The sequence below is a fragment of the Clostridium sp. MCC344 genome (genome assembly GCF_018785365.1).
GTDB lineage: Bacteria > Bacillota > Clostridia > Lachnospirales > Lachnospiraceae > Pilosibacter.
Genome location: NZ_WQPQ01000060.1, coordinates 1 through 57,671 on the forward strand (window position 1 = coordinate 1; position 57,671 = coordinate 57,671).

Annotated in this window: 52 protein-coding genes and 1 pseudogene (1 of these 53 running past the window's edge); 42 read left to right on the forward strand and 11 right to left on the reverse strand. The window is 49.9% G+C overall.

Features of this window, described 5'->3' with window-relative positions; all coding sequences use genetic code 11:
• Window positions 1–310 precede the first annotated feature (310 nt).
• Entirely contained in the window at window positions 311–1,681 is a 1,371-nt protein-coding gene (locus tag GPK90_RS13630; RefSeq protein ID WP_118530452.1) for a sodium:solute symporter family protein, read from the forward strand.
• A gap of 30 nt (window positions 1,682–1,711) precedes the next feature.
• Complete coding sequence (gene ggt / locus GPK90_RS13635) at window positions 1,712–3,424, forward strand: gamma-glutamyltransferase (RefSeq protein ID WP_252197482.1); 1,713 nt, start codon at window positions 1,712–1,714, stop codon at window positions 3,422–3,424.
• 190 nt (window positions 3,425–3,614) lie between these two features.
• On the opposite strand, the gene GPK90_RS13640 is transcribed toward ggt, so the two are convergent.
• Window positions 3,615–4,838, reverse strand: coding sequence for an argininosuccinate synthase (locus GPK90_RS13640; protein WP_215703227.1), 1,224 nt, complete (start codon window positions 4,836–4,838; stop codon window positions 3,615–3,617).
• A gap of 522 nt (window positions 4,839–5,360) precedes the next feature.
• Here GPK90_RS13640 and GPK90_RS13645 point away from each other — a divergent pair.
• From GPK90_RS13645 to GPK90_RS13675, 7 genes are all read left to right on the forward strand, one after another.
• Window positions 5,361–5,981, forward strand: a complete 621-nt coding sequence (locus GPK90_RS13645) for a cyclodeaminase/cyclohydrolase family protein (protein ID WP_215703228.1) — start codon at window positions 5,361–5,363, stop codon at window positions 5,979–5,981.
• A complete protein-coding gene (locus GPK90_RS13650; RefSeq protein WP_215703229.1) occupies window positions 5,978–6,820 on the forward strand; it encodes a bifunctional 5,10-methylenetetrahydrofolate dehydrogenase/5,10-methenyltetrahydrofolate cyclohydrolase in 843 nt (280 codons plus the stop codon). The genes GPK90_RS13645 and GPK90_RS13650 overlap by 4 nt, the downstream gene beginning before the upstream one ends.
• Window positions 6,821–7,283: 463 nt before the next feature.
• Window positions 7,284–10,064, forward strand: a complete 2,781-nt coding sequence (locus GPK90_RS13655) for a hemoblobin-interacting domain-containing protein (RefSeq protein ID WP_215703230.1) — start codon at window positions 7,284–7,286, stop codon at window positions 10,062–10,064.
• A gap of 80 nt (window positions 10,065–10,144) precedes the next feature.
• Complete coding sequence (locus GPK90_RS13660) at window positions 10,145–10,573, forward strand: DMT family transporter (RefSeq protein WP_142412276.1); 429 nt, start codon at window positions 10,145–10,147, stop codon at window positions 10,571–10,573.
• Window positions 10,574–10,983: 410 nt separating this feature from the next.
• Window positions 10,984–12,009, forward strand: coding sequence for a methionine ABC transporter ATP-binding protein (locus GPK90_RS13665; RefSeq protein ID WP_215703231.1), 1,026 nt, complete (start codon window positions 10,984–10,986; stop codon window positions 12,007–12,009).
• A gap of 1 nt (window position 12,010) precedes the next feature.
• Entirely contained in the window at window positions 12,011–12,691 is a 681-nt protein-coding gene (locus GPK90_RS13670; protein ID WP_182426564.1) for a methionine ABC transporter permease, read from the forward strand.
• A gap of 21 nt (window positions 12,692–12,712) precedes the next feature.
• Window positions 12,713–13,603, forward strand: a complete 891-nt coding sequence (locus GPK90_RS13675; protein WP_118514732.1) for a MetQ/NlpA family ABC transporter substrate-binding protein — start codon at window positions 12,713–12,715, stop codon at window positions 13,601–13,603.
• Window positions 13,604–13,957: 354 nt separating this feature from the next.
• On the opposite strand, the gene GPK90_RS13680 is transcribed toward GPK90_RS13675, so the two are convergent.
• Entirely contained in the window at window positions 13,958–15,310 is a 1,353-nt protein-coding gene (locus tag GPK90_RS13680; RefSeq protein WP_215703232.1) for an MATE family efflux transporter, read from the reverse strand.
• Window positions 15,311–15,751: 441 nt separating this feature from the next.
• On the opposite strand from GPK90_RS13680, the gene bioB reads away from it, so the two are divergent.
• A complete protein-coding gene (bioB, locus tag GPK90_RS13685; RefSeq protein WP_215703233.1) occupies window positions 15,752–16,729 on the forward strand; it encodes a biotin synthase BioB in 978 nt (325 codons plus the stop codon).
• A gap of 73 nt (window positions 16,730–16,802) precedes the next feature.
• Here bioB and GPK90_RS13690 read toward each other — a convergent pair whose 3' ends face one another.
• Together GPK90_RS13690 and GPK90_RS13695 are read right to left on the reverse strand one after the other, a co-directional pair.
• A complete protein-coding gene (locus GPK90_RS13690) occupies window positions 16,803–17,375 on the reverse strand; it encodes a GNAT family N-acetyltransferase (protein ID WP_215703234.1) in 573 nt (190 codons plus the stop codon).
• A gap of 13 nt (window positions 17,376–17,388) precedes the next feature.
• Entirely contained in the window at window positions 17,389–18,153 is a 765-nt protein-coding gene (locus tag GPK90_RS13695) for a sulfite exporter TauE/SafE family protein (RefSeq protein ID WP_215703235.1), read from the reverse strand.
• A 176-nt stretch (window positions 18,154–18,329) separates the two neighbouring features.
• Here GPK90_RS13695 and GPK90_RS13700 point away from each other — a divergent pair, with 176 nt between their 5' ends.
• From GPK90_RS13700 to GPK90_RS13770, 15 genes are all read left to right on the forward strand, one after another.
• A complete protein-coding gene (locus GPK90_RS13700) occupies window positions 18,330–19,121 on the forward strand; it encodes a helix-hairpin-helix domain-containing protein (RefSeq protein ID WP_252197483.1) in 792 nt (263 codons plus the stop codon).
• A 145-nt stretch (window positions 19,122–19,266) separates the two neighbouring features.
• A complete protein-coding gene (locus GPK90_RS13705; RefSeq protein WP_118298743.1) occupies window positions 19,267–19,965 on the forward strand; it encodes a response regulator transcription factor in 699 nt (232 codons plus the stop codon).
• A 193-nt stretch (window positions 19,966–20,158) separates the two neighbouring features.
• Complete coding sequence (locus GPK90_RS13710; protein WP_118298742.1) at window positions 20,159–20,662, forward strand: GNAT family N-acetyltransferase; 504 nt, start codon at window positions 20,159–20,161, stop codon at window positions 20,660–20,662.
• Window positions 20,659–21,138 (forward strand): 23S rRNA (pseudouridine(1915)-N(3))-methyltransferase RlmH, encoded by a 480-nt coding sequence (gene rlmH, locus GPK90_RS13715; RefSeq protein WP_118298741.1) that lies wholly within the window; start codon window positions 20,659–20,661, stop codon window positions 21,136–21,138. Before GPK90_RS13710 ends, rlmH begins: the two co-directional genes overlap by 4 nt.
• Before the next feature lie 96 nt (window positions 21,139–21,234).
• Window positions 21,235–22,482 carry a DUF4272 domain-containing protein gene (locus GPK90_RS19635; RefSeq protein WP_118530476.1) on the forward strand — a complete coding sequence of 416 codons (1,248 nt, stop codon included), beginning with the start codon at window positions 21,235–21,237 and terminating at the stop codon, window positions 22,480–22,482.
• Window positions 22,483–22,918: 436 nt separating this feature from the next.
• Window positions 22,919–24,211, forward strand: a complete 1,293-nt coding sequence (locus GPK90_RS13725; protein ID WP_215703236.1) for a homoserine dehydrogenase — start codon at window positions 22,919–22,921, stop codon at window positions 24,209–24,211.
• 235 nt (window positions 24,212–24,446) lie between these two features.
• Complete coding sequence (spoIIIAA, locus tag GPK90_RS13730) at window positions 24,447–25,496, forward strand: stage III sporulation protein AA (RefSeq protein WP_252197485.1); 1,050 nt, start codon at window positions 24,447–24,449, stop codon at window positions 25,494–25,496.
• Complete coding sequence (locus tag GPK90_RS13735; RefSeq protein WP_142412268.1) at window positions 25,493–26,029, forward strand: stage III sporulation protein AB; 537 nt, start codon at window positions 25,493–25,495, stop codon at window positions 26,027–26,029. Before spoIIIAA ends, GPK90_RS13735 begins: the two co-directional genes overlap by 4 nt.
• 12 nt (window positions 26,030–26,041) lie before the next feature.
• Window positions 26,042–26,236, forward strand: coding sequence for a stage III sporulation protein AC (gene spoIIIAC, locus GPK90_RS13740; protein ID WP_118298737.1), 195 nt, complete (start codon window positions 26,042–26,044; stop codon window positions 26,234–26,236).
• 12 nt (window positions 26,237–26,248) lie between these two features.
• Entirely contained in the window at window positions 26,249–26,635 is a 387-nt protein-coding gene (locus tag GPK90_RS13745; protein WP_215703237.1) for a SpoIIIAC/SpoIIIAD family protein, read from the forward strand.
• On the forward strand, window positions 26,632–27,843 hold the full coding sequence (locus tag GPK90_RS13750; protein ID WP_215703238.1) for a stage III sporulation protein AE: 1,212 nt from the start codon (window positions 26,632–26,634) through the stop codon (window positions 27,841–27,843). Before GPK90_RS13745 ends, GPK90_RS13750 begins: the two co-directional genes overlap by 4 nt.
• Window positions 27,844–27,955: 112 nt before the next feature.
• A complete protein-coding gene (locus GPK90_RS13755; RefSeq protein WP_182426769.1) occupies window positions 27,956–28,468 on the forward strand; it encodes a stage III sporulation protein AF in 513 nt (170 codons plus the stop codon).
• The gene (locus GPK90_RS13760; protein ID WP_243022258.1) at window positions 28,452–29,051 is read left to right on the forward strand and encodes a stage III sporulation protein AG; all 600 of its coding nucleotides are present in this window, start codon (window positions 28,452–28,454) and stop codon (window positions 29,049–29,051) included. The genes GPK90_RS13755 and GPK90_RS13760 overlap by 17 nt, the downstream gene beginning before the upstream one ends.
• A 161-nt stretch (window positions 29,052–29,212) precedes the next feature.
• Complete coding sequence (locus tag GPK90_RS13765; RefSeq protein ID WP_215703239.1) at window positions 29,213–29,941, forward strand: SpoIIIAH-like family protein; 729 nt, start codon at window positions 29,213–29,215, stop codon at window positions 29,939–29,941.
• Between the two features lie 93 nt (window positions 29,942–30,034).
• A complete protein-coding gene (locus tag GPK90_RS13770; protein ID WP_142412262.1) occupies window positions 30,035–30,418 on the forward strand; it encodes an Asp23/Gls24 family envelope stress response protein in 384 nt (127 codons plus the stop codon).
• A gap of 63 nt (window positions 30,419–30,481) precedes the next feature.
• Here the strand turns inward: GPK90_RS13770 and GPK90_RS13775 are convergent, their stop codons facing one another.
• The gene (locus tag GPK90_RS13775) at window positions 30,482–31,324 is read right to left on the reverse strand and encodes a hypothetical protein (protein WP_215703240.1); all 843 of its coding nucleotides are present in this window, start codon (window positions 31,322–31,324) and stop codon (window positions 30,482–30,484) included.
• 296 nt (window positions 31,325–31,620) lie between these two features.
• On the opposite strand from GPK90_RS13775, the gene nusB reads away from it, so the two are divergent.
• From nusB to argR, 8 genes are read left to right on the forward strand one after another with little or no spacing between them, the layout of a single operon-like run.
• Window positions 31,621–32,076 (forward strand): transcription antitermination factor NusB, encoded by a 456-nt coding sequence (gene nusB / locus GPK90_RS13780; RefSeq protein WP_215703241.1) that lies wholly within the window; start codon window positions 31,621–31,623, stop codon window positions 32,074–32,076.
• A gap of 3 nt (window positions 32,077–32,079) precedes the next feature.
• Window positions 32,080–33,381 carry an exodeoxyribonuclease VII large subunit gene (gene xseA / locus GPK90_RS13785; protein WP_215703242.1) on the forward strand — a complete coding sequence of 434 codons (1,302 nt, stop codon included), beginning with the start codon at window positions 32,080–32,082 and terminating at the stop codon, window positions 33,379–33,381.
• Window positions 33,382–33,390: 9 nt separating this feature from the next.
• Window positions 33,391–33,624, forward strand: a complete 234-nt coding sequence (gene xseB, locus GPK90_RS13790; RefSeq protein WP_118298728.1) for an exodeoxyribonuclease VII small subunit — start codon at window positions 33,391–33,393, stop codon at window positions 33,622–33,624.
• Entirely contained in the window at window positions 33,608–34,501 is an 894-nt protein-coding gene (locus GPK90_RS13795; protein ID WP_118298727.1) for a polyprenyl synthetase family protein, read from the forward strand. The genes xseB and GPK90_RS13795 overlap by 17 nt, the downstream gene beginning before the upstream one ends.
• Before the next feature lie 34 nt (window positions 34,502–34,535).
• Window positions 34,536–36,404: a 1-deoxy-D-xylulose-5-phosphate synthase gene (dxs, locus tag GPK90_RS13800; RefSeq protein ID WP_118530511.1), complete on the forward strand. Its 1,869-nt coding sequence runs from the start codon at window positions 34,536–34,538 to the stop codon at window positions 36,402–36,404.
• A 43-nt stretch (window positions 36,405–36,447) separates the two neighbouring features.
• The gene (locus GPK90_RS13805; RefSeq protein WP_118530514.1) at window positions 36,448–37,257 is read left to right on the forward strand and encodes a TlyA family RNA methyltransferase; all 810 of its coding nucleotides are present in this window, start codon (window positions 36,448–36,450) and stop codon (window positions 37,255–37,257) included.
• Between the two features lie 10 nt (window positions 37,258–37,267).
• Entirely contained in the window at window positions 37,268–38,116 is an 849-nt protein-coding gene (locus GPK90_RS13810; protein WP_118530516.1) for an NAD(+)/NADH kinase, read from the forward strand.
• 39 nt (window positions 38,117–38,155) lie between these two features.
• Window positions 38,156–38,608 (forward strand): arginine repressor, encoded by a 453-nt coding sequence (argR, locus tag GPK90_RS13815; protein ID WP_117470231.1) that lies wholly within the window; start codon window positions 38,156–38,158, stop codon window positions 38,606–38,608.
• A gap of 146 nt (window positions 38,609–38,754) precedes the next feature.
• On the opposite strand, the pseudogene GPK90_RS13820 reads toward argR, so the two are convergent.
• The 3 genes and pseudogenes from GPK90_RS13820 to recN all read right to left on the reverse strand — a co-directional run.
• Window positions 38,755–38,997, reverse strand: a pseudogene (locus GPK90_RS13820) (DNA alkylation repair protein); the annotation flags it as partial.
• A 200-nt stretch (window positions 38,998–39,197) separates the two neighbouring features.
• Window positions 39,198–40,475 (reverse strand): SpoIVB peptidase, encoded by a 1,278-nt coding sequence (gene spoIVB / locus GPK90_RS13825; protein WP_215703243.1) that lies wholly within the window; start codon window positions 40,473–40,475, stop codon window positions 39,198–39,200.
• Between the two features lie 464 nt (window positions 40,476–40,939).
• Window positions 40,940–42,667: a DNA repair protein RecN gene (gene recN / locus GPK90_RS13830; protein WP_118514766.1), complete on the reverse strand. Its 1,728-nt coding sequence runs from the start codon at window positions 42,665–42,667 to the stop codon at window positions 40,940–40,942.
• A gap of 233 nt (window positions 42,668–42,900) precedes the next feature.
• Here recN and GPK90_RS13835 point away from each other — a divergent pair, with 233 nt between their 5' ends.
• Entirely contained in the window at window positions 42,901–43,695 is a 795-nt protein-coding gene (locus GPK90_RS13835; protein WP_118530520.1) for a carbon-nitrogen hydrolase family protein, read from the forward strand.
• A gap of 391 nt (window positions 43,696–44,086) precedes the next feature.
• On the opposite strand, the gene aroD is transcribed toward GPK90_RS13835, so the two are convergent.
• Entirely contained in the window at window positions 44,087–44,842 is a 756-nt protein-coding gene (aroD, locus tag GPK90_RS13840; protein ID WP_215703244.1) for a type I 3-dehydroquinate dehydratase, read from the reverse strand.
• Window positions 44,843–45,296: 454 nt separating this feature from the next.
• Here aroD and GPK90_RS13845 point away from each other — a divergent pair, with 454 nt between their 5' ends.
• The 6 genes from GPK90_RS13845 to GPK90_RS13870 all read left to right on the forward strand — a co-directional run bounded on the left by GPK90_RS13845 (window position 45,297) and on the right by GPK90_RS13870 (window position 52,966).
• Window positions 45,297–46,379 carry a TAXI family TRAP transporter solute-binding subunit gene (locus GPK90_RS13845; RefSeq protein ID WP_243016000.1) on the forward strand — a complete coding sequence of 361 codons (1,083 nt, stop codon included), beginning with the start codon at window positions 45,297–45,299 and terminating at the stop codon, window positions 46,377–46,379.
• A complete protein-coding gene (locus tag GPK90_RS13850) occupies window positions 46,360–46,851 on the forward strand; it encodes a DUF1850 domain-containing protein (protein WP_215703245.1) in 492 nt (163 codons plus the stop codon). Before GPK90_RS13845 ends, GPK90_RS13850 begins: the two co-directional genes overlap by 20 nt.
• A 63-nt stretch (window positions 46,852–46,914) precedes the next feature.
• The gene (locus tag GPK90_RS13855) at window positions 46,915–48,915 is read left to right on the forward strand and encodes a TRAP transporter permease (RefSeq protein ID WP_117513078.1); all 2,001 of its coding nucleotides are present in this window, start codon (window positions 46,915–46,917) and stop codon (window positions 48,913–48,915) included.
• A gap of 225 nt (window positions 48,916–49,140) precedes the next feature.
• Entirely contained in the window at window positions 49,141–50,904 is a 1,764-nt protein-coding gene (locus GPK90_RS13860) for a LytS/YhcK type 5TM receptor domain-containing protein (RefSeq protein ID WP_215703246.1), read from the forward strand.
• 79 nt (window positions 50,905–50,983) lie between these two features.
• On the forward strand, window positions 50,984–51,706 hold the full coding sequence (locus GPK90_RS13865) for a LytR/AlgR family response regulator transcription factor (protein ID WP_215703247.1): 723 nt from the start codon (window positions 50,984–50,986) through the stop codon (window positions 51,704–51,706).
• Window positions 51,707–51,889: 183 nt separating this feature from the next.
• Window positions 51,890–52,966, forward strand: coding sequence for a DnaJ C-terminal domain-containing protein (locus tag GPK90_RS13870; RefSeq protein WP_215703248.1), 1,077 nt, complete (start codon window positions 51,890–51,892; stop codon window positions 52,964–52,966).
• Between the two features lie 262 nt (window positions 52,967–53,228).
• On the opposite strand, the gene GPK90_RS13875 is transcribed toward GPK90_RS13870, so the two are convergent.
• Window positions 53,229–54,254 (reverse strand): branched-chain amino acid aminotransferase, encoded by a 1,026-nt coding sequence (locus GPK90_RS13875; RefSeq protein ID WP_142412250.1) that lies wholly within the window; start codon window positions 54,252–54,254, stop codon window positions 53,229–53,231.
• A gap of 392 nt (window positions 54,255–54,646) precedes the next feature.
• Between GPK90_RS13875 and GPK90_RS13880 the strand changes: the two genes are divergently transcribed.
• On the forward strand, window positions 54,647–55,921 hold the full coding sequence (locus GPK90_RS13880; RefSeq protein ID WP_215703249.1) for an MFS transporter: 1,275 nt from the start codon (window positions 54,647–54,649) through the stop codon (window positions 55,919–55,921).
• Here the strand turns inward: GPK90_RS13880 and GPK90_RS13885 are convergent.
• On the reverse strand, window positions 55,857–56,774 hold the full coding sequence (locus GPK90_RS13885; protein ID WP_215703250.1) for a LysR family transcriptional regulator: 918 nt from the start codon (window positions 56,772–56,774) through the stop codon (window positions 55,857–55,859). The two genes, GPK90_RS13880 and GPK90_RS13885, sit on opposite strands and share 65 nt — an antisense overlap.
• A gap of 216 nt (window positions 56,775–56,990) precedes the next feature.
• Between GPK90_RS13885 and GPK90_RS13890 the strand changes: the two genes are divergently transcribed.
• Window positions 56,991–57,671 carry the 5' portion of an L-cysteine desulfidase family protein gene (locus GPK90_RS13890; protein WP_215703251.1) on the forward strand. The gene runs 597 nt beyond the window's last position, so the window shows 681 of its 1,278 coding nt (coding positions 1–681); the start codon lies at window positions 56,991–56,993; the stop codon falls past the right edge of the window.

Sequence of the window (57,671 nt, forward strand, 5' to 3'; positions counted from 1 at the left end):
AAATCACTAGATTATAAGCAACTTTTAAAAGAGCGGTGGAATTTACTTTTTCACTGGAATTTACTTTTTCAAGTCAGCAACTCTTGACAATTACCTATAAAGTTTGTATGATGAGAGTAAGAGATATGTAATGTGTAATATATTTCTGACAAGGAGGCAGAACAGTTTAACACGATCATATCAGTACGGTGTAACATAAAGAAAGCAAAATGTCTGCGTGGCAGTCAACAGATCTTCGGCAGAAAATCAGGGAGCACCAGATAAGAGTTTGAAAAGCGGAAGATCAGCAATTTTAGCAGGAGGGATATGTATGTTAGTAGCGGTATGGATCATTACATTCTGTCTTATCATCGGCATAGGTATTTATGCAGGAACCAAAATTAAGTCTGCAAACCAGTGGTCCGGCGGGGATAAAACAATGGGCGCATTATCACTGGGGTGTGTATTTGCAGCATGGCAGATCGGAGGCATGGCAGTTGTAGGAGCAGCCCAGAATGGATATAATCTGGGAATATCAGGTGCATGGTATTCGATTGCAGGTTCTTTTTATTTCATCGCGCTTGCGGTATTTGCAAAGATCATTCGCGAAAGGATGCCAGGAGAATCGGTTCCGGTCTATCTTCAGACAAAATATGATGTAAGAACGACAAGACTTTATTCATATGCGTGGATCGTGTACGGATTTTTGTATATTCCGATCCAGCTGAAGACTGTGTCCAGTATCATTCAGATCGTGCTTCCTGGATTGAATCTTATGGTGGCAATGTTTATTGGTGTCACGATTGCAGTTATTTATACAAGCTTTTCCGGTATGAAAGGTGCATCTGCTGTCGGTCGTGTTGTATGTATTGGTATCTATGTTCTCTTGATCTGTTTTGTATTTACAACACTTCCGAAATTTGGAGGATTCAGTGGTCTTTTAGGCGAGCTTCCTGAGAAGTATGATTCCATGGGAAATATGCCGACACAGCGTATTGTTGCATGGATCGTAGGTGGCTGCATCAGTACGGCGGTTATGCAGGCTGTTCTTCAGCCGCTTCTTTCTGCAAAGAGCCCGGAGGCAGCAAGAGTTGGCTCTATCCTTGGTTATGTAATTGCCGCTCCGATTTGTTTCTTTACTGCAATCTGTGGTATGCTTTCCAAGGCAAGTGGTGCCGATCTCGGTGATGGATCCACTGCATTCGCATATGCTATCAAAACCTTCAGCAGTCCAGTATTTGCAGGTATTATTTTTGCATTTGCAACTATGATCATTGCAGCGACAATGGCAACTATGATGTTGGCAACGGGAACCATTATTACAAACGTATATAAAACAGAAATCAATCCGGACGTCGATGATGCGAAAGTTCTGAAGCTTTCAAAAACGATTACGTTTGTATTCGCATATCTGACATTGATCCCGGCATTTCTGATTCCAAGCAAGTCCTTAACAAACCTGTTCCTGACATTACAGCACGTTGCGGCAGCACCGGTGAGCTTCTCGATCCTGGCAGGATTACTTTGGAAAAAGACAACAAAACAAGGTGCATTCTGGAGCATGCTGACAGGAATGATCACAGGTGTGGCATGGATGCTTCTGGGACTTACTGATATTGTTGAAGCAGTATATCCGGTTGTAGTTGTTACTTACGGTGTAGGAATTATTGTTTCGCTCATGACTTATAAGGAAAAAAATTAATTTAGAAAGTGTGAGAATATGGCACAGAATATGAAAAAACAGATTTATATGTGGCCATCCTACTGGGGGAAACCGGTAGCGCATGGAAGCATGGGAGCGGTCAGCTGTAATAATATATATGCAACGAGAGCAGGACTTGAAATTTTAAATAAAGGCGGAAACGCGTTTGATGCGGCAGTAGCGGTGTCACTGACGTTATCTGTGGTAGAACCCCATCATTCTGGTATTGGCGGCGGATGCTTTTCCTTACTGTACGATGCGAAAACTGGGAAAACAGAAGGAATTGACGGAAGAGGGATCGCACCGGCAAAGGCAACAGCTGATCTCTTTATAAAAGATGGTGAAGTGCAGGATGAGTGGAAAGATCTTGGTGGTCAGTCAGTGGCGCTTCCCGGACTTTTAAAGACCATGGATATCGTATTGAAGAAATATGGAACTATGACTTTAAAAGATGTGGCAACTCCGGCAATTCGTTGTGCTCGTAATGGATTTGGAACAAGCTATACAGGTGCTCTGACGATGTATGACAATTCGGTTGAGCGTAAAATGCGCCTTTCAGAAGCATTTCGAAAACTGTATCTGAAGGAAGATGGGAGTTTCTATCGATTCGGTGAGATCCAGAAGAACCAGGAGATTGCTGATCTTCTGGAGAATATTGCGGAACAGGGAGTTGATTATTTCTATAAAGGAAAAGTTGCAAAACAGATTGTAGATCTGATTAATGATCGTGGTGGTTGTTTTGATGTTTCTGACATGGAGAGTTATGAACCAAAATTCCGCGAACCAGTGAAAACAACATATCGGGGATATGAGGTTGCCGCATTTGCACCGCCGAGCGGAGGCTGTGCACTGGTTGAAATGCTGAACATTTTGGAAAACTATGATGTTCGTTCCATGGGACATAATACAGCAGCCAGTATCCATGCATTGACAGAGTCTATGAAACTGGGATTTGCTGACAGAAGTGTAGCACTTGGTGATCCGGATTTTGTGAATGTCGATGTAGAACGTTTGACAAGCAAGAAATTTGCTCATGAGCGTTTTACATTGGCGGGAGAAAAGGCGGGAGAGTTTGCATCGGCCGATGGAATCGAAGCAAAACAGTATCCTGGAAATACATCCCATTTCGTGGTAATGGATAAAGACGGAAATGCTTTTTCGCAAACACAGACGATTCGAGACTGGTTTGGATGTGGAATTGTTGTCGATGGCCTTGGATTTGTACTGAATAACGCAATGTCCGATTTCTCGGCGGCAGTAGGAGCAATGACAAGTCAGGGACTTGCATATGGAAGTGCCAATGCGATTCAGGGTGGAAAAACGCCGCTTTCCAGTATGTCTCCGAGTATGGTATTTAAAGATGGAAAACCATTCCTTGCAATCGGGGCAGCAGGTGGACCGAGAATTATTACGGGAACTCTTCAGGGAATCGTGAATGCAATTGATTTCGACATGACTCCGGAGCAGCTGGTGAATGCTCCATATATCAATTGCCTTACGAGGGCCCAGGGACTTGAAGTGGAGTATGGAATTTCCGGAGATACAAGAAAAATACTGGAAGAGATGGGGCATAAGATTGTTCCTGTTCCGGTGGATCAGGCGATGAGTACGATGCTAAACAGCGTAATGTGCATTGATGGTGAATTCTATGCGGCAGGTACGAAACGAGTAGATGGCTGTGGCGGTGCGCTTTTACCTGGAGGCCATATTGTACTGGAGGGAGTAAGCCAGGAAGAATTATAAAAAAGATGCGAAGTAATTGATAGAACGCACAGATAGGAGCGGCATGTATCGCGCATCCATAGAAAGAAGACCGGGAGCAGGAAAAATGTTCCCGGTCTTTTTGTAGAAACTTCTGGTAAACAGATATTAACAGCCCCGGCGGGAAATCCCTGCCGGGGCTGTCTGCCTAAGTTCTTATGAGAGAACTGGATTAGTTCTGGTTCTGATTTTTCTCGATCTCTGCCTTCTTCATCGCGCGAATCTTTGTGGAAAGGCCATAGAGGTTGATGAAGCCGGAAGCGTCGTGGTGATCGTAGAGGTCGCCGGTTGTGAAGGACGCGATGCTCTCGTTGTATAAGGAGTACGGGGAGGTTGTACCCTGTTTGATGATATTGCCCTTGTAGAGCTTCATCTTGCACTCACCGGTTACATACTCCTGTGTGGACTCAACGAATGCCTGTAATGCTTCGCGTAACGGGCTGAACCATTTTGCAGAGTAAACAGCATCAGCGAATTCGTTGTCGATGTTCTTCTTGAATTTTAATGTCTCCTTGTCCAGGATCAGCTCCTCTAACTGCTTGTGAGCTTCGAGAAGGATGGTTCCGCCAGGAGTCTCATAGACACCACGGGACTTCATGCCGACCATACGGTTCTCAACGATATCTGTGATACCGATACCGTTCTTGCCGCCGAGCTCGTTTAACTTTGTGAGAATCTCGGAGAATTTCATCTTCTCGCCGTTTAATGCGACCGGAACACCTTTTTCAAATGTGATGGAGATCTCTGTATCTTTATCAGGAGCTTTCTCCGGTGTTACGCCGAGTACGAGCATGTGGTCGTAGTTCGGAGCCAGGGATGGATCCTCGAGCTCAAGACCTTCATGGCTGATGTGCCAGATATTGCGGTCACGGCTGTAGCTGTCATTTTTCTTGAACGGAAGCTCGATGTTGTGTTTTGCACAGTATTCCAGCTCATCTTCACGGGATTTGATATCCCAGATTCTCCACGGAGCGATGATCTTCATATCCGGAGCGAGGGCTTTGATACCGAGCTCGAAACGAACCTGGTCGTTTCCTTTACCGGTAGCACCGTGGCAGATCGCAACAGCGCCTTCCTTTTTTGCAATATCAACGAGGATCTTTGCGATCAGCGGGCGGGCCATTGCAGTACCGAGAAGGTATTTGTTCTCGTATGTCGCATTTGCCTTTACGCACGGAGCGATATAATTGTCGCAGAATTCATCAACAACGTGTTCGATATATAATTTGGAAGCGCCGCAGTATTTTGCTCTTTCTTCCAGACCGTCAAGCTCGTTTCCCTGTCCAACGTCGATGCAGACGCAGATAACGTCGTAATTGTAAGTTTCCTTTAACCACGGGATCAGTACGGTGGTATCAAGACCGCCGGAATATGCTAAAACAACTTTCTCTTTCATAATCAAGTCCTCCGATTTATTTCAGACGTTTTATTTTCGTTGTGCTTCATAAATATACAACTGAATATACGGAATGTCAAGCATAAAATGTATTTTTATAAAGAAATTTTGCATATTATGCATATCAAGTGTATAAATGCAGGCGACAGAGAAGCAGGATGACGAGGTTTGACGATATGAAATATAAAATGTCAGGAAAAGGCGATTGTAATGGAAGAATATTGCAGATGGCTGATATCAGATTCAGCAGGCAGAGACCGGTCACAATGACGATTCGGAGACAGATTTATGTATAAAAGTGCCTGAATCATCCTATAAAAACGATAGGAAAAAGTGTTCCAGGATTGACAAGAATCAAGAAATCATGGATAATAATCCGAAGAACGCTGTTGGGCGCGTGCAGGAATTTTCTGAACAGAAGATTCCGTAAACGGTTCCGCACAATACAGCAACGGCCGCAGCGTTTGCCGGTTTAGAACGCAAAGCAAAACTGCGGAGAGAAAATCTGGAAGGAAATATGTCATGGGACAGTGGAATGAATACCTGGAAGTTCTGGCATCCAAGGCACCGACTCCGGGAGGCGGAAGCGCAGCGGCGGTTTACGGCGCTGTCGGAACAGCCCTCGGCGAGATGGTGGGAAACCTGACGACAGGGAAAAAGAAATTTGCAATATATGAGGAAGAGATCCAGAAGATCCTTGTACGATTACAGGAAGCGAGAATGGATTTCATCCGTCTCGAGAAGGCGGACGAGCAGGCGTTTGAGCCGCTTTCGGAGGTTTACCGCATGAAGGCGGAGACGGACGAGGAGAAAAAAGCAAAGGAAGAGCGGATGGAAGAGTGCCTGAAAGCTGCTGCGCAGGTTCCGATGGAAGTCATGGAGCGGGCGGTCAGCGTGATGGATGATATCGAGTTCCTGGCATTGAACGGCAGCCGGCTTGCGGTCAGCGACGCCGGAGTCGGGATCCAGGGAATCCGCACGGCGCTTCTCGGCGCGGTCATGAGCGTGTATATCAATACGAAGATGATGAAGGACCAGGAGTATGCCGAAGCAGTGAACCAGCAGGCGGAACTTCTTATAAAGAAGGGAACGGAACAGGCAGACCGGATCTACGAGATTGTGTTAAAGGCGGTAAGAAGATGATTACATTAAAGGGAGCAGAGGTTTCTGCAAAGATCAAGGAACAGGTTCTTTCCATGAACCAGGAATTAAACGGATATGTGCCGACAGCGGCCATCGTCCGGATCGGGGAGCGCCCGGATGACCTCTCCTACGAGAGAAATGTCATGAAACGCATTGCGGCATATGGAATGGAATCGAAGTCTTTTGCATATCCGGCGGATATCAGCGAGGAAGAGTTCTTTGCGGAATTCCAGAAGATCAATGATGATGAGACGATCGACGGGATCCTGTTATTCCGTCCGCTTCCGAAGCACATCAATGAAAAGCGCGCCGAGGCGATGATCCGTCCGGAAAAGGATCTCGACGGGATCTGCGCGGTCAATACGGCAAAGGTGTTTGCCGGTGAGAAAGATGGATTTGCTCCGTGTACGGCGGAGGCGGTTATTGAGGTCCTGAAGGCATTCGACCTTCCGATCACCGGAAAACGCGCGGTGATCGTGGGACGCAGCATGGTAGTCGGACGTCCGCTGTCCATGCTGATGTTAAAGGAAAATGCGACGGTGACGATCTGCCATACGAAGACCGAGAATCTGAAGGCTGTCTGCAAGGAGGCGGATATCCTCGTTGCGGCAGCAGGAAAGGCGAAGATGCTGGATGCGTCATTCTTAAAAGAGGGAGCTGTTCTCATCGATGTCGGGATCAATGTGGATGAGAACGGAAAACTCTGCGGAGACGTCCTCTGGGATGGTCTGGAAGAAAAGGCATCCGCGGCGACACCGGTGCCGGGCGGCGTCGGTGCTGTGACGACGGCGGTGCTGGCGAAGCATCTGGCGATGGCGGCGTGCAGGAAGAGAAAATAAACGTAGGACCGACAGCACGAGGTCTCGCGCAGGCGCGGACTTTGGCTCGTTGTTCGTGTAAATAAAAAATGGAAAAAATTCTCATTTTTCCGCATAAAGCGGCATAAATAAAGGAAAGAGGACCACCGACCCAGCACATCGGCGGTCCTCTTTTCTTGACAGAATTTTGGATAAGAGGTAGGATATTACTACAAAAGGGTTAGCAATAACTAACCATGTGCTTGTTCAAAAAGCAAATTGCATTTTCTGCACGGCAGAATGAAACAAAAGGTGTGCTGAGGCAGATCGTATTTCATGCACGCGAATCTCACAAATTCTTTTCTGACAGATAGGATAGGCAGGGGAGAAGATCTGCGAACGAATGGATAAAGGACAGTGTGTGCGATCCGAAATGCAGTTATGAAAACATGGGTTAACTGAAGCTAATTTCAATACCAGGGATGGTGCGGAAAGGAGAAAGGTCATGAAAAAGCAGAAAACGCTTGCAGTTCTGTTAAGTGCGGCGATGGTTGCCGGAGCGATTCCGACAGCAGCGCTTGCGGAAGTGGTGGGAAGTAATTCTGATTCCGGTGTGAAGGCAGCGGAGCTGAGTGAAGATCAGGAGATTGAGGAACAGAATGAAGATTCTGAGGATGAAACTGGTTCCGGATATGTATTGATGAATGTGCCGTATGATGAGGTATATGGGAAGGACATTGAGAATGAGACAAAAGTAGATGCTGTCTCATCTGCGACAAAGAAAAAAACGAAAAAAAAGACTTTAGTAAATGGCACTTATCATTCAAAAGATGGAAGCGAGATCAAAGGAGCGATCATTCCGGTACGGGTAGAGGATTTGTCTCTTTTAGGTGGATTTAAGAGGGTTTCAGCGTCCAATGCGGAAAAGGTTACTGTCGCCTCGGCAAGTGATTCTACCTATAATGATAATCTGTTTGATGAGGAAGAGGACTATACATATGCTGTACTTCCGAACGGTTATACGCCGAAGGTTTATAAGGAACTAATAAGGCTTGATGAGAATGGAAAGCCGGAGTTCAGTGAGTTCCAGGGTGAGGAACAGGAAGTCGATACTACTGCAACGATCGTTGCCTGCTCCGGACGGTACCAGCCTGGAAAGAAAGAAAACAAGTCATATCATGGCGACTATGAGATTACGATTCAGGATTATCAGGAGCTGATTGCGTCTTCCAGCAACGCAGTCTATGAGGTGGTTTTAGATACGGATAAGGGGGACAACTACGGGCTTCGCCTTCTTGAAAACACATTCCTTAGAAAAGGAGAGTTGGGATTCTCAACTGGTTTCACAACAAAGAGCAAAGGCTGCGATTTGAAGCCGGATCATTATAAATCGCTTATCGGAAAAACAATCACCAGCATCCGCTTCGTAACGGAAAATGGAATTTTTGTGATCCCGACAAAACTGAAGGTCGAGGAACAGGAAATCTATGCGCTGATGAACATTCCGTATGACGAGCTTTACAAGAATGATCTGAAGCAGAATGAGATTCCGGTGGATGCGATGACATCTGCAACGTATCAGAAGACACGTACAAAATCACTGTCGAATGGATCTTACCATAAGAATTCAGACGGATCAAAGATCGACGGAGTTACATTCCCGGTTAAACTGAAGGTAAATTCTGATGCGGACCTTGAGGGACTGACCCACGTGGGAGATTATAGTAAGGAACTGACGATCACGACAACCCTTCGCGGAAAACAGCAGACAAACACATACAAAGGAAGAGACACCTTATTTGAGAACGGTACCTATGCGTATTATGTTTTAAGCCCGGAGGAAAAACCGGACTTTTATAAAGAAGTTACCGTTGGAGAAGATGGAAAATTTGAGTTCTCTGAGACAAAATTCCAGGATGGAAAGTCCGCTGAAAAATCAAAAGCAACCGCAGAGATCACGACAAAGACGACACGCGGAGATTACCAGATCAATGTGAGCGGACTTGACAAGTCTGTGACAAACAGTTCGATCTATGAAGTGATTCTTGAGACAAAGGACGGAAAGAGCTATGGTCTCCGCCATCTCGAAAATATCTGGCGCGGAAACGAGCTTGGAATTTACACCGGATATACAAAAGAGAGCCATGGCGTCGATGCCAGCGTGGAGCCGTACAAGGATATCATGGGAAAGACCATCGATAAGATCACATACCTCACAAGCGCAGGCGCTTATGAGATCGACACGGATCTTTATGTACCGATGAAGGATGGCACACAGGCTGAAGTGGCTGACGGAAAGTCCGGAAACGGATCTGTCGCTGTTACGGTGAAACTTCCGGAAAGATTTGATCCGGAGTATCAGGTCACGGGACTGAAGACATCCTTTGCAGACGGAGCGCTCACTTATACAGACGCAATGCCTGGAAAGTATACCCTTACAATCTCTGATAAGAATGAAAAATGGGCAGATATCGAGGCAGATTTTGTACTCAGCAGCGATACGAATCCTGCATACTATAACAGAGATTACAGTGCACCGGCAGTCATCAAAAAAGGCTCTGCAGATGAAGCTGATTTCGCGAACTACTTAAAGAACATCACAAAGGTATCGGTCAACGGTAAGGAATATGCGGCATCCGGAAAAGGCGCTGCGGTGATCGTAAAGAGTGACGGAACGATCGATCTTGCAAACAGCAGTGTATTTGATGGCAAAGAGCCGTATACGGTCGTTGTAACATCCACAGGATATCCGGATCTGACTTTCGAGATCAAGCAAGTGACTTACGACAGCAGTGATTCGGATAGCGGAGAATCTGGAGAACCGGCAGGCTCTTCTTCAAAGAAGAAAAATACATCTGCTTCTGATGGAATGACGGCAGGAAGCTGGAGCCAGGATGCAGCGGGAAACTGGTACTTTAAGAATGCCGCAAACGGAAAGAATCTTGTATCTGCATGGGCACATATTGAGAATCCATATGCAGGCGCAGGACAGCCGAAGGATTCCTGGTTCCATTTCGATGCAAATGGTGTCATGCAGACAGGCTGGTTTAAAGATAGCGATGGAAGATGGTACTTCTTTAATCCGGTTTCTGACAGCACACTTGGAAGAATGATGACCGGATGGAACTGGATCAAAGGAAATGACGGCAAGCTTCGCTGCTATTATTTCGAGGAGATCTCCAACGGACACCGCGGAGCCATGTATTCCGGAACGACAACTCCGGACGGTTATACGGTTGATGCGGACGGTGCATGGACAGTAAACGGAATCGTTGTGACAAGATAAAAATTGGCATGTAAAAGCCGGTATAAAAACCTCCTGATCATGGAATCCTAAGGGAAACATGGTTTCAGGAGGTTTTTTATATGTGGGGAATTCTGGTGGCACTGCTTTCGGGAGCGCTTATGAGTCTGCAGGGGATTTTTAACACGGAGGTGACGAAGCAGAGCAGTATCTGGGCGGCAGCAGGATGGGTGCAGATGACGGCGCTTGTGACCTGCGTGGTCTTATATTTCGTTACCGGACGCGGGGAAATCTGGGGGATGTTTTCCATCGACCGGAAGTATATGCTGCTTGGCGGTGTCATGGGCGCATTTATCACCTGGACCGTGATCAAAAGTATGGACGGCCTGGGTCCGGCAAAGGCGACACTGCTCATCGTTGTGACCCAGATCCTGGTCTCCTATGTGGCGGAGGTATTTGGTCTCTTCGGTGTCGAGAAAGCGGCATTCGAGTGGAGAAAACTTATCGGTGCGGTTCTGGCGATTGCGGGGATCGTGGTGTTTCGGTGGTAGCGCGACGCAAGATATCCTGAAAACAATATGAAAATTTTAAAACGATAGCGCGATAAGTTTAAAAAAAATAAATATATAGTTTAAAAATTATAAAAACATATTGACAAAATAGGAAATGAAGGGTATGATAGCGCCATCGGATTTGAACAGGAAGTTCAGACGATGAGGAAACACAGGACTGCGGGATGACGGCGGTCGGAAAGGAGATACAGGTATGGGAAATGCTGGAAGAATTGATATGAACAATATGTGTTGTTGCTGTTGCATGTGTATTTCCGGGCGTTTTTTACGGCCAGGAGCTTTGCTGTGCGGTCATGTACCTGTATACAGAAAATAGTTTCCTGTTAATGCCAGAAAATGCGCCCGGAAGTGTAAACGCTTCCGGGTTTTTTATTTGGGAGGAAGAAACATTGATCCAGATCGAACATGTAAGCAAAACCTTTTCAGGAAAATACGGAACCGTCCACGCGCTGGACGATGTGAGTATCCATGTGGAAAAAGGTGATATCTGCGGCATCATCGGATTTTCCGGAGCCGGAAAGTCTACGCTGATCCGCCTGGTAAATGGCCTTGAAACGGCAGACAGCGGAAAAGTCACTGTCTGTGGAAAGGAGCTTTCCACACTGAAAAAGCCGGAACTCAGAACATTAAGAAGAAAGATCGGAATGGTTTTCCAGCAGTTTAATCTCCTGGAGTCCAAGACGGTATACCATAACATTGCACTTCCGCTGATCTTAGCAAAAACTCCGAAAGCGGAGATCGATAAGAAGGTCATGGAAGTATTAAAGATCGTTGAACTGGAAGATAAGAAAGATACCTATATCAGCCAGCTGTCCGGCGGACAGAAACAGCGTGTCGGGATTGCGAGAGCGCTGACGACCGACCCGGAGCTTCTCCTTTGCGACGAGGCGACAAGTGCCCTGGATCCGCAGACGACAGAGTCGATCTTAAAGCTTTTAAAGCGGATCAACCGGGAGATGGGCGTCACGATCCTTCTCATCACACACCAGATGCAGGTCGTTCAGATGATCTGCAACAAGGTAGCCGTCATGGAGAGCGGAAAGATCGTGGAATCCGGAAGTGTTCTTGAGGTATTCGGATCTCCTAAGATGCCGGTCACAAAGCGGTTTGTCCAGACGGTCATCCGTGACCAGATCCCGGACAGTATCGTGAGTCTCGTAAAGGAACAGAAAGAAAATTTCCGCATCGAACGCCTGAAATTCATCGGTTCCAGCGTGAAACGTCCGGTGATCTCCGATATCTGCAAGACGGACGGTGTCGTGGTCAATATCCTCGGCGCAGCGGTCCAGGAGCTGGAAGACAGCGTTATGTGCGTCTTTATCTTACAGCTCATCGGTGACGATGAGAGTATCCGGAAAGCGGAAGAGCAGATCGATAAAAACGGCGTCTTAAGAGAACGAATGGAGGTGGAGTAAGATGGAAGAACTCATGAAAACAAAGATCTTTAAGGTCACAGTGGAACGTCTCCTGTTAAATGGAGGACAGACTCTCTACATGGTCGGCTGGTCGCTCCTTGTTGGAACGATCATCGGTATGATCCTGGCCCTGATCCTGGTCCTCTGCAGAAAAGGCGGACTTGCGGAGAACCGGCCGTTATACTGGATCGTGAGCGCTTATATCAATGTGGTGCGAAGCATTCCGTTCGTAATTTTGCTTGTAACGATCATGCCGATCACACGCGCGATCGTCGGAACAACGATCGGAAGTACGGCGGCGCTGGTCCCGTTAGTTGTTTACATAAGTCCGTATCTTGCAAGACTGATGGAAAACAGCCTGCTTGAGATCAATCCGGGAATCCTGGAGGCGGCTGAGGCCATGGGTGCGACAACCTGGCAGGTCATCCGCTATTTCCTGGTTCCGGAAACCCTGGGTTCCATGGTGCTTGCACTTACAACAGGAACCATCGGACTTCTCGGAGCATCCGCGATGGCTGGTTATGTCGGCGGAGGCGGAGTCGGTGACTTGGCGCTGACATATGGTTATGAGAAGATGAACACCCCGCTCATGATCCTCACGGTCGTGATCCTGGTCGTTCTGGTACAGCTGTTGCAGATTCTTGGAAATACGATTTCCGGAAAGTTAAGACAACATAAATAAAAGAAGAGGAGAGAAAGAATTATGAGAAAAGTGATTGCAGGAGTACTGATGGGAGCGGCAGTTTTAAGCCTTGCCGCATGCGGAAAGACAGAGACAGCAGCTACAACAGCGGCACAGGCTGCTGAGAGCCAGGACACACAGGCAGACAGCACAGAGGCAGCAGCGGACACCACCGGCGACAAGAAAGAGATCGTCTATGGTAAGTCCCAGGGACCGTACACAGAGCTTTTTGAGGCGGCGATCGTTCCGATCCTCGAGAAAGAGGGATATACCGTAAAGGGAGTTGACTTCTCCGACCTTCAGACAGCAGATATCGGACTGAATGACGGCGACGTCGATGTCAACGTAGAGCAGCACACCGCATATATGGAAAACTTCAACGCGAACTATAATGCGGATCTCGTTGCATTAAGTCCGATCCCGACAGTACCGGCAGGCGTATATTCCGCAAAATATAAGTCTGTCGATGAGATTCCGGACGGAGCAAAGGTTGCAGTTCCGAATGACGCATCCAACACCGCAAGATGCTACCTGATGCTTCAGAAGATCGGCTGGATCAAGCTTGCTGATGATGTGGATCCGTCCGCAGTAACCCAGGATGACATCGTTGAGAACCCGCACAACATCGAGTTCACAGAGATGAAGAGCTTAACGATCCCGGCTGCAATTCAGGACTTTGACTATGTAGCGATCACCGGCAGCGTTGTATATAACGCAGGCATCGACCCGTCCACAGCACTTGCAACTGAGGATATCCAGGATCATCTTGTTCTTCAGGTTGTTGTAAAGGAAGAGAACAAGGATGCTGAGTGGGCAAAAGCGATCGTGGATGCTTATCATTCCGACGAGTTCAAGCAGTACATGGAAGAGAACAACGATGGATTATGGTGGATCCCGGACGAGTTAAAGTAAGATTTAAGTCTGGAATTGATCGAGAAAAACTGATAGGGTGAGAATGAGCCAGGGGCGCATGTGAATGTGGTTCCTGGCTCATTTTTTACGCGAACAACGAGCCAAAGTCCGCGCTTGCGCGAGACCTTGGCGACTGTCGCGATAACAAGGGGAAACTCGCGAAGCGAGTTTTCACTTGTTTACGAAAAAATATCTCCGACACGGAAAAAATCTGGTGTCAGAGATATTTTTGTTTAAGGAAAATTCTGATGGAACATCCTGATAATCAAAGAAAATTATGTGTCAATGCGCACTCGCGTAAAGCTTGAGATTGTCGCAAACGACTGCGCCAGAAACCTGGATGTGTCAATATTTTTAGTTACCTTCTGTGGTCTGCAGCATCCGTGTGACTTTTTTCACACAATAGAAGCAGGTCGGAGCGATATAGCAGCAGGCAGCAACCCAGGCGGTCTGGTCGGCAAAGCAGATCGCGTTATAGCCGAATTGACCGACAAAGCAGAGGCTGACGATTGTGCGGGCGAACATCTCTGTCACTCCGGAGAAAAATGCTCTTCCGGAATATCCGAGTCCCTGCGTCACCATTCTGGTGATGTTTAAGATCCCGAGTGTCCAGTAAAAGAATCCCATGCAGCGCAGATACTGGGCGGAGGCGTCGAGAACACCTGCGGCATCTTTGCTCACAAAGATCATGGAGAGCGGACGTCCGAAGAAGATCAGGATCAATCCTGCGAAGACTCCGTAGCCAATCCCGAGGGCGATTCCCTCTTTCAGACCTTTTTTGATGCGGGCTGACTGACCGGCACCGAGGTTCTGGCTGCAGAAGACGGAAACAGTGGTTCCGATCGCGTCGAACGGACACAGGGTGAACTGTTTTAGCTTCACACCTGCGGTAAAGCCGGAGACATAGTCACCGCCGAGTCCGTTGTTTGCGGACTGCATGACCATGCTGCCGATCGCCGTGATGGAAAACTGGAGCCCGGTCGGGAGTCCCATCTGGAGAAGTTCTGTGATCGCGTCTTTTTTGATCACACGGTTTTCTTTCGAGAGCCATAAGATCTTCATGTGCCGGATAATGACGAACAGGCAGAGAATTCCGCTGATCGCCTGGGATGCGATCGTTGCGAAGGCAGCTCCGGCACATCCCCACTTTGCGACAACGATGAAAAAGAGATCCAGAAAGATATTGAGCACCGCGGAGAATGCCAGGAAGATGAACGGTGTACGGCTGTCACCGACTGCGCGCAGGATACTCGATAAGTAATTGTAGAGCAGGGTGAACGGGATCCCGAGGAAAATGATCATCAGATAGATATATGCGTTTGCGTAGATATCGCTCTGGACAGAAAGCATGTGCAGGATCCACGGACACAGAACAGCGCAGAGCGTGGTCACGATGACTGCGATCACTGCGGTGAGGATTGCTCCGTTGAAGATAAAATCTTTCATGCGTTTGTGGTCGCCGGCGCCGAAATATTTTGCGACCGGAATGCCGAAACCGGTACAGCTTCCCATACAGAAGCCGAGGACGAGGAACTGGACGCTGCTGCTGGCCCCGACACTCGCGAGTGCCTGTGCGCCGAGTACCTGTCCGACGATCGCGGCGTCGATGATGTTGTATGTCTGCTGCAGGAGGTTGCCGACTAAGAGGGGCAGTGCGAACTGCAGCATGGACTTTAGAGGACTGCCCTTGATCATGGAAGTTGCCATGTAGAGATTACCTTCTTTCGAAATGGGAAATTTTTTGATAAAACGAACGTGAATTATCTTATCATAGAGAGGAAAAATTGTATACAGGCATATGCGACAAAATGTAGGTGGAATTTGGGTGGGGATTTTTGCTGTTTCTTAGAGGAACCAGATTCTCGAATCAAGGCACTCCTGTTCGGCTCCTCACCGCTAGGGATTGGTGGGACGAATAGTAAACTTTAACGTGAAAATGGTTGACATCTGGCAGAATCTACCATATAATTGTAAACTATAACGTAACAAAAGAGTTTACAATCAAACTTGGGCAGATGTGAGAGAAATGAGAAAAATCCTACAAAAAAAGTGGGAAAATCTGCTCTGGAATTACAACGAAATAATACATCTGCTGACTGTAAAAGAGGTTTGCGGCAGGCAGGATAAGATCAGGAAAAGGAGAACATTATGGACGCACTGACACTGGCACAGGAGATTATCGACGGAAGAAGAATCACAAGAGAGGATGACCTGAATTTCTTTCTGACATGCGATCTGAAGGAGCTCTGTGAGGGAGCAGACCGGATCCGCAAGGCATGTGTGGGAGATAAGGTAGACCTTTGTTCTATTATCAACGGACGGAGCGGACGATGTCCAGAGGATTGCAAGTACTGCGCACAGTCTGCTCATCATCATACAAACTGCGAAGTTTATGATTTCCTTCCGGAGGAAGAGATCGTGAAGATGTGCCGTGTCAATGAGGCGGAAGGTGTTGACCGTTTCTCTATCGTGACATCCGGAAAGGCACTGACCGGAGAAGAGTTTGAGAAAGCGATCCATGCTTATGAGACGATGAAGAAGGAATGTAAGATCGACCTCTGCGCATCCATGGGATTTGTGAGTGCGGAGCAGCTCCACAGACTTCACGAGGCTGGTGTTACAAGCTATCATCACAATATTGAGACATCCAGAAGAAATTTCCCGAACATCTGCACGACGCATACTTATGATATGAAGATCAATACTTTAAAGATGATCAAGGCGGAAGGAATGTGTGCATGTTCCGGCGGTATCATCGGAATGGGAGAGACCTGGGAGGACCGTCTCGACATGGCGGTAAGCCTTGCAGAGCTTGGAATCGATTCCATCCCGTTAAATGCACTGATGCCGATCTCGGGAACTCCGCTTGAGCATTTGGAGCGCATCTCCGAGGATGATATTCTCCGCACGGTTGCGTTCTTCCGCTACATCAACCCGGAGGCAAACATCCGTCTTGGAGCAGGCCGCGCACTTCTCACAAACGACGGCGAGACCGCATTCAAGTCCGGAGCATCCGCGACGATCACAGGAAATATGCTGACAACGGTTGCATGTGCGACGATCCGCAGTGACAAGAAGATGTTAGAGGATCTTGGAAGAAATGTGACACCGGAGTATATGAAATAATACCGGGATCAGGAGATTGGAATCATACGTTGTCCAAAAGTAGAAAGTACAGATTAGAAAAGGCTGCCCTGCATTATGTGCGGGCAGCCTTTTGAGCTATCAAGGAAAGTTCTTTTTCACAGCACCAGTAATCCACACCATGATATACACATTCACCGACCATGGAAAACTGCAGCTTTCGGTACGCGCGGAGCGCCTTTTCGTTCGTCTTTGCGACGAGATAATGGGCGGAACGAAAACCACGCCTTTTGGCTTCCTCCATAGCGCAGGTAAAAAGCCTTCCGGCAATCCCGCGGCCCTGATAATCCAGGGAAACAGCGACCCGGGCAAATTCAACGGATGTAACGAGTTCTTTCGACCAGCAGTCCAGGATATCGGTCTCCGGATCGGCGTCGAAGGAGATCACTCCGGCGAGATCATGCCCGGTCGTTGTCTTTAAACAGAACAGGGAATTTCTGGCGAGATCGAAACGGATCGTATCAGCAGACGGATAGTCATCCGTCCAGGCGCAGAATTCTCTGCCGATGTGGGACCGGTAGAGGGAAAGGATCGCGGATGCATCATCCGGGAGCGCAGGTGAAAAGAAAAATTGTTTCACAATTCCGTTTACGGAGATCAGAATCTCCTGATCTTGGATCAAATTCATGGACAATGCTCCTTTACCCTGCCATGATCTCACTCAGTGTTTTCACAAAGAAGATCACGAGGACCACCAGCATCAGCGGTTTTACGAATTTTGCACCGCCTTTATCGAAACACTTTGCACCGAGATAGTTTCCTACGATACTGAAGAGGCCGGCAGTAAGACCGAGGAGAAAGATCACTTTCCCATTTATCAGGTAGACCGCCAGCGCAGTCAGATTTGTTGTCAGGTTGATCGCTTTTGTGATCCCGTTCGCCTCCTTGAGGCCCATGTGGGCGACTCCTGTGAGGAGAAGCAGAAGGAATGTTCCTGTTCCAGGACCGTAAAAGCCGTCATAGATGCCGATGACAAAGGCGATAAATGCGCTGAAGAGGATCATTTTGCGGAGCGGGAATGCCTCTTTTTCTCCGATGAACGGTTTTCCGAACATGAGGTAGAGAGCGGTACACGGCAGGATCACAAGGATCAGGCGTTTAAAGTAGTAATCATCTAACCGAAGGGCAAGCTTTGCGCCGATAGAAGAGCCGATCAGAGCAGTGATGATACAGAGAACTGCGTTCTTCCAGGCAATGTAGCCGTTTTTTGCATATTTTGCAGTTGCGATCAGAGTTCCCATGCCGGAGCTCAGCTTATTCGTTCCAATCGCGAAGTGGACCGGAAAACCCGCGATCAGATAGGCAGGAAGCGAGATCAGACCGCCGCCTCCGGCTACCGCGTCGACAAATCCGGCGAGAAATACGAGCGGGCAGATGATCAGAAAGTGGATCAGATGTAATTCCATAGCAGTAATTCCCCTTAGAAAGTAAATATTGTAGATCTTTCGCCAAATATAGCATAAAATGTCTTGAAATGCAATGAAGGAAAATGACAGAAGAAAACCCTCTTGCTTTTGCCTTTATGATTCGGTAAAATAGAATCAGGCAGAACGATCCCCCTGAAGATTCAGGAGGGAAACATATGAAAGATAATAAGAAGAAAATTCTGGCGGCTGCGGCTTTCCTGATCGCAGCCGGACTTGTGTTTGGCATGTCTAAAAAGGAGAACGGGATTCGGGAGCTGGATGATTCCGGGGCGGTCGTCATGAGCGGGTCAATGCAGGAACTTATGGGATCCGAAGGGAAACGCGATGCTGAGAAAAATACGAAGTTGAGCACGGATTCATCAATCCCTGACGGAGAAAAAAATCCGCAGACTGAAAGTGAGAGCGGCGTCGGGGAATCCCGGGAAGCCGGAAATGAAACCGGGACGGGGAAAAGTCTTTCAGAAACGCAGGTGGAAGTGGATAACTCGAAGGCAGCAGGGATCTATGTGTATATCTGCGGAGAGGTTGCAAATCCCGGCGTGTATGAGCTTTCCGAGGACAGCCGGATCTACGAGGCGGTGGATGCCGCAGGCGGATTTACGGAGAATGCGGCGCGTGAGAGCATCAACCTCGCGTCGAAGGTCAGTGACGGGATGCAGATCACGATCTATAATAAGGAAGAAGCTGCATCGCTTCCGGCAGGCGGTACGTCAGCAGGTAAAAATTCCGGGCAGGATCAGATGTCGGGATCTTCTTCACTTGTCAACCTGAATACAGCGACGAAAGAGGAACTGATGACCTTAAAGGGCATCGGGGAGTCGAAGGCGGAGGATATCATCCGCTACCGCGAAAAGAGCGGGGGATTTAAGAAGATCGAAGATATCATGAAGATCTCCGGGATCAAGGAAGCTGGATTCCAGAAGATCAAAGACAGTATTACAGTATAGTATAACTGAAAAAACATCATAAAGAGAGACAGCAGATCAGAAAAACAGGTTTGCGGATCCTGCATTGGGAAAGGAAAAATGGCAGATCCGGTTACAGGGATTGATGAGAGCTGTTATCGATCACAGCATAACATGGAGGAGTAAGATGGCAAGAGTTCTGGTAGTTGATGATGAAAAACTGATCGTGAAGGGAATCCGCTTCAGTCTGGAACAGGATGGATATGAGGTGGACTGCGCCTACGACGGCGATGAGGCGATCGAGAGGGCAAAAGAGCGGGAGTACGATGTGGTACTTCTGGACGTCATGCTTCCGGGACACGATGGATTTGAGGTCTGCCAGACGATCCGGGAATTTTCCGAGATGCCGATCATCATGCTGACGGCAAAGGGAGACGATATGGATAAGATCCTGGGTCTGGAGTACGGAGCGGATGATTATATCACGAAACCGTTCAATATTCTTGAGGTAAAAGCGCGGATCAAGGCGATCATCCGGAGAAATAATAAGAAGAACGGCGGCGCGAAACGCCAGGAATCGAGTGTGGTGACAGAAGGCGACTTAAAGCTCGACAGAGAGAGCCGCAGAGTCTTCATCAAGGACAAGGAGATCAACCTGACTGCGAAGGAATTCGATCTTCTGGAACTTCTTGTCACGAATCCGAACAAGGTCTACAGCCGTGAGACGCTGTTAGAGTACGTATGGGGCAATAAGGCCATGGTAAACGGAGATGTTCGCACCGTGGACGTACATGTGAGAAGACTCCGCGAAAAGATCGAACCAAGCCCGAGCGACCCCAAATACGTCCACACCAAGTGGGGCGTGGGGTACTTCTTTCGCGCATAGCGTTGTGCTTGCACAAAAGCAAAAATTGTGTGAGCTGGACCTATAGGGCGAACGCCCGCGAGACCTGAGTCGGGGCTTGCCCCGATTCAGGTCTCCCACTGCGGACTAGCCAGCAAAAAAGTGTTGTGCTTGCACGAAAATTATGCGGCCCAGCCAACAAATTTAAGTTGTATCAAAAAGGAGAAAAACATCTATGACATACACAATTCGCCCGGTCCGTCCGTCGGACCTTGCGGCAGTCACCGAGGTGGAGGCGATCTGCTTTCCTGCCGCGGAGGCAGCGACCGGAGAATCTTTTAAAGCCCGTATTGCGGCATTCCCGGAATGCTTTTTCGTTGCGGAATCAGAGGGAAAGATCATCGGCTTCATCAACGGCTGTGCCACGGATTCTAAAACGATCTGTGACGAGATGTACGAAAATTCCGCCTGCCACAAGACGGATGGAGCATACCAGTCCATCTTCGGTCTGGACGTGCTCCCGGATTACCAGCGTCAGGGGATCGCGGCAGATCTCATGAACCACATGATCGGGGATGCGAAAAATAAGGGAAGAAAAGGTCTGATCCTCACATGCAAGGACCGCCTGATCCACTATTATGCGAAATTCGGATATAAAAATATGGGCGTGTCCGAGTCTGTCCACGGCGGGGCAGTCTGGTATGACATGATCCTGGAATTCGGAGCGCAGGAATCATGAAGATCACACTGATCACGGTCGGAAAGATCAAGGAAAAATTCTTCCAGGATGCGATTGCGGAATATTCCAAACGCTTGAGCCGGTACTGCAAGCTGGAGATCATCCAGGTTGCGGATGAGAAGACGCCGGACGGTGCCAGCGAGGCAGTGGAGACGCAGATCAAAGAAAAAGAAGGAGAACGGATCCTTTCCAATATCAAGGACGGAAGTTTTGTCGTTGCTCTCGCGATCAATGGAAATATGCTGGATTCTGAGGAGCTTGCGGCAAAAATAGAAAAATGGGGTGTGTCCGGGATCAGTCAGATCGTGTTTATCATCGGCGGATCGTTGGGTCTTTCAAACCAGGTCCTGGTACGGGCCGATTACAAGCTGAGCTTTTCAAAGATGACATTCCCGCACCAGCTCATGCGGGTCATTCTTCTGGAGCAGATCTACCGGAGTTACCGGATCATTCAGGGAGAACCTTACCATAAATAGCGTGTATTTGTTACTTTTCACGGGGAGGATATTCCGAACCGAAAATTCCGCATGAGACAGCAGTGATTGCGGATTGAAACAAGGAGGCAAAAACGAGTGACAGAGGAACAGAACGCAGGGAAGATCCTTCTTTTCTGTAAGGAACCTTCACCGGAGCGGATCATGAAATGCCTGCGGGACGCATTTGACGTTCCGGGCAGTGTTCATGATGCGGACCTGAAACTTCATAACGGGGATCTGGACGTGACGATCCGGGTATATTGTGAGAGTGCGGGCGGCGAAGAACAGGAGCTTGTCCGTGGCTGGTCAGACCGGTCGCGTGGGCATTTTTCCAGAGTTGAGACTGCCGCGGTGGATGTGAAGACGAATCTTCTTTATCAGTTGGAGGGAACCGAGAGCATCGTTTCGGTGGATTATACATTTGAGGGGGAGGAGTCCGAATTCCTGACAGAGGAAGAGGAGTCTGCAAAGAGAAATATGGAGCAGACGCTGTTCGGCGTTCTTTCTACTCTTCGGGCTGTCATGGCGTTCCGGGGTGAAAAGAGAGGATTTTACTGTCTGGACGCATCCGGGATGGAGAAGCTGATCCTGGATGGAAACGGAAACAGTGAGATGGAACGGTTTCTGCCCTACAAGTCGGTTGGATATGTCCCGGGAAATGATATCGAGGCAGAGCAGTTGAACAGGAGAGAGGGAAACCGCAGGGAATTTGAGGCTCATGGAGTGTATGTTCCGGTATTTTATCCACTTCTGGAAACAGAGGCGGAGGCGGACTGCCGGACACCTTATGAGATCGCGGCCCGTGCGGTAGCACTTCTTCTCGTGGCGGCATTCTCCGAAGCGATGCTTGCTGCGAAGATGGACCAGAAAGAGGCGCTTGAATTTATCGGAAAAAGGATCCGTGAGTTCGGTGCGGAGGACTTTTTCTCGCCGAAAGAATGGAAATATCTGCATGATGAGGAGCCGAAGGAATCGGAGAAGATCTCTTACTCCTGGCAGTACGAAAATCTGCATGTGATGGAGTGGGCGCTGGGGCTGATCGAGGGACCGCTTGATTTCCCGGATCATTTCTGTGACGTGGCGGAAGCTGCGCGGATCCTGACATCGTTCCATTCAATGCGGGAGATCCTGGATGCGGCAAAACCGAGATCTCCGAAGGAGCTTCTCGATGCCTGTGACATGATCTTCTGCCTGGACTGGGCCTGCACCGATACGCGGATGCGGGATCTTCCGACGCCGGCAGGGATGGACGGCGGCGTGGTCTTTGAGCGCCATAAAGCTTTGAACTGGCTCGTGGGGGTCGGGGAAAAGGCGGACTGGGATCATGTGCCGGTGGATACATGATAAAGAGAGCGAACTGTGGGCGTGAAAAGTAACGAAGCGAGGTTACAGTACACGGGCTCTCCATGCCCGCGCACTGTAACAGGATTTTGCCGATGCTCCGCATTCCGAATCGGCAAAATCCGCGACCAAAACTGTATCATACGGAATTTTCAGTTCAGAAAATTCCTACCCGTGAAAAGTAACAAAGCGAGTGCATTGCAGGGCAGGAAACTGTGATGCGCTTTTTTTCTTGCTTTTTTTAGCACGTTGTAGTATAATTACGGCACTGCGATAAAGACAAATGTCCACGCTGCGCGGTCATGAAGCGGAAGCGAAACAGAAACGCTGTCGATACCGGATCCTGTATCCGGACCGGAGAAAGATGTGGAAAGAAAACCGGAGACTTTTCTGATCGCTGGTCAGGGAAAGGAAGACCGGGATAAAGGAGAAAAATACCATGGGAGAGAAAAAGGTGATCAAAGCGGCGCTCCTCGGTGCCGGAACGGTTGGAAGCGGAGTGTATGCGCTCTCTGAGATGTTAAAGGATGAGATGTTTCAGAAAACGGGAGCTAATCTGGAGATCAAGAAGGTCCTGGTGAGGAACACAAAAAAAGAGCGCCCGGGAATCCCGAAGGAGGTCCTGACGGACAACTGGAAGGAAATCCTGGAAGATGATGAAATCCAGCTGGTCATCGAACTGATGGGCGGCGTGGAGCCGGCGAGAACTTATATCGTGGAGGCGCTTGAGACAGGAAAGCAGGTTGTCACGGCAAACAAGGATGTGCTCGCGGAGTACGGACAGGAGATCCTGACACTTGCGGAAAATAATGGATGCGATATCCAGTTTGAGGCTGCCGTTGCCGGTGCGATCCCGATCATCCGGCCGTTAAAGCAGAGTCTTGCAGGAAGTATGCTGACGGAGATCATGGGAATCGTCAACGGGACCACGAACTACATTCTGACGAAAATGTCGGAAGAGGGAATGGATTATCAGGAAGCGCTCACGAAGGCGACGGAACTTGGCTACGCGGAGGCGGATCCGACGGCTGATGTGGAAGGTTACGATGCGGGCCGAAAGATCGCGATCATGTCCTCCCTGGCATTCAACTCCAAGGTGACATTCAAAGATGTCTACATGGAAGGGATCACAAAGATCACCTCCGATGACATCCGCTATGCAAAGGAATTCGGCTATGTGATCAAACTTCTCGGTGTCACAAAGCTGGTGAACAATGAGATCGAGGTCAAGGTTCACCCGATGCTGATCCCGGAGCAGCATCCGCTCGCGACAGTCCGCGATTCGTTCAACGCAGTGTTTGTCCATGGTGAGGCCTGCGATGACGCGATGTTCATGGGACGCGGTGCAGGAAAGATGCCGACGGCCAGCGCTGTCATGGGTGATATCATCATTGTCATGAGAAATATCGTCCATGACAACTGTGGATGGAATGGCGGCGTTGCATATAAGAATTATCCGGTAAAACCGATCGAGGAGACGAGATCGAGATATTTCCTCCGCCTTCAGGTTGCGAACAAGCCGGGCGCTCTGGCGAATATCGCGGGAGTTCTCGGAAACAACGATGTAAGCATCGCCCAGGTCGTACAGAAACGTGCGAGAGACGGAGTTGCGGAGCTCGTTGTGATCACGGATTCCGTGCTGGAGAGACATTTCAACGATGCGCTGATGATCGTGAAAGGAATGTCTGTATTGCGGGAGGTTTCCGGGATCATTCGTGTATACGGAGATTAAGAAAGAACAGGATGTTAATTGTAAAAAGGCAGATCTGCCTGGTTGGAAATACTTCTGACCGGTAGATCTGCTTTTTTTATCAGAAGACAGTAATTTTCTCCCCAAAACTGCGGACTTTTAGAGCAAAACGCAATTTCCTTCCCCAAATTGCGGACTTTCAGAACAAGATCGACCAAGTCATATTTCCGGACTTGTCTCATATGATGTATCACAGAATGGAAGGGAGGATGGCGGATTGAAGGCTGAAATGGTCCAGAGATTTCTGGAGCAGGTGATCACGGAGAAAGAACCAATACGGGAAATCAGGATACGGATTGGAAAGCCGGTGTTCGTTCTGGATTCGGAGGGGGAAAAAATCCTGAATTTTGATGAAAAAAGAGGAAATCCAGAATTACTGCGGATAGAAGATGAGAAAGAAAATTCAGGAATCGAGAATGGGAGCATGGCGGATTCCGAGCTGATCCGAGCTCTCATGGAAATCTTTGCAAGACATTCCCTCTATGCCTACGAGCGGGAGATCAGCCAGGGATTTCTCACGATCCGCGGCGGACATCGGATCGGGATCACGGGAAAAGCAGTGGTGGAGTCCGGACATGTAAAAACAGTCCGGGATATCTCATCCTTAAACATCCGCATCGCCCACGAGATAAAAGGATGCGCGAAATCCGTGCTGCCGCATCTTCTGTCAGGGGAAGAGTTTCTTGATACGCTGGTGATCTCCCCGCCGGGAGCCGGAAAGACTACCCTTTTGCGTGATCTGATCCGGGAACTTTCCAGCGGGGGATCATGGGGATCCGGGAAAAACGTGTCCGTGGTGGACGAGCGTTCGGAGATCGCAGCCTGTTTTGGCGGGGTCCCGCAGTGTGACCTCGGTCCCCGGACGGATGTGATGGACGGCTGTCCGAAAGCCGTGGGCATGCTCATGATGCTGCGCTCCATGGCACCGCAGGTACTGGCGGTCGACGAAGCGGGCGGGGAGGAGGAGATCCGGGCGATGAAATACGCGATGAAATGCGGGTGCCGGATCCTCGCCACGGTCCATGGAGCGGACATGGAGGACATCATGAAACGTCCGGCGTGGAGAGACATCGTGGGCGAAAAGATATTTTCCCGATATGTGGTCCTCACTGGGGTACCGACACCTGGAACTGTGGCGGAGATCTATGATGAATCTGTATGTCAATGCAGAGAGAAAAGCACCTGTGAAGACAGGTATGCAGCGGCAGCATTCAGTTACCGATCTCAGCTGAGGATGACCGGAAAATGGGAGAATGAAAAGATATGAAATATGTGGGACTTTTATGCATGGCGGCAGCGGTGGTGGCGGGCGGTTTTCTGATGGCGGGGGAGTGGGAAGCGCGGGTGAAGATCTTGCTGCTCTTCCGTCAGATGATGGTCTATCTGAAGAGCCGGATCCTCTACTCGAATGAGACGCTTCCGGAGGCTCTGAAGGAAGTCGGAACACGATTTGCGGACGAGAAAAGCGGGATGGAAGCGGAAGCAGGGCTTTTTTTCCTGAGAGTGGAAAAACGGATGGAGGAAGAACGCGGAAAATCATTTTCTGAGATATGGAAAGAGGAGCTGGACAGACTTCCGGAGGATCTGCCGATGAGAAACGAGGATCTTCAGGCACTCCGGTCGCTGGGGGAAAATCTCGGATATGCGGACAAAACGACCCAGGAGCGGACGATCCTTTTCTATCTGGAACAGGCGGATGACTCGCTTGCTTTCCTGAAAAAGGAGACGGAGAGCCGGACGAAGCTTTACCGGTCGCTTGGAATGGCAGCGGGACTTTTCATTCTGGTGCTCTTTGCGTAAAGGAGGGGAAACATGGGGGTAAATCTGATCTTTAAGATCGCGGCGGTGGGGATCCTGGTTTCGGTGATGTGCCAGGTTTTAAAGCACAGCGGGCGGGAGGACCAGGCATTTCTCACGAGTCTCGCGGGTCTGATTCTGGTCCTGTTTTGGATCGTACCGTATATCTATGAATTGTTTGAGACGATCAAAAACCTGTTTTCACTGTGAGGGGGAATGACTATGTCTGTGGTACAGGCGGCGCTTTTGGGGCTTACGGCGATCCTGTTTGCGGCTCAGCTGAAGCCGTTGAAGCCGGAGTACGCGGTCTATCTCGTTCTGGCGGCATCCATCGGGATCGGATTTCTGGGACTTGCAAAGCTCGGAGTCCTTCTCGAGACTTTGCGGGAGATCGGAAACGGGATCCAGATCCGGCATGTGTATTTGACAACACTTCTCCGGATGGCGGGGATCGCTTACATCGCGGAGTTCACGTCTGGGATCTGTAAGGATGCGGGATATTCGGCGGTGGGGACACAGGTGGAGATGGTGGGAAAACTCGCGATCCTGGCGGTGAGCGCACCGGTTGTTCTGTCACTCGTGGAGTCATTGAAGGTGTTTATGGAATGAAAAGATCGGGAAAACGTAGGGGATCTGCGGTGCTGATCCGGTTCATGCTCATGATCATGGGGCTTTTTGCGGGGAACTTTTTTAGGACAATTCCCGCATTTGCGGCGGAGCCGGGGGATCCCGGGCAGGAAGTATGGACACAGGATGCGGGGAGTACGGCTCTTGATCTTTCAGAGATCGAGAATTATCTGGACCGGATCGGGGAACAGAAAACGGCGGGAATGACATTTGGGGAACTGATGAACATGATCCAGGCAGGGGACATGGAGAAAATCTTTTTGTATGGAAGAGACCGGATCGCCTACGCGTTATTTTCGGAAATCAGGACAAACGCATCATTTCTCGCGGAGATCCTGATCCTGTCCCTGTGCGGGGCGGCCTGCTCCGGTTTCTTTGGGATCTTTGGCTCCGGCCAGCTGTCGGAGACGGGATTTTATGTGATCTGCATCTGTGTGCAGACCTTTCTGGCGGCTGGCTTTTTTTCCAGCATCCGGATCGCGGAGGAGACGACGGGGGAGATCCTGGGATTCATGAAAGTGCTGCTCCCGGCCTACTTTCTTGCAGTGACGATGGCGGGCGGGGCGGTGACATCCGCCTCGGTCTGCGGGTTTACGATCGGAGCCATCGGAGTGATCCAGACGGTAGTCTCCGGATTCCTTCTGCCGGTCATGAAACTTTACATGGTGATTTCCCTGGTCGGAAATCTGTTCCGGGAGGAGATGTTCTCGGTGATGACGGAGCTTCTGGGAAAGGTTGTGGGGTGGACGGTGAAGACCATGTTCGGGATCGTTGTGGGATTTCATCTGATCCAGGGGCTGGTACTTCCACAGGCGGATGCCATGAAAAACGCGGCGGTCATGCGGGCGGTCGAGGCAGTCCCCGGGGTTGGCGCAGGGGCCGGAGTGGTTTCTGATCTTCTTCTGGGATCGGCGGTCCTGATCAAGAATACAGCCGGAGCAGCGGCAGTGGCAGTCCTGCTTTTTCTGGCAGCAGTTCCGATGGTGAAGCTTACAGTCCTTATGGTGCTTTACTATCTGGCGGCAGCCGTGATGCAGCCCGTGTGCGACAAACGGCTGACGGCATGTATAACGCAGAATGCCGCCGGACATGGGATGCTGCTGAAGATCGTGGGGTACTCGCTGGCACTGTTCGTCGTGACGATCGCGGTGATCAGCTATTCGACGAACGCGGTGTATTATGCGGGATGAGCAAAATGAGAATATGCAGTTTTGAAGATGCGGAGCGGGTATGGAAGTCTGAAAAATCAGACGGATGTTTTGGAAGTGGTGTGAGCAGCGGTGGAAAAGTGAGGTGAACGGCATGAAAGCAGTGGAAAACTGGGTGCGTGACATCGTATTTTACATGATCTTTGTGACGATGGTCATGAACCTTCTGCCGGATCCGAAATATGAGAAATATCTGCGGCTGTTTGCTGGCGCGGTCATGATCCTTCTGGCGTTTGGACCGGTATTACGGATCACGGGGATGGAGACGGCGATGGCGGGGATCTTTGAAAAGATCACATTTGAGAATGATGTCCGGACGCTGAAGGAAGAGCTGGGGGCAGCAGATGAGCGCCGGATCAGGGAATTTTATGGGCGATACCGAGCTGCGGCGGAGGCGGATATCCGGTCGATGGCGGAGCATGACGGGCTGGAATGTGAGAGCGTTTCGGTCGATGTGGCGGAAGCCGGGAATATCAGCTATGTGAAGCTGGTGGTCAGGGGCAGGCAGGATCAGACCGGGGCGGGGATCGCCTCGGTGAGAAGAAAGATAGGAGCGTATTATGGAGTGGAAGAACAGGACATTGAGGTCGATGTTAAAAGGAAATAAGGAGAAAGTGCTCTTTTTATTCTGTTCCGGACTGCTTTTGTTTGTGATCTCGCTTCCGGACAGCGGAAAGACGGATCCCGGGTGGAATAATCGTGCGGCGGAGGTCCTGGCCGATGTGGGGGATGAGAGTGCGGCGGATCCCAGCGCCGGTTCGGAGACGGCAGCAAAGGCGGAGAGTGTTTCCTACGAGGCGGAGCTGGAGCGGCGGATCCGGGAACTTTTAAGGAGTGTGGACGGCGTCGGGGAGGCGGATGTGATGGTAGTCTTAAAATCCTCGGAGGAGAGAGTCTGGCATGTGGATAAGAGCAGCACCTCCTCGGTGACGGAGGAGAGCGGGGCGGATTCCGGGAGTTCCAGGATCATACGGGAGGAAGATCAGTCGGAGAGCACGGTGCTTGACGGGAAGAGCCAGTCGCCGGTGATGGAAAAGGAGGTGAAGCCGGAACTCTCAGGGATCATCATCAGCGCGGACGGGGGAGGAAGCGCGGTGATCCGGGCGGAGATCACGGAGGCCATGGAGGCGCTCCTCGGGCTTCCGGCAAACAAGATCAAGGTGATGAAGCGGGCGGCAGGGGAATCCTGAGAAGAAATTCTCCGGGGCGGGATCCGGCTGTGGAACTTTCGGATGTCCGGAATGAGTGTATGGTGCCGGGAAAATAGATCGGTATTCTGCCGGGACTGCATATTTTAGGCGTGGAATCATAGAATGGAAGTATGAAAGTATGGGAAAGAAGGAGTTTTGCGATGAAACGGATCTTCAGAAGGAATCAGATCATTATCACGACACTGGCAGTCATGATCGCGGCGGCGGGATACCTGAATTACTCGTCGAAGAAGGAAGTGGCGGGGGCAGAGGTGTACGAGGCGGGGATGATGGACATTTCCGATTCGGACATTCTGGCGGAGAATCAGGCGAAGAGCGGAGTGGATGATGGAAGTCTCACGGAGATCGCAAGTCTGGACGGAGACGGCGAAGAGAAGCTTCCGGATGGAAATGAGGTGGCTGCGGTGCCGGAGAGTGCGGAGGTTTCTGGATCTGAGGCTGCAGGGGAGGAGACCGCGGCAGCGGGGATCGAGAATCCGGGCGAGGCGGTGCTCACAGGCGGAACGGGGATCTCTGAGTACATAGCGGGGGTTCAGCTTGGAAGGGAGCAGATCCGGGCGAAGAACAAGGAGACGTTGATGCAGATCATCAACAGTGACCAGATCTCGGAGGAGGAGAAGCAGACGGCGATCCAGAACCTGATCGGTCTGACGGAGGTTTCGGAGAAGGAGAATGCGGCGGAGACGCTTCTCAAGGCGAAGGGCTTTGTGGACCCGGTGGTCAGCATTACGGACGGGAAGGCGGACGTTGTTGTGAACGCGGCATCGCTCACGGACCAGGAGCGGGCGCAGATCGAGGATATCGTGAAGAGAAAGACGGAGATCGGGGCGGACGGGATCGTGATCACGCTGCTGGATGCGGAGGAGTGATGGGGACATGGCAGAGGATGAGAAAAAGAGCTATGCAACAGGGGGAGAAAATGGTATAATAACAGTATCTTTGATATACAGGAGGTAATTATTGTGGCAGCGGAAACAGAGAGAAGCAGTCATAAGGTTTATGAGAAGGACAAAATCGGAGAGGTCCGGATTGCGGATGAAGTCGTGGCAATTATTGCCGGCCTGGCAGCAACTGAGGTCGAGGGCGTGGATTCCATGGCTGGAAATATCACAAATGAGCTGGTTGGAAAGCTTGGAATGAAGAATCTTTCCAAGGGCGTGAAGGTGGAAGTGACAGAGGAACATGTGAGTGTGAATATGGCGCTGAACCTGAAGTATGGATATAGTATTCCGGATGTCTGCGAGAAGGTGCAGGAGAAGGTTAAGAGTGCGATCGAGAACATGACGGGGCTTACGGTGCTTGATGTGAATATTAAGATTGCCGGGGTCAGCATGGAAGAAAAGTAAAGATTATAACTGCGTGAGGGCAGAATCCCCAGAAGACTGGGGATCCTGCCCTTTTTGGCAAACTTATTCTATTTCGATGGTGTAGTTATAGCTGTAGGTATGGACGTAAAGCATATGATCTTGATACACGAGTAGGTCAGGCTGTTTTTTTAGTTTCAGGCGGGAGAGAATTTCGCCGGTGTGAAGATCAAGCTGATAGAGGTAGTCGTCCTCGGAGGTGAAGCCGTATCCGCAGAGGATGACATTGTCTTTTAAGATAAAGTTCATGGAGTTATAAGTCTGGTCAGCGCTTCGCCAGAGGAGTTTATTATCTTCCAGATCATAGGCGAACATGAAACAGGTATCCGGTTGGGCATAGCCGTTTGTCACGCTGGCTCCATAGAAGATTCCGTCCCTTAGACAGGCGTTATTTCCGTTGATGTACCATTTGTCGGTGGGATAGGTTAAGACATACAGGCAGTTTCCGGTACCGTTCTCAAAAATATAAAGATCTTCGCCGGACCAGAGGTACTGGTAGTTGTCATCATAAAAGCTGTTCCAGTCGGTGCCGGTCATGGGGAGGGATAATCCTTTACTGTCGTACCATTCGTTTGCAAAATCGATACCGTTTTCTTCTTCGGATACGATCTTTAAATCAAAAGGAGCGGCGGCATCACTGGTGGGATGTGTCTCCTTGACTGTGGACAGGTCGATGGTAATGTATTTTGTCTCAGATTCAGAGCTGCTTTCTGCCGTTATTTCTGTAGCATTTTTAGAACTGTCTTCTGTCTCTGTTTTTAATTCGATTTCAGAAGTTTGTATCGCTGTTTCTGTGGGAGCCTCTGTTGAAATCGTGTTTTTCTCAGCGCCGCATCCTGATAATAGCATGCACAGGATGATGAACGGCAGACATTTTACTTTGTCCATTGTATTATTTTCCTTTCTGAGGGGAATTTGGAATTCTGAAGGGATCAGAAAGAGTATACCATATTATAAGGATAAAAAAAACATCTCTCACATAAGGACTTGTGAAAGTATACATTTTCATGTATAATCCTAAATTAGGAGTACTCTGTTCTGCGCTCACATCTGCAGAAGCTGCAAAAGGCAGTTTTTCGGGATACATGGCGGCACAAAAGAGCAGTTCAGAGAGAGTGACAATCAGAGCAGCACGGACTGTCGGAAAAGACCGTCGGTCCGTTCAGATAAACGGAGGTAGAAAAGTGACCAGAAGGGAAGCCAGAGAACATTGTTTTAAAATGCTGTTCTGCCAGGATTTTTACCCGGCAGATGAGAAGGAAGAGCAGTTAGAGAGATATTTTGAAGCGCCGAAGGAGGACGTGACCGGCGAAGACGGAAAAGATGAGATCCTTCATGATCCGTTTGAGAAAGAAGAGGACCGGTATTATCTTGAGAAGCGTGTTGAGAAGATCATGGAGCTGATCCCGGAGATCGATGAGAAGATCAACGAGATCGCGGAAGGCTGGAGAACAAGACGTATGGGTAAAGTCGAGCTTACGATCTTACGTCTTGCTGTGTTTGAGATGAAATATGACGAGGAGATCCCGGAGAAGGTTGCCATCAACGAAGCAGTTGAACTCGCAAAGAAATTCGGCGGAGATGAAGCTCCGGCGTTTGTAAACGGTATCCTTGCAAAACTGATCCAGAAAGGCAATTAAACGATGGCAGGTGTTTACTCTGTTACACAGGTAAATTCATACATCAAAAATATGTTTGCACAGGACTTCCTTCTTCGCCGCCTGTCGGTGAAGGGGGAAGTTTCCAACTGTAAGTATCACAGTTCCGGACATATCTATTTCACGCTGAAAGACGGAGGCGGAACACTTCAGGCTGTCATGTTCGCAAGCCAGCGACGCGGTCTCAACTTCAAGTTAGCCGAGGGACAGCAGGTTGTCGTAAAAGGAACCGTGGATGTCTACGAGCGCGACGGAAAATACCAGCTCTACGCGTCAGAAATCGAACTTTCCGGGCGCGGGGACCTGTATCTGAGATTTGAAAAACTCTTAAAAGAGCTGGAAGAGATGGGAATGTTCGACCCGCAGTATAAGCGGCCGATCCCACGGTTTGCGAAGACGGTCGGGATCGTGACGGCTCCGACGGGGGCGGCGATCCGTGATATCATGAACATCGCGCACCGGAGAAATCCGTATGTCCAGCTGATCTTATACCCGGCTCTGGTTCAGGGAGACGGGGCGAAGGACAGTATCGTGAAGGGGATCCGGACGCTCGATGCGATGGGACTGGACGTCCTGATCGTCGGGCGCGGCGGCGGTTCGATCGAGGATCTGTGGGCGTTTAACGAGGAGGAGGTCGCGAGAGCGATCTTTGCGTGCAATACGCCTGTGATCTCGGCGGTCGGTCACGAGACGGATGTGACGATCGCGGACTATGCGGCGGATCTTCGGGCGCCAACACCATCGGCGGCGGCTGAGCTTGCGGTGTTTGACTATTTCCAGTTCCAGATGGATCTGAACGCGAGAAAGCAGCGTCTGATGAAGGAGATGGCGACATGTCTGGACCGGACGAAGAGCAGGCTGAGGCAGGATATGCTGACGCTTCGGTTTTATGATCCGAAGAGCCAGTTAAATGAGAAGAAAAAGCGGTTGGCAGATGCGGAGGATACATTGCTCCGGCTGATCGCGCAGAGGCAGCAGGAGGCAAGAAGAGATCTTCAGAATGCTGAGACGCTGCTTCAGAGAGAGATGAAGGACCGACTTGCCGCGGACAAGAGAAATCTTGCGGTGAAGAGTGCCAGACTCTGGGGACTTTCCCCGTTAAAGAAGATCAGCGATGGTTTTGGATTTATCACGGACGGAGACGGAAAGCGTCTGGAGACCGTGGAACAGGCAGTACCTGGAAGCCGGATCACAGTCCGTGTGAAAGACGGACGGATCGGAGCGACCGTGAACAACGTGGAAAACTATGACATCAGGACATCAGGACAGGAAAAACTGTCGCAGTGAGGAAAGACTATGGATGACGAGACAAGAAAAAAGATGAATGTAGAGGAGACGTTTGCGGCGATCGATAAGATCATCGGAAGGCTGGAAAAGGGAGACGGATCCCTGGAAGAAGCTTTTGCGGACTATGAAGAAGGTATGAAGCTCGTAAAGAGCTGCAATGAAAAGATCGAAATGATCGAGAAGAGGATCCTTGTTTTGAGCGGAGATCAGGCGGAGGGAACGAAAGATGACGGACAGTTTTAAGGAAAAGTTCAGACAGGCGGTCGCAGAGACCGAGGCGGTCGTATATTCTTATCTTCCGGAGGAGACCGGGCACCAGAAGACGATCTTTGAGGCGATGAATTACAGCGTGAAGGCGGGCGGAAAGCGTTTGAGACCGCTGCTGATGCGGGAAGTATACCGTTTATTCGGCGGGAACGGACCGGAGATCGGGCCGTTCATGGCGGCGATGGAGATGATCCACACGTCCTCACTGATCCACGATGATCTTCCGTGTATGGATAATGACGAGTACCGCCGCGGAAAGCTGACGACCTGGAAAGCGTACGGATATGATATGGCGGTCCTCGCGGGCGATGCACTGATGATCTACGCGTTTGAGGTGGCTTCAAAGGCATTCACGATGGGAGCGGACCCTGCGAAGGTCGGACGTGCGATCGGGATCCTTGCGGAGAAGACCGGGATCTACGGTATGATCGGTGGACAGACCGTAGATGTGGAGCTGACCGGAAAGGCGGTCCCGAGGGAGAAACTTGATTTTATCTACCGCTTAAAGACAGGAGCTCTTTTAGAGGCCTCCATGATGATCGGCGCAGTCCTTGCCGGTGCATCCGATGAGGAGATCCGGGAAGTCGAGACAATGGCGTCCGAGGTTGGACTTGCATTCCAGATCCAGGATGACATCCTCGATGTGACGAGCACCCAGGAAGAGCTTGGAAAGCCTGTTTTAAGCGATGAGAAGAATCAGAAGACCACATATGTGACGCTGGAAGGTCTTGAGAAGGCAAAACAGGATGTCAAAGAGATTTCCGACCGGGCAGCGGGAAGACTTGCCGGTCTGCCGGGAAAGAATGAATTTCTGTATGACATTATTGAAATGCTCGTAAACAGGAAAAACTAAGGAAGAAAAATATGTAAGGGAGTAGTCTGGAAACATGCTGCTTGATCATATAAAACAGTCTTCGGACATCAAAAAACTGAAAGAAGACCAGTATCCGGAGCTCGCGAGGGAGATCCGCCAGTTCCTGATCGAAAAGATAAGTAAGACCGGAGGTCATCTTGCCTCAAACCTTGGCGTTGTGGAGCTTACGATGGCGCTGCATCTGGCGTTCGATCTGCCGAAGGACAAGATCGTCTGGGATGTGGGACATCAGGCTTACACGCACAAGCTTTTAAGCGGAAGAAAGGCCGGATTCGACGATCTGCGCCAGTTCGGCGGGATGAGCGGGTTCCCGAAGCGAAAAGAGAGTCCGTACGATGCGTTCGACACGGGACACAGTTCCACTTCGATTTCCGCAGGGCTTGGGATCGCCCAGGCACGGGAGATCACGGGCGAAGAATATTCGGTGATCTCTGTGATCGGAGACGGCGCGCTGACCGGCGGAATGGCCTACGAGGCATTAAATAATGCTGCCCAGATCAAAAAGAACTTTATCATCGTGCTGAACGACAACGCGATGTCGATCTCTAAGAATGTCGGCGGTATGTCACGGTATCTGAGCAGTGTCCGCACGAAGGAAGGTTATGCGGAGCTGAAACTCAAGGTGGAACGGGGACTTTCCTCGATCCCGGTGATCGGAAAGCCGATGGCATATGGGCTTTACCAGTTAAAGAACGGGATCAAGCAGTTTCTCGTCCCGGGAATGCTGTTTGAGGATATGGGGATCACCTACCTTGGACCTGTTGACGGACATGATGTGAAAGCGATGATCCGCGTGTTTAAGGAAGCAAAGCGGGTCCAGCATGCAGTCCTGGTCCATGTGATCACGAAAAAGGGAAAAGGTTACAAGCCGGCGGAGGAAAATCCGGCGAGATTCCACGGTGTGGAGCCGTTCGATATCAAGACCGGAAAGCCGCTTAAGAAAAAAGAATTCCCGAGTTATACCGATATCTTTTCTGAGAAGATCTGTGAACTTGCGAAGAAGAACGAGAAGCTCGTTGCGCTGACGGCGGCAATGCCGGACGGAACGGGACTCACGAAGTTTTCGAAGGAATTCCCGAAGCGGTTCTTTGACGTGGGGATCGCGGAGGCACATGAGGTGACGTCCGCGGCTGGTATGGCGTCGGCCGGGCTGAAACCGGTTGTCGCTGTGTATTCCTCGTTTTTACAGCGCGGTTATGATCAGGTGCTCCATGACGTCTGTATCCAGAACCTTCCGGTCTTATTCGCGATCGACCGGGCCGGTCTTGTGGGAAGCGACGGGGAGACCCACCAGGGAATCTTTGATATCTCGTTTCTGAGTCTTGTTCCGGGGATGAACATCATGGCGCCGAAGAATCTCTGGGAGCTTCAGGACATGCTGGAGTTCGGCGTGAAGTTCAACGCACCGCTCGCGATCCGCTATCCGAGAGGTCAGGCGTACCGCGGACTGGAGGAGTTCCGGGCGCCGATCGAGTACGGAAAGGCGGAGATGCTCTATGAGGAGTCTGACATTGCTCTTTTTGCTCTCGGAAGCATGGTGAGCACCGGAGAGCATGTCCGGGAAAAACTGAAGGCAAAAGGACATGCATGTACCCTGGTAAATGCGCGGTTTGTGAAGCCGCTCGACACAGATATGATCGATCATCTGTGCAAAGATCATAAGCTCATCGTCACGATGGAGGAAAATGTGCTCCGCGGCGGCATGGGCATGTATGTCACAAAGTATATTCATGAATTTTATCCGGAGATCCGGGTGATCCAGATCGCACTTCCGGATGCATATGTGGAACACGGAAATGTGTCCGTCCTTCGGGAAATGCTGGGGATCGACAGCGATTCGGTCCTGAAGCGGATCGAGAAGGAATTGGATTCCTGGAAATAAAGACAGTCTGGGAGGCGAAGATCCCGGGAAGGAGAAAAAGCCCATGAAGGAACGTTTGGATGTTCTTCTGGTAAAGAGAAACCTGGCGGAGTCCAGGGAGAAGGCGAAGGCGGTCATCATGTCCGGCATCGTCTATGTAGATGGACAGAAAGAAGACAAGGCGGGTTCCATGTTCGATGAGACTGCGAACGTGGAGGTGCGCGGAACGACTTTAAAATATGTGAGCCGCGGAGGTCTGAAATTAGAGAAGGCGATGACGCACTTTGGTGTGACACTGGCCGGAAAGATCTGTATGGATGTCGGCGCGTCCACCGGCGGATTTACGGACTGTATGCTCCAGAACGGAGCGGTGAAGGTTTACTCCGTCGATGTTGGACATGGACAGCTCGCATGGAAACTCCGGAACGATGAGCGCGTGGTCTGCATGGAAAAGACGAATATCCGCTATGTGACTCCGGAGGAGATCCCGGACCGGATCCAGTTTGTATCCATTGATGTATCCTTTATCTCCCTGACGAAAGTTCTGGGACCTGTGAAGGCGCTCATGGAGCCGGATGGTGAGGTTGTCTGCTTGATCAAGCCGCAGTTTGAGGCCGGACGTGAGAAGGTTGGAAAGAAGGGGGTTGTCCGTGAAAAATCAGTCCATCTCGAGGTCATCGAGATGGTAGCATCATTTGCCGGAAGCATCGGTTTTGAGGCGCTGCATCTGGAATTTTCACCGATCAAAGGACCGGAAGGAAACATCGAGTACCTGCTTCATTTAAGAAACTGTACTGATGGCAGCACCTTCACAAACGACGCGATCGGAGCTTCCGGGATCGTCGACAAGGCACACGAGACACTGGATAAATAGGACAGAATATATGAAGAAATTTTACATCGTTGCGAATCCTGACAAAGAAAATACGAAGAACATGCAGACAGCGGTCGAGGAGTATCTGACGACCCGCGGCGCAAAAGTCTCCGCCGGAAAAAGTGCTTCCGGACATGGAAATCCCTATACGGATCCTGAGGATGTTCCGGGAGATACGGAATGTGTCATCACACTCGGCGGCGACGGAACCCTGATCCAGGCGGCGCGGGATCTCGCAGGGCGTGATCTTCCGATGATCGGGATCAACCTCGGCGGTCTCGGGTATCTCACCCAGATCGGGCGGGAAGGCGATGTGAAGGAGCTTCTGGATGCGCTTTTGGAGGATTCTTACCAGATCCAGGAGCGCATGATGTTAAAGGGCTGCGTTTACCGGGACGGAAGACCTGTGAAGGATAGTATCGCGTTAAATGATATCGTCCTGACAAGGGACGGGGATCCGCGCGTTCTGAAATTAAAGCTGTACGTGGACGGACAGTTTTTAAACGAATTCAGCGCTGATGGCATGATCGTTGCGACGCCTACGGGATCGACAGCCTACAATCTGTCGGCGGGCGGGCCGATCGCACAGCCGGACGGACAGCTCATGATCCTGACGCCGATCTGCCCGCACACGCTGACATCGAGAACGATCGTTTTCGGTGCCGGAAGCCGGATCCGGATCGAGATCCCGGCGACGAACCGCGGCAGCCAGGTGGCGGCGTTTGACGGTGACACGCTGGTTCGCCTGGAAAACGGGGATTATATTGAGATCACAAAGGCAGAGACCGTGACCAGGGTAGTGAAGCTGGATCACCGGTCCTTCCTGGATATTTTGAAAATGAAAATGTATGATGCGTAGTGCGCGGGATAGTGTACGCAGAAAGGGGCAGCGGAAGACATGAAGGTTGACAGACATAGTAAGATCGTTGAGCTCATTGGGAAATATCAGATTGAGACGCAGGAGGAGCTGGCGGAATACCTGAAAAAGGCCGGATACCATGTGACGCAGGCGACAGTATCGAGAGATATCCGCGAATTAAAGCTCACAAAAGCACCGGGGAAAAACGGACGCCAGTGCTACGCAGTCATGCAGCATCAGAAGGATTTCGGAGAAAAATACATCCGCATCTTCCGTGACTGCTATGTCTCCATGGATATGGCACAGAATATTCTCGTGATCAAGACCGTTTCCGGTATGGCGATGGCGGTCGCTGAGGCGCTCGATGTGATCGGATTCCATGAGATCGTCGGCTGCGTGGCCGGTGACAACACGATCATGTGTGCCGTGCGGACGGTGGATGACACGATCATCCTGATGGATAAGCTGAAGAAGATCGTGGAAGGAAAATAGAAGAGAGCCGTTTGTTGAAGAAAACGGAGTGAATGATAGAGACAGACCGTCTGCTTTTTGGCAGGCGGTCTGTTGTTTATGATGGGTGCTTTGTCGAATGAAACGGGAAACAGAGTGCAATGCCCAACTGAAATATTTGGAAAGCATCAGGAGCGGATGCGAAGTTCCCGGAGCTGCTGCTTCATTTCAGGTGGGATTCGGAAGCTTTCGACTGCTTTCTGGATGGTCTTATTGTGGGTCCAGACATCCAGGCGGCGCTCTGTGAGCCAGGGCAGGGCGGCATCCGGCTGTTTGGCGAGAGCTGTTGCAAAATACCATGCCCGCATCATATTCAGATAGTATTCTTCGGTATGTATTTCGGCTGCCCACATAAGATATTCCGGACGGAAGTAACAAGAGTGTCAAGGGAGTTATCTGGGAGGAACAAGGACTGAAAATTTACTTCTGCATACAGTGGTTGTCACAAATTTTGCGACCACCACTGTATTATCTAATTTATGCGAATAACGTGCAAAAGTTCGCGCTTGCGAGACCTTGGCGACTGTCGCGATAACAAGGGGAAACTCGCGAAGCGTGTTTTTGCTTGTTGTTAATGCCCCAGCATATTCTCCATAAAAATTCCGTATCCTCTTGTCGGATCGTTGATGAAAACGTGGGTGACAGCTCCGATGAGCTTTCCGTCCTGGATGATCGGGCTGCCGGACATGCCCTGGACGATCCCGCCGGTGAGATTTAAGAGGTCCTCGTCTACGACTTTGAGAACCAGCCCTTTATTTTTTTGCATACTTCCATAATCCACTTTTTGAATTTCGATCTCATAGTCTTTCACCTCCCCGGATACCTTGCTCCGGATGTACGCGCGCCCGCGTTGGATGTCCTGGCGAAATCCGATGGGGATCGCGTCGGCCTGGAGCGAGTCAAGAAAATGTCGGTTTACAGTTCCATAGATTCCTTCCGTTGTGTTTTCGGTCACATCTCCCAACTTTGTCCCTTTTCCGTAGTAGATCACGCCAGACATCACACCGGGCTTTCCTGTCTGGCCTTTTTCAATTCCCAGGATCTGGGTCTCGTAGAGCTCGCCGCCGTCGATATCCACGAGTGCTCCGGTATCGCTGTCACTGATCCCGTGACCCAGAGCGCCGAAGCAACCGTTCATGTCAACATACGTCATCGTTCCGATCCCCTGGGTATCATCCCGGACCCAGGCGCCGAGCTTGTAGTGACCGTCATCTGCCAGGACAGGCGTCATGTTCACGTCGATTTCCCGCCCATCCCGCCTGATCCCGAGAATCATGGCTTTTCCTCCGGACGCGTTCACGGCATCGACCAGAGCGTCCTTATCTTCTAAAGTCTCACCGTTGATGGTCTGAATGTAGTCCCCGGACTTCAAAAGCCCGTATGCCGGTTCCACCACATTTCCCGTTTTATTTGTCACCTGTCCGGTACCGATCACCATGACGCCTTTGGAACTCAGGTAGATCCCGACAGGAGTTCCGCAGGGGATCGCACAGGAACTGTCGACGACGTCAACCTGGATCTCCTTCATGAGGATCAGACCGAGAAATTTCATTCCGACAAGGTAACTGCCCTCATTTTTTCCGCACATGGAGACGGAATCCGGGCGGTCGATCCGGATCATCCCATCTGGAATATCGGAGGAGTTTTTCAGGATGACTTCCTCACTGTCACTCTCAAAGGTGATTCCGGGCGGAAGAGAAAAATGGAAGACTTCCTCCTCGTTGATGACCAGATTCAGCTTATCCGGCACCGCATACCGGATATAGATCCAGGAAAATCCCAGAGTGAAGATCAGAGAACACCAGAATACCCGGATCAGGATCCTGCGAAACGATTCTTTTTTCATCATGGCAGCTTCCTCCTTGTCTGTTTCTGTCAGCAGTACAGGCGCGGAGATCATCCGGTTGCGATCCGAAACACAGATCAGACCGGAGAAACCGCCTATTTGATGCACTGCATATATTGAGGCTGCCAGTACCTTTTTAGTATCACCGTTTTTCAAAAGGATTATTCAGGAAGGTCCAGATCGGAAAAGGTGAGAAAAAGGAGAGACAGCTTTTTTGTCTCTCCTAGTATGTGATACATTCTGAAATTCACCCTGTCAGTTTTTTCTCATTCTGTCGATTCATCCCGGTTATAAAAATATAAGATGCGTCGTTACTTTTCACGGGTAGGAATTTTCTGAACTGAAAATTCCGTATGATACCGTTGCGGTCGCGGATTTTGCCGATTCGGAATGCGAAGCATCGGCAAAATCCTGTTACAGAACGCGGGCATGGAGTGCCCGTGTTCTGTAACGATGCGTCTGCAGATTCATCCGGCTGCCGGAAGCATAGAAACGTCATTGGAGACAACAGAACAATCCCGGGAATCGAGATGGGTTTTTGTCTCTTTTGCCAGCCGCTTCATTTCCTCCGCATTTTCAAGGACTTTTTCCGTGATCTCCGCGCCGCCGAGAAGTCTCGCAAGCTCGCCGGTCTGTTCCTGCTCATTCAGCTTTTGGATCTTAGTGGAAGTCATTCCGTTCTGCACCGATTTCCTGATTTCAAAGTGCGTATCAGCCATCGCGGCGATCTGAGGAAGGTGGGTGATGCAGAGAACCTGATGCTTTCTTCCGATGTAAGACAGGCGTTCCGATACTTTCTGGGCAGTTCTTCCGCTGATGCCGGTGTCAATCTCATCGAAGATCAGGGTAGGGATATCGTCCGTATCGGCGAGGACGGTCTTGATCGCCAGCATGATCCTTGAGAGCTCACCGCCGGATGCGACTTCGCCGAGCGGTCTTGGCGGGATACTTCCAGGGTTTGTGGAGATCAGAAACTCCACTTCGTCGGAGCCGGAGGCCGTGTAGTGGTCTGTGCGGTGGACATCGACCTGAAATTCCACATGGAGGAAATTCAGATCCCTGAGTTCCTCGGAAATCCGATTTTCGAGAACTTTTGCGGCTTTTTTCCGCTCTTCGGACAGGCGCCCGCAGAGAAGAGCGAGGACATGTTTCTGTTCTTCGAAGACTGCCTTTGCGGCGCGGGCCAGTTCTTCATAATTTTCAAGTTCTTCCAGGCGCTTTTTCTTTGCATCAAGACTTCGCAGGACTGCCTCCTCGGTTGAGCCATATTTCGCAGTCATCTGGCGGATCAGATCTAGACGCTCTTCCGTCTGCTGAAAGTCTTCCCCGGAAAATTCCATCTCATCCAGATAGCCGGAGATCGAACGACAGAGATCGGACAGGATACTTTCTGCATCGGAGAGACCGGATGCGATCCCGCTCAGCCGTTCATCGTAGGAGGAGACATTTTCTACCTCGTGGCAGGCCCGGCCGATCATATCGCTGTCAAGAACCTGGTATGCGGCCTGAAGACTTTCCATGATCTTCTGGCTGTGGGCATATTTGCGGAACTTTGCGGCCAGTTCTTCTTCTTCCCCCGGTCTTAAAGCGGCGTTCTCGATCTCAGTAATCTCGAAACGGATAAAGTCGAGTTCCCGCTTCCGGCTCTCGTCATCCAGAGAAAATCCGTCAAGTTTTCCTTTTAATTCCAGATATTTCCGATAGCTTTCCGCGACTTCTCTTCTCAGCATCCCTGTTTCTTTCCGGGAATATTCGTCGAGGATCTCCAGATGTTTCTGCCTGTGAAGGAGAGACTGGTGCTCATGCTGGCCGTGGATATCTAAAAGTTTTCCGGTTACAGCCTTTAAGCGGGCTGTCGTTACGGTTTCATCATTGATCCGGCTGATACTTCTCGTCGGAGTGATCTTTTTTGAGATAATGAGAAGTCCGTCATCATCCGGATATACATCCATCGACTTTAATTCTTCACGTTTTTTCTCATCGTCGACGGAGAAGGTAAGCTCGATATAGGCATAGTCCTCACCGCGGCGGATCATGTCCTTTGATGCTTTTGCACCCAGCGCGAGAGCGACAGAGCCGATAATAATTGATTTTCCGGCTCCGGTCTCACCGGTCAGAATATTTAAACCGTTTCCAAATTCTACATCTGCCTGTTCGATCAGGGCAAGATTCTTTACATGTAATCCAATCAGCATCCGGATTCCCCGCTTTCTGTAAGTCTATGAAAAATCAATAGAAACATTTGTTCGATTTCGTAAAACGAGTATAGCACACATCTGTTCGATTGTCCAGTGAAAATCGAACATTTGTTCCTGAAAAATACTCCGGTAAAAAATCGCAGCTTTGCCAGCTTTGCCGTTGCCCGGGTTCTTGCCACGGCATATTCAAGGTGATAGAATGAAAAAAATGATACATGAGGAGGAAAAGCATGAAAATCGCACTTGCGCAGATGCGTATGACCGGAAATGTACAGGAAAACCTGGAGAAAAGCCTGAAATTTTGTGATCTGGCAGAGGACTGTGATCTTCTTTTTTTCCCGGAGATCCAGTTGTCCCCGTTTTTTCCGCAATATGAAAAGCAGGATGCTGAAATGTATGTCATGGAAAAAAACGGGCAGGAGATCGCGGAACTTGCCGGTAAAGCAAAAGAACATCAGTATTATCTTTCGCCGAATGTCTATTTAAAACTTGAAAACCAGAAATATGATGCCTCCCTGTGGATCGGACCGGACGGCCGGATCCTGGATGTCGCAAAAATGGTCCATATCGCTCAGGCAGAACAGTTTTATGAACAGGATTATTATGCACCATCCGATGATGGATTTAAGGTTTTTGACACGCCGTTCGGGAAGATCGGGATCGTGATCTGCTATGACCGCCATCTTCCGGAAAGCATTCGGACCTGTACACTCATGGGAGCAGATCTGATCATCGTTCCTACTGCAAATACAAAGGCGGAGCCGATGGAGATGTTTGAGTGGGAGATGCGCGTGCAGGCAATGCAGAATCAGGTGTTTATCGCAATGTGCAACCGCGTCGGAGAGGAGGGAGAGATGGACTTTTCCGGTGAGTCCATCGTGATCCATCCGAATGGAAGTGTTCTAGCGAAAGCGGACGATACGGAGCAGCTTCTGGTGTGTGAAGTCGATCTTTCTGAGGCGAAAAAGCTGAAAAAGAAAGTTCCGTATCTTTCCACACGGAGACCGGAATGGTACAGAATCTGAAGAATGGAACAAAAGAAAACGGCCCACCCGAAAAATGGGTGAGCCGTTTCCTTTTCACAAGGTAGGGGCATTAAAAGAATATAGGTAACTATTCAGTAGGTCTGCGCACTTGCTGCGCTGACCGTAATAAAACACAGGCTTGAAGGCAAAAATCCCATCGGCAAAGCCGATTTTAAATGGATTTTTGCTCGTAACTTGCCATGCGTCCGAAGGAAATCTCCGGGGGAGATTTCTGTAGGTGTGAGGGTACTGAACAGTTACGATTACAGATATTTGGAAATCAGTGTCTTATACTCATCGACACCGATGAATTTCAGGTACTCGTTGAAAACCCTATGAAAAACTCCCGCCGCCGGATGTGCCATGTCCGGGGACGGGAGCTTTTCATTTTTTATGCAAGCGTCTTTAAAAAGGTGCTCAGCAGGTTTGCAGGGATCTGTCCGGGTGCGGATGCCTTTCCGGCCGTTCCGAAGGTCACGCAGGAGCCGACAAGCTGTCCGCAGATACGGCTGATCACTCCGGAAGGACTCATGGACATCGTGATCACCGGCGTCTCATTGTGTTCCTCCTTCATTGTCAGTGTTGCGTCGAGAAGTGTAAGGACATCGCGGTCACACTGCGGCATAACTGCGAATTTTACGATGTCGGCGCCGAGAGACTGCATCAGGCAGAGATTGTTCACGATGATGTTTTTGTCCGGTGTTGCCGTGAAGTCGTGGCGGGAGGCGACAACTTTTACTCCGACCCGGTGGGCGGCCGCGACGATCGTCTTCATCGTGTCTTCCCCGCAGGAGAGTTCCACGTCAACGAGATCGATGAGACCGCTGTCGATCACGGCGAGGATCGTCTTTGTGTAGCTCTCCGTATCGATCTCCATCATTCCGCCTTCCACGCTGGTACGGATCGTGAAGAGCACCGGAATATTCCCTAAAGCATTTCGAAATAAAGTCATTGCCTTAATCCGGACTTCGGGATCTTCCATACCGGTGTAGAAGTCCGCACGCCATTCGATCAGGTCAAACGGAGTATTTCGGATCAGGTTTACAGATTTTTTCAGGTCATCAAGATTTGTATCCGTAACCGGAATGCAGATCTTCGGCATCCCGTCACCGAGTTTTACATTTCTTACTTTTACGATTGCTCCCATAATGGATAACTCCCCCTGTTTATTTTAAATGTTCTTCTTTGTCGTTTTGCGGTTATGTTCCTAGTATATATATGGAAGAAAGAAAAGTCAACACTTGCACGCGTTAAAGTTTCGAAATTTAAAGCAACGTATTAATAGGAACGATCAATTCACGGAAACTGAGAAACAGCATCGATGGATCGGAAAATCGCGCAAAGACCCGTTAAATAAATAACAGACGTTTTTCCGGAAACCATGTTTTATTCCTGCATTTTATACGCCAATTTTTACCATTCATACACGATTTTGTGCAGTTTGCACGAACCCCATTGTGCCATAGTCAGGTTTACGTTAAAATTTAGACATGAAATGTGAAATATTTATAAATAATATGAAGCATTTGGAAAGTGGGTATTGTAACAGCCTGCGGGTAACAGGCGTTACGGGTAAACAAAAAGAAGGAGAGGTAAACAGTATGAGATTAGTGAAAAGAATCACAGCAGCAGCTATGGCACTCACAATGACAGCAGCTCTTGCAGGATGCGGCAGCAGCTCCGGCAGTACATCTACAACAGCAGCAGCTGACACAACAGCGGCAGCCGTAACTGAGAAAGCGGCGGATGGTTCCAGCGCAGAGGCAGGCAGCACGTCCGTGAGCATTGACAGGGCGAAAGAGTTTGTCACAGTCGCAACCGGTCCTACGAGTGGCATCTACTACCCGATCGGCGGCGCATTCGCAACTGCATTAGGAAATGCAGGATATAAGACATCCGCACAGGCAACCGGCGCTTCCGTTGAGAACATCAACCTGATCTTAAACGGTGAGGCAGAGCTTGCGATCGCAATGCAGGACTCCGTCGTACAGGCATATGAGGGCTTTGGTGCGTTTGAGAAGGCAGAGCCGGATCTGAGAGCCATGATGAGACTCTGGCCGAACTACGTACAGCTCGTAACCGTGGCAAGCACAGGCATCAAGAGCGTTGAGGACTTAAAGGGCAAGAGAGTCGGTATCGGTGCTCCGAACTCCGGTGTTGAGTTAAATGCGAGAATGATCTATGAAGCATACGGCATGACATATGAGGATAGTGATGTTGACTATTTATCCTACGGCGAAGCGATCGACCAGATGAAAAACGGTCAGTGCGACGCGGCATTCGTTACCTCCGGTCTTCCGAACGCAACCGTCAGCGAGCTGGCATTCAGCTACGATATGGTGATTGTTCCAATCGACGGCGAAGGCAGAGACAACCTGATCGAGAAGTATCCGTTCTTCTCCGCAAGCACGATCCCGGCCAATACATACAACAACAAAGAGGACGTGGAGAGCGTATTCGTTTACAATATCATGCTTGTAAATAAGGACGTATCCGATGACATGGTCTACGATATGCTTGACTGTATCTTCTCCGACGATGGAATCGCTACCATCAAGGCATCCCACAACACAGCAGACAAGAACATCGATGTTTCCTTCGGTGTTGACGATGTAAAGATCCCGCTTCATGACGGTGCTGCGAAGTGGTGGCAGGATCACGGTTATGAGACTCCTGAGAACTAAATTAAAAATCCTGATTCCGGTTCTTCTGGTAATCACAGCAATCTCTGCTGCCGTGTTCGCATGGCAGCAGAAAAAAATTCTGGTGATCGAAGAGCTTGAAACCGGAAATGTTTACCGGGAGATTCCGGTAAAGATCGGTGACGAGCTTTCCTTCCAGTGGGAACATTCCTTTGAGCATATTCCGTGGTACGAGTATTACGAGATACAGAAAGACGGAAGATTCATTCTCCACACCATCGCGGTCGCGGGCTTCGGCGCCGGAATTCCGGCAGAGATGGACTGCAAATACCGCTACGAAGACGGACTCGTCTACATGGATGAGATCGAAAGCGTCTTTCCGCAGTTCAACTGGATCAATTCCCAGACAGCCCTGAAGAACATCAAGGTGAATGGCGAGCTCCTGATTCAGGGTTCTGACATGCCGCATCACGTAAAAATGGTGCTGAGGATCCGGAATGGTTTTGAAAAATAAGAAAAGGAAACTGCTGAAGAAACATCGACAACAACTCTGACAACGAAGGGAAGGGAAATCTGTATGAGCGAAAAAGAGAAAAACATCGTCCCCAGTACAGCGGAAGCAGAGATGAGCGAGGAAGAAAAACAGAAACTCCTCGAGCAGTTTGATAAAGAGAGCAAGACGAGAAAGTTTGGATCCCCGGTATTAAAGAAAGCTTACCGGGTATTCGCGATCATCGTTACCTTATATCATCTGGTTTTCGCATCCGGTCTTTACATGCCGGAAACATTAAAACATCGTTCCATCCATGTCGGCATGATCCTGATTCTTGCCTTCATGCTTTATCCGGCTACGAAAAAAGCGAGCCGCAAAGTGATCGCATGGTATGATTATGTATTTATCGCATTGTCAGCCGCAGTTCCGATCTATATGTGCGTAGATTATGTAAACATCATCAACCGTGCCGGAAAGCCGGACATGATGGATGTCGTGATCGGTACCCTCTTAACCCTGGTCGTTCTGGAGGCAACGAGACGTGTCTGCGGCATGGCTCTCCCGATCATCTCCATTATCTTTATGATCTACAGCTTAATGGGCACGAAGCAGGGACTCATCCCGATCGATGTCCCGGGCATCTTCCTCCACAGAGGATATACATGGCAGAAGTTAATGAGCCACTTCTTCTCGAACACGGAAGGTATTTACGGATCGTCGGTCAACGTCGCGTCCACCTACATCTTCCTCTTCATTGCCTTCGGTGAAGTCATGAACAAGTGTGGCATGGGTCAGTTCTTCAACGACTTCGCAAACGCCATCGCAGGCGGCACAAAGGGCGGCCCGGCAAAGGTAGCAGTCGTTGCTTCCGGTCTTCTCGGAATGATCAACGGTGCAGCTGTAGCCGTCGTTGTTACGACCGGTTCCTTCACGATCCCGCTTATGAAAAAATCCGGCTATGACGACGAGTTCGCAGGTGCCGTTGTTGCGACCGGTTCTGTCGGCGGACAGCTGATGCCGCCGGTTATGGGTGCTGCCGCATTTATCATGGCAGATACTCTTGGCATGAAGTACAACGAACTTCTTTTATCCGCGATCATCCCGGCAGTCATCTACTACATGGGCATCCTGTTCCAGATCCAGATGAGGGCTGAGAAGATGGGAATGCAGGGAACCCCGAAGGATCAGCTTCCGAAGATGTCCCAGGTCATGAAGGAGTACGGTCATCTGGCACTCCCGATCATCTTCCTCGTTTACATGCTGTTCTTCTCTGGAAAGACGGTTATCATGGCTGCGTTCTATACGATCGTATTCACGATCATCGTGGCGCAGTGCAGAAAGAATACGAGAATGACCTTCCAGGATATTCTTGATGCGATGGTAGCGAGCGCGAAGTCTACCGTATCCGTAGCGATCGCCTGCGCCTGCGTTGGTATCATCGTTGGTTCCTGCTCGATCACAGGTTTCGCCCTGAACATGGCAAATACCATCATCAGCATCGGCGGAAAGAGCCTGATGTTCACACTGGTATTCACAATGATCACCTGCATGATCTTAGGTATGGGTCTTCCGAGCATCCCGTCCTATATCATTACATCCACGATCGCAGCTCCGGCTCTGGTACAGCTTGGTATCCCGGCCCTGGTTGCCCATATGTTCTGCTTCTACTTCGCAATGTTCGCAAACCTGACACCGCCGGTTGCCCTTGCAGCTTTTGCGGCAGCAGGTATCGCAGGCGGAAGTCCGATGAAGACAGGATGGGCATCCGTAAAGCTTGCGCTTGCAGGATTCATTCTTCCGTACATGTTTGTATACAATACAGACCTTCTGCTGCTTGATACTCCGCTTGCAAAAGCGATTCAGGTTGCAGTAACTGCTGCAGTTGGTGTATTCTTAATCAGTACAGCAGTCGAAGGTTTCCTGTTCACAAAGGTCAACATCGTATTGAGAATTGCCAGCCTCATTGGCGCTTATCTCCTGATCGACAGCGGTCTTGTGACAGATATCGCAGGTATCGTGATCTGCGCAGTTGTATTTGTATTCCAGAAAGCAGCTGCAAAGAAGAGTGCACCGGCGGCAGCGTAGACCTTCATAGATAACCGGTGAACACACAGGGACTGCTGCAGAAAATTTACTGCGGCGGTCCCTGTTTTTCTATATGTGTTCGTTAAAACACGCCGGGTCAGGCGTCAGACAGTTGTGATCCATGCTACGCGCAGACATTCCGAAATAGAGGTTTTGTGCAGATTGCAATAACCACTGCGGACAGATATAGAAAAACAGGGATCGTCAGAGACAGGAGGAAACAACATGCTGCTTGATGTTATTTACAGTATCTGCTTTAACATCTGCCTATTGGTAGTGCTCGCCTTCATGATGACGAAGATGGACTTTGTCCAGAGACTTCTATTAAATGAAGAGGGCGGAAGTGAGGAAGGAAGAGGAGAGAGCGTCTGGCAGAGGCTCTGGGAAAAGGTGCTTCTCGGTGTAATCTTCGGCGTCTTCTGCATCATCTCTGATTACATTGGGATTCAGGTGACAGGGGCGCTGCCGAATGCCCGGGTGATCGGTGTCCTGTCCGCCGGATTTCTTGGCGGTCCTGTCTCCGGCTTTATCACGACGATGATCGCGGCGACCCACCGGTATCTGATCTTCCCTGAGCGGATCTCCACGGTGGCCTGTGTGCTCTCCGCGGTCATCCATGGGATCATCGGTTCCTTTATCGGCTGGAAGAAGAAGGAAAACCGCCAGTACTCGAATACATTTCTGCTGGGAGTCACGTTCATTTCCGAGATGATCCATATTGTTCTGATCCTGCTTCTCACCCGGCCGTTTGATGCGGCCGTTGAGATCGTAAAGATCGTGATCGTTCCGATGGTGATCATCAATTCCGTCGGCATGGTAATCTTCTTTAATGTTTTTAAATCGATCTTCAATACGGAGGACTTAAAGGTTGCATCGAAGGTTTCCCAGTCGATGAGGATCGCGGAGCGGTGTACCCCGTATCTGGGTTCTGTGGAGAATGACCGGAAGACTGCGGGAAAGATCATCGACATTATTATGGAAGAGTACCACTGTCAAGGCGCGGCACTGATCGATGATATGAAATTTCTGGCAAGGAGCGGGGCATTTTCCAGTATCGTTCTCACAGAGAATAATTATCCGAGACTTTTATCTGCGACAAAGACCTTTAAGACGACGAGGATCAGCCGCGTGCCTTTACCGGAGGACGGATTTTATCCTCTTTATAAGGAGAATGTGATCATATCTGCGCCGATCCTCCTCGATGAGGGAAAGGTTCTGGCGCTTGTGATGCTGGTGAAGAAAAATGCATATTCCTATCGGGCGGACATTGAATTTGTCACGGGACTCGCGAACCACTTCGCGATGCAGATCAAGCTTTCGGAGATGGAGAAACAGAAGGAAGAGCTGAGAAAAGCGGAGCTTCGGACCCTGCAGTCCCAGATCAATCCGCACTTCCTGTTCAATTCATTAAATACGATCTCCTATTTCTGCCGGGAAAAGCCGGAGAAGGCGAGGGAGCTCTTACTGGCACTGAGCTCCTATTTCCGCAGCATGCTGGAGGATACCGATTATATGGTAACGCTGGACACGGAGTTAGAGCATGTAAAAGCCTATACGATGCTTGAGGAGGCGCGGTTTGAAAAACGTCTCTCGATCGAGATCAATGCGGATCCGGAGGCGCTGCGAAGCTGCGTGCCGAACCTGATCTTACAGCCCATCGTGGAGAATGCGGTCCATCACGGGGCAATGCAGAGGGAAAAAGGAGTCGGAAAGGTCATCGTAAACGTAAAACGGGAGGAACGATCCACGAGGATCGATGTGATCGACAACGGACCGGGAATGGACTACCGGATCGTCCAGAGCCTGTACGGCGGGGAAAAAGTGGAACACACAGGAATCGGAATGATGAACGTGCAGCAGAGACTGATCTCCTTATACGGAAAGTCCTACGGACTCCAGATCGTGACAAGTGAAGAAGGGACGGACGTGCGGATGAACATTCCGGACAGCGCGGCTGGAAGCGCACAGCAGGAGAAAATGATCGGCTGACGATCTTCCGAAGAACAGATGACAGCAGCCTGCTGTTTGGAACAGCGGAGTTTTTGACAGAACATGGGAGGCATGAGGTATGAGAATAGCAGTAGTTGACGATGAGCGCCCGGCAAGAAGCGAACTTAAATATCTGGTAGAGCAGTGTGAGCCGGATGCGGAGATCGCGGAGGCCGACGGGAGCGAAGAATTTCTTGCAATGCTGGAGAATGAGACCTTTGATGTGTGTTTTGTGGATATCAATCTGGGCGGCATGAACGGCACTACGCTGGCATCCATGATAAAGAGAAAGCAGCCGGACACGCTGATCATCTTTGCCACTGCGTTCCAGGAATACGCGGTAAAGGCCTTTGAGATCGGGGCGGTGGATTATCTCTTAAAACCCTTTGACTATGAACGCGTCAAACGGGCGATGGAGCGGATCCATGAACACATAAAGGAAAAGGCCGCCGGTCCCGGATATGAAATCGGAAAGATCATGGTGAACACGGGCTCCAGCTTTCAGGTCGTTGATGTGGCAGATATCGTATTCATTGAGACGGAAAAGCGTTCCTGCAAGATCCATATGAAGGACGGATCCTTCTATCTGCAGAACGAGTCACTGAACAATTATGAGACTCACCTGAAAAAGAGCCGGTTCTTCCGGATCCACAAGAGCTACCTGATCAATCTGGATTATGTGAAGGAGATGCAGGTGAGCTACAATAATGGATATTGTGTGAAGATGAAGTACTATGATGCTGAGGCACTGCCCATCGGTCGGACCCAGGTGAAGGAATTTAGACAGATTTTTGAAAAATAGAAATAATTAGAACAACAAAGCAAATATTGAAAAATAAAGATCCCGCTAAAAGCCAGAACGTACAGATATTGTACGGAGGAAGGTTTCGGCGGGATCTTTAAATATCACAAAAAATTCACATACCTCCCTTGACATTGAAAATTAGATATGTTACATTACAAATAGAACAGCGAGGTGGTGAATATGTCATCGACAAAGAGAGATTATTATGATGTGCTGGGCATCTCGAGAGATGCGGATGCTGCGGCAATTAAACGTGCATATAGAAAATTGGCAAAGAAGTATCATCCGGACTCCAATCCTGGCGATAAGACGGCGGAGCAGATGTTTAAGGATGTAAATGAGGCTTACGACGTTTTGAGTGATCCGAAGAAGAAGAAGCTTTATGACCAGTTTGGACATGCTGCTTTTGATGAGACGGCAGGTTACGGACAGGGCGCCGGAGCAGGTGCCGGTGGTTTTGGCGGATTCGGCGGCTTCGGAAACGGTGCCGGCGGAGCATACCGGTCCGGATCCTTCCGTTCCGGAGATGGAACGTATCATGAATTCCATTTTGAGGGCGGTGACGGGGATGATATCTTCGGTGATCTGTTTGGAAATATGTTTGGCGGCAAAGGAAGAGCTGGCAGCGCTGGCTTTGGCGGTTCCGGCTTCCATGGCTTTGGCGGCGGAAATGGATTTTCCGGTTCAGGATTTTCTGACCGCGGCAACGACTTAAACGCGGAGGTCCAGATAACCTTCGATGAAGCCGTTCATGGCTGCGAAAAGACCATCACAATCCAGAACCCGAACCAGCCTGGCAGCAGGCCGCAGACGTTGAAGGTTAAGATCCCGGCAGGTATCGAGACCGGAAAGAGCATCCGTCTTGCAGGTAAAGGAATGCCGGGAACCGGCGGCGGTGCCGCTGGTGATCTGCTTCTTAAGATCACAGTCGGCGAAAAGCCGGGCTGGACGAGAAAGGGCATGGATGTCTACAGCGATGTGGAAGTTCCGTTCACCACGGCCGTCTTCGGCGGTGAGACTCTTGTCCACACGTTATACGGAGATGTGGTCTGCAAGATCAAAGCCGGAACCCACTCCGGCACAAAGATCCGTCTCCGCGGCAAAGGTATCGTTTCCTTAAAAGACCCGTCACTCCACGGCGACCAGTATGCCGTCGTAAGGATTCAGGTTCCAGATGACTTAAGTCCGGAGGCAAAGCAGAAGCTTAAGGAGTTTGAGGATATCTGCAGGCGGGATGGAAGATTCCATGCGGCATAAATAAAGAAAAATTAAAGAGATCCGGGATTCCATCATGCATGGATGGTCTCCCGGATCTTTTTGATGAATATGGATAATTATTTCCCAAAAGAATCAATGTATTCTCTCGCAGTGATCTGATCCAGATCAAAATTTTTACATATTTGTTCCAGAATAGTATCATCGCTTAAATGGAATTCTCTTCCCATGTGAATCATTGATAAAGAAAAAAGAGCAGGACTCCCAAAATGGAATCCTGCTCTGATACAATTCACACGGTTAATTATTTGATCACATGGATCCAGCCTTCCGGTGCCTCGATGTGGCCCATCTGGATGCCTGTTAATGTGTCGTAGAGCTTCTGGATCACCGGACCCATCTTCTCCATTCCGCTTGGGAAGCAGATCTCGTTGCCGTGGTCTACGATCTTGCCGACCGGGGAGATAACAGCTGCGGTACCGCAGAGACCGCACTCAGCGAAATCTTTTACTTCTGTAAACGGAACCGGACGCTCCTCTGTCTTTAAACCGAGGTAATGCTCAGCAACGTAGAGGATGGAGCGGCGTGTGATGGACGGAAGGATAGAGTCGGACTTCGGTGTTACGACTGTGCCGTCTTTTGTAACGAAGATGAAGTTTGCTCCGCCTGTCTCCTCAACATAGGTTCTTGTAGCAGCGTCGAGATACATGTTCTCATCATAGCCCTGTTTGTGAGCATCAACGATGGCATGTAAGCTCATTGCGTAGTTTAAGCCGGCTTTTACATGGCCTGTTCCGTGAGGTGCTGCGCGGTCGAAGTCTGTGACACGGATCGTGATCGGCTTAGCGCCGCCCTTGAAGTACGGGCCGACCGGTGTACAGAACGCGCGGAACTGGTACTCGGTTGCCGGTTTCACACCGATAACCGGGTTTGTACCGAACATATACGGACGGATGTAAAGAGTTGCGCCGGAACCATACGGCGGAACGAAATCAGCGTTTGCTGCAACCAGCTTTGTGATCGCGTCAATGAAGCGCTCCTTCGGGAACTGCGGCATCTCAAGTCTTGCTGCGGAGTTCATCATACGTTCAGCGTTTAAGTCCGGGCGGAAGGTTACGATGTGACCGTCCTCCGTTGTGTATGCCTTTAAGCCCTCGAAGCAGGTCTGCGCATACTGGAATACGCATGCACACTCGTTTAAGGTGATCATATCATCAGTTGTAAGAGTCCCCTCATCCCAGGAACCATCTTTGAAGTTGGATACATATCTGTAATCAGTTTTGATGTAACCGAATCCGATATTGGACCAGTCGATCTCTTTCTTTGCCATTGGAAATTCCTCCATTCTGCCGTCAGACCGGCATTGTATTTTTTGCCGCCGGGGTCAGGCGGTAATGTCTTTTTACTGCGGTACTGTTTCGATGCAATGTACAGTTACCGTGTTTTCTATTATAAGTATTTAAGATTTATCCTGCAAGTTCTTTATGGCAAAAAGATGAAAAAAATATGGGAAAATGGGAGAAATAATGCTACAATATAACCTTAAGGAATAAAGAATATTCCGCAGATTTATTCAGCATGCCCGCAGAGGCCAGACGCCTGCTATAAGAGTGAGTGACGGAGCTGGAACTGACGGACATGTGGCCGGAATCTTTCGGGGCAGACAGACGGATACCGGAGATATGTGGAAAAGAAAAAAGCTGGGGAAAGGCAGAAATAACAATGGAACAAAAGAAAAACAGACTGCACTACGCCTGGTTCATCCTCGCGGGCTGCTGCATCCTGCAGGGGGCGACTCTGGGACTCATCAACAACTGTGCCGGTGTCTTTTACTCCCCGATCTGCAAAGAACTGGGATTTGAGCTGGGAAAACTTACGATGTACCGGATGCTCTACTGCATCAGTTCTGCTTTGGCGCTGCCATTTGTGGCGACAAGCTTTCGGAAACATGATGTGCGGATCGTGATCAGCATTGCAGCTGTCATATACGGAGGCTGCGCGGCCCTCATGGGTACCTTCCATGAACTGTGGCAGTGGCATTTGACAGGCATCATTCAGGGAATTGCCTCGTCCTTCGTCTGCATGATCCCGGCGCCGATCATTCTTGGAAACTGGTTTAAGAAAAAGACCGGAACGGCGGTGGGAATCTCCGCGGCGTTCTCCGGTCTCGTCGGCATGATCGGCAGCAGCTTTCTTGGAATGGCGATCCCGGCATTCGGATGGAGGGTGAGCTATGTGGCGGTTGGAATCGTCAGTATCGCGCTGGTCCTCCCAATCTCCCTGTTCGTTCTCCGCTGCAAGCCGGAAGAGATGGGACTTCTTCCTTACGGGGCAGAGGATGTGGAGCAAAGGTCTGTATCAGACGCATCAGCGCCCGCATCCGGGGAAAACGGGATTACGTTAAAAGAATTGCTGCGTCAGCCGGAATTTTATATTGCCGTGGGTGCATACTGGACCAGTGTGTCATGCGCGTACCTGAATTCCTTCCTGACGCCCTGTGGGATCGCAGCCGGCCTTACGCTGCAGGCGGCGGCCATGATGACGAGTATCTCCCTTCTCGGAAATATGTCCAGCAAACTGATCCTCGGAAAGGTCAGTGACAGTCTTGGAATCATAAAGACCTTCGAATTTTCCATTGCGCTGGCGTTCTTTGGTCATGTGCTGCTGTTCATAGGTTCCCCGAAGACTGTGATGGCAGGTTCTCTGTTCTTCGGCGTGACATTGCCGCTTTCCTCGGTCATGATGCCGTTATTCTGCAGGATCTTCTGGAAGGGCGAGACATACAGCACGGCGTACGCTTACTCCACCATGGTGGGAACGCTTCTCGGCGCCCCGTTCAACATGTGGTTTGGAACATTCTATGACATAACAGGGGATTACAGGCTGACTATCGGGGTGAGCGCTGCGATGCTTGTTATGTTAACCTTCCTCATTATGCTTGAGGGAACTCGTCTGAAACGGATGAAGTCTGAAACGTCTCCTTCGCAAGCTCGATAAAGGCGTCCATCTCACCGGTGTGCCATTTGTCTTTGTGATAGAGGACCTGACGGTAGAGCTCCATGTGGAAATCCTTTACCGGCAGGATCGAGAGAATACCGGATTCCACTTCATGCCTTACGGCAAACTCCGGGAGAAATGAGATCCCGGCATTCTGTTTTAACATATTGATAATGAATTCAGTGTTTCCTATTTCCAGGAAAGGCTTGATCTCCTTTCCGAGAGATGCCAGATACCGGTCAAGAACGAACCGGTAGCTGGCATTTTTTTCGGTCAGGAGGAATGGGTGGCTGATGACCGAGGCAAGGTCTGTGGAATCGTTTTTTGCCAGCGTGTGGACGGAGGAAGAGACAAAGGAGATATTTTCCGGCGCTTCCAGAACTTTTATAAAACGCTTGTCGTCAATGGGCTGGTCGAGGAGATAGACCAGATCGATAGAGTTCTTGTTCATGCGGTCCAAAAGAACATCCGGGGAGTCCAGAACGATGCTCACGGAGACGTTCGGGTAAAGCTGATGGAATTTCTTTAAAAGATCCGGAAAGATGGATTCACAGATGGATTCAATGGTTCCGATGGTGAGGTCACCGGAGAGATCTGTGGAGGCGGAAACAGCTTTTTTCGCGTCGGCGACGGTGCCAAGGATCGTCACGGCATAGCGGTAAAAGATTTCCCCGTGATGAGTCAGGACCGTCTTTTTTCCGAGGCGGTCAAAGAGATGGATGCCGAGTTCCTCCTCTAACTGCTTGATCTGGACCGTGACGGCGGCCTGGGAATAGCCTAACGCCTCGGCGGCTTTTGAAAAACTTTGCTTTTGCGCGATCTGTAGAAACGTGCGGATCTCTCGAAGTTCCATGGCGGCTTCCTTTCTTATCTATAAAAATTTATAAACGATCTGTTTAAAACGTTCAATTTTACTTTTAGTACTTCTTATGATACGCTAAGAATATAGAAATTGCAAGAAAATAGCAGGATAGAATGCGAATTTTCAGGATGTGAGACTCGGAGTCATGAATGGCGGGCGGAAAAAGTGATCCGATCGGCAGAAAAGAACGGAGAAAGGACGGATACAATGGAGAAAAGCGATATTAGATATCAGGCATATGTGAGTATTCTGGAAGAGGAGCTGAAGCCGGCGATGGGATGTACGGAGCCGATCGCCATCGCTTACTGCGCGGCAGTCGCGAGAGAAGTGCTCGGCGGACTCCCGGAGAAGGTGAAGGTAGGAGCCAGCGGCAGCATGATCAAGAACGTAAAATCCGTGATCGTCCCGAATACGGATCATTTAAAGGGAATCCCGGCGGCGGCGGCGGCAGGAATCGTTGCAGGTGATCCGAAAAAGGAACTTGAGGTCATAGCGTCTGTTACAAAAGAGCAGATCACGGCGATGAAGGAATTCCTTCAGACGACCCCGGTGGAAGTGGAACATATTGATAACGGCATCACCTTTGATATTATTGTGACACTGACACGCGGAACAGATACCAGCATGGTCCGCATCGCAAATTATCACACGAATGTGGTACATATTGAAAAGAACGGAGAAGTCATCAGGGATATCCCGGTGAATGGTGAGGAGGAGGAAGGTCTTACGGACCGCTCACTGCTCGATATGGAGCATATCTGGGACTTTATCCACACAGTGGATGTGAATGATATCAGAGAGGTTCTGGAGCGCCAGAAAACCTACAATATGGCGATCGCCAGAGAGGGAATGCGTGGGAAGTATGGATCCAACATCGGCGCACTTCTT

Coding starts and splice junctions, on each gene's coding strand:
- GPK90_RS13630 (WP_118530452.1), top strand. CDS start 311: ATGTTAGTAGCGGTATGGATCATTACATTCTGTCTTATCATCGGCATA.
- ggt (WP_252197482.1), top strand. CDS start 1,712: ATGAAAAAACAGATTTATATGTGGCCATCCTACTGGGGGAAACCGGTA.
- GPK90_RS13640 (WP_215703227.1), bottom strand. CDS start 4,838: ATGAAAGAGAAAGTTGTTTTAGCATATTCCGGCGGTCTTGATACCACC.
- GPK90_RS13645 (WP_215703228.1), top strand. CDS start 5,361: ATGGGACAGTGGAATGAATACCTGGAAGTTCTGGCATCCAAGGCACCG.
- GPK90_RS13650 (WP_215703229.1), top strand. CDS start 5,978: ATGATTACATTAAAGGGAGCAGAGGTTTCTGCAAAGATCAAGGAACAG.
- GPK90_RS13655 (WP_215703230.1), top strand. CDS start 7,284: ATGAAAAAGCAGAAAACGCTTGCAGTTCTGTTAAGTGCGGCGATGGTT.
- GPK90_RS13660 (WP_142412276.1), top strand. CDS start 10,145: ATGTGGGGAATTCTGGTGGCACTGCTTTCGGGAGCGCTTATGAGTCTG.
- GPK90_RS13670 (WP_182426564.1), top strand. CDS start 12,011: ATGGAAGAACTCATGAAAACAAAGATCTTTAAGGTCACAGTGGAACGT.
- GPK90_RS13675 (WP_118514732.1), top strand. CDS start 12,713: ATGAGAAAAGTGATTGCAGGAGTACTGATGGGAGCGGCAGTTTTAAGC.
- GPK90_RS13680 (WP_215703232.1), bottom strand. CDS start 15,310: ATGGCAACTTCCATGATCAAGGGCAGTCCTCTAAAGTCCATGCTGCAG.
- bioB (WP_215703233.1), top strand. CDS start 15,752: ATGGACGCACTGACACTGGCACAGGAGATTATCGACGGAAGAAGAATC.
- GPK90_RS13690 (WP_215703234.1), bottom strand. CDS start 17,375: ATGAATTTGATCCAAGATCAGGAGATTCTGATCTCCGTAAACGGAATT.
- GPK90_RS13695 (WP_215703235.1), bottom strand. CDS start 18,153: ATGGAATTACATCTGATCCACTTTCTGATCATCTGCCCGCTCGTATTT.
- GPK90_RS13700 (WP_252197483.1), top strand. CDS start 18,330: ATGAAAGATAATAAGAAGAAAATTCTGGCGGCTGCGGCTTTCCTGATC.
- GPK90_RS13705 (WP_118298743.1), top strand. CDS start 19,267: ATGGCAAGAGTTCTGGTAGTTGATGATGAAAAACTGATCGTGAAGGGA.
- GPK90_RS13710 (WP_118298742.1), top strand. CDS start 20,159: ATGACATACACAATTCGCCCGGTCCGTCCGTCGGACCTTGCGGCAGTC.
- rlmH (WP_118298741.1), top strand. CDS start 20,659: ATGAAGATCACACTGATCACGGTCGGAAAGATCAAGGAAAAATTCTTC.
- GPK90_RS13725 (WP_215703236.1), top strand. CDS start 22,919: ATGGGAGAGAAAAAGGTGATCAAAGCGGCGCTCCTCGGTGCCGGAACG.
- GPK90_RS13735 (WP_142412268.1), top strand. CDS start 25,493: ATGAAATATGTGGGACTTTTATGCATGGCGGCAGCGGTGGTGGCGGGC.
- spoIIIAC (WP_118298737.1), top strand. CDS start 26,042: ATGGGGGTAAATCTGATCTTTAAGATCGCGGCGGTGGGGATCCTGGTT.
- GPK90_RS13745 (WP_215703237.1), top strand. CDS start 26,249: ATGTCTGTGGTACAGGCGGCGCTTTTGGGGCTTACGGCGATCCTGTTT.
- GPK90_RS13750 (WP_215703238.1), top strand. CDS start 26,632: ATGAAAAGATCGGGAAAACGTAGGGGATCTGCGGTGCTGATCCGGTTC.
- GPK90_RS13755 (WP_182426769.1), top strand. CDS start 27,956: ATGAAAGCAGTGGAAAACTGGGTGCGTGACATCGTATTTTACATGATC.
- GPK90_RS13760 (WP_243022258.1), top strand. CDS start 28,452: ATGTTAAAAGGAAATAAGGAGAAAGTGCTCTTTTTATTCTGTTCCGGA.
- GPK90_RS13765 (WP_215703239.1), top strand. CDS start 29,213: ATGAAACGGATCTTCAGAAGGAATCAGATCATTATCACGACACTGGCA.
- GPK90_RS13775 (WP_215703240.1), bottom strand. CDS start 31,324: ATGGACAAAGTAAAATGTCTGCCGTTCATCATCCTGTGCATGCTATTA.
- xseA (WP_215703242.1), top strand. CDS start 32,080: ATGGCAGGTGTTTACTCTGTTACACAGGTAAATTCATACATCAAAAAT.
- xseB (WP_118298728.1), top strand. CDS start 33,391: ATGGATGACGAGACAAGAAAAAAGATGAATGTAGAGGAGACGTTTGCG.
- GPK90_RS13795 (WP_118298727.1), top strand. CDS start 33,608: ATGACGGACAGTTTTAAGGAAAAGTTCAGACAGGCGGTCGCAGAGACC.
- dxs (WP_118530511.1), top strand. CDS start 34,536: ATGCTGCTTGATCATATAAAACAGTCTTCGGACATCAAAAAACTGAAA.
- GPK90_RS13805 (WP_118530514.1), top strand. CDS start 36,448: ATGAAGGAACGTTTGGATGTTCTTCTGGTAAAGAGAAACCTGGCGGAG.
- GPK90_RS13810 (WP_118530516.1), top strand. CDS start 37,268: ATGAAGAAATTTTACATCGTTGCGAATCCTGACAAAGAAAATACGAAG.
- argR (WP_117470231.1), top strand. CDS start 38,156: ATGAAGGTTGACAGACATAGTAAGATCGTTGAGCTCATTGGGAAATAT.
- spoIVB (WP_215703243.1), bottom strand. CDS start 40,475: ATGATGAAAAAAGAATCGTTTCGCAGGATCCTGATCCGGGTATTCTGG.
- recN (WP_118514766.1), bottom strand. CDS start 42,667: ATGCTGATTGGATTACATGTAAAGAATCTTGCCCTGATCGAACAGGCA.
- GPK90_RS13835 (WP_118530520.1), top strand. CDS start 42,901: ATGAAAATCGCACTTGCGCAGATGCGTATGACCGGAAATGTACAGGAA.
- aroD (WP_215703244.1), bottom strand. CDS start 44,842: ATGGGAGCAATCGTAAAAGTAAGAAATGTAAAACTCGGTGACGGGATG.
- GPK90_RS13845 (WP_243016000.1), top strand. CDS start 45,297: ATGAGATTAGTGAAAAGAATCACAGCAGCAGCTATGGCACTCACAATG.
- GPK90_RS13850 (WP_215703245.1), top strand. CDS start 46,360: ATGAGACTCCTGAGAACTAAATTAAAAATCCTGATTCCGGTTCTTCTG.
- GPK90_RS13855 (WP_117513078.1), top strand. CDS start 46,915: ATGAGCGAAAAAGAGAAAAACATCGTCCCCAGTACAGCGGAAGCAGAG.
- GPK90_RS13860 (WP_215703246.1), top strand. CDS start 49,141: ATGCTGCTTGATGTTATTTACAGTATCTGCTTTAACATCTGCCTATTG.
- GPK90_RS13865 (WP_215703247.1), top strand. CDS start 50,984: ATGAGAATAGCAGTAGTTGACGATGAGCGCCCGGCAAGAAGCGAACTT.
- GPK90_RS13870 (WP_215703248.1), top strand. CDS start 51,890: ATGTCATCGACAAAGAGAGATTATTATGATGTGCTGGGCATCTCGAGA.
- GPK90_RS13875 (WP_142412250.1), bottom strand. CDS start 54,254: ATGGCAAAGAAAGAGATCGACTGGTCCAATATCGGATTCGGTTACATC.
- GPK90_RS13880 (WP_215703249.1), top strand. CDS start 54,647: ATGGAACAAAAGAAAAACAGACTGCACTACGCCTGGTTCATCCTCGCG.
- GPK90_RS13885 (WP_215703250.1), bottom strand. CDS start 56,774: ATGGAACTTCGAGAGATCCGCACGTTTCTACAGATCGCGCAAAAGCAA.